General features: G+C 71.0%; 47 protein-coding genes and 2 pseudogenes (2 of these 49 only partly in view). 26 read left to right on the top strand and 23 right to left on the bottom strand.

Translation table 11 applies throughout. The features are described 5' to 3' along the window. The 5 genes from AB0D59_RS08125 to AB0D59_RS08105 all read right to left on the bottom strand — a co-directional run. Positions 1 to 230, bottom strand: partial view of a Wzz/FepE/Etk N-terminal domain-containing protein gene (locus AB0D59_RS08125; protein WP_362562263.1) — the 5' end (the start) only. 1,141 nt of this gene lie to the left of the window's left edge; 230 of the gene's 1,371 nt are visible here — the first part of the coding sequence; it begins with the start codon at positions 228 to 230; the stop codon falls past the left edge of the window. Continuing rightward, positions 227 to 1,492: a glycosyltransferase family 4 protein gene (locus AB0D59_RS08120; protein ID WP_362562261.1), complete on the bottom strand. Its 1,266-nt coding sequence runs from the start codon at positions 1,490 to 1,492 to the stop codon at positions 227 to 229. Before AB0D59_RS08120 ends, AB0D59_RS08125 begins: the two co-directional genes overlap by 4 nt. Next, complete coding sequence (locus AB0D59_RS08115) at positions 1,482 to 2,798, bottom strand: nucleotide sugar dehydrogenase (protein WP_362562259.1); 1,317 nt, start codon at positions 2,796 to 2,798, stop codon at positions 1,482 to 1,484. The genes AB0D59_RS08120 and AB0D59_RS08115 overlap by 11 nt, the downstream gene beginning before the upstream one ends. A gap of 73 nt (positions 2,799 to 2,871) precedes the next feature. Next, the gene (locus AB0D59_RS08110) at positions 2,872 to 4,350 is read right to left on the bottom strand and encodes a sugar transferase (RefSeq protein WP_362562256.1); all 1,479 of its coding nucleotides are present in this window, start codon (positions 4,348 to 4,350) and stop codon (positions 2,872 to 2,874) included. A 1,228-nt stretch (positions 4,351 to 5,578) separates the two neighbouring features. After that, entirely contained in the window at positions 5,579 to 6,214 is a 636-nt protein-coding gene (locus AB0D59_RS08105) for a hypothetical protein (protein ID WP_362562255.1), read from the bottom strand. A 727-nt stretch (positions 6,215 to 6,941) separates the two neighbouring features. Here AB0D59_RS08105 and AB0D59_RS08100 point away from each other — a divergent pair. The 5 genes and pseudogenes from AB0D59_RS08100 to AB0D59_RS08080 form a co-directional block, all read left to right on the top strand. Continuing rightward, positions 6,942 to 7,550, top strand: a complete 609-nt coding sequence (locus tag AB0D59_RS08100) for a helix-turn-helix domain-containing protein (RefSeq protein ID WP_362562253.1) — start codon at positions 6,942 to 6,944, stop codon at positions 7,548 to 7,550. A gap of 62 nt (positions 7,551 to 7,612) precedes the next feature. After that, positions 7,613 to 8,863, top strand: a complete 1,251-nt coding sequence (locus tag AB0D59_RS08095) for an MFS transporter (protein WP_362562250.1) — start codon at positions 7,613 to 7,615, stop codon at positions 8,861 to 8,863. Between the two features lie 78 nt (positions 8,864 to 8,941). Continuing rightward, on the top strand, positions 8,942 to 9,259 hold the full coding sequence (locus tag AB0D59_RS08090) for a hypothetical protein (protein WP_362562249.1): 318 nt from the start codon (positions 8,942 to 8,944) through the stop codon (positions 9,257 to 9,259). Between the two features lie 430 nt (positions 9,260 to 9,689). After that, positions 9,690 to 10,157 carry a hypothetical protein gene (locus tag AB0D59_RS08085; protein ID WP_362562246.1) on the top strand — a complete coding sequence of 156 codons (468 nt, stop codon included), beginning with the start codon at positions 9,690 to 9,692 and terminating at the stop codon, positions 10,155 to 10,157. A 143-nt stretch (positions 10,158 to 10,300) separates the two neighbouring features. Next, positions 10,301 to 10,465 (top strand): annotated as a pseudogene (locus AB0D59_RS08080) (3-(3-hydroxyphenyl)propionate hydroxylase); the annotation flags it as partial. 37 nt (positions 10,466 to 10,502) lie between these two features. Here the strand turns inward: AB0D59_RS08080 and AB0D59_RS08075 are convergent. After that, positions 10,503 to 12,752: an MMPL family transporter gene (locus tag AB0D59_RS08075; RefSeq protein ID WP_362562244.1), complete on the bottom strand. Its 2,250-nt coding sequence runs from the start codon at positions 12,750 to 12,752 to the stop codon at positions 10,503 to 10,505. A gap of 104 nt (positions 12,753 to 12,856) precedes the next feature. Between AB0D59_RS08075 and AB0D59_RS08070 the strand changes: the two genes are divergently transcribed. Continuing rightward, entirely contained in the window at positions 12,857 to 13,453 is a 597-nt protein-coding gene (locus AB0D59_RS08070; protein WP_362562243.1) for a TetR family transcriptional regulator, read from the top strand. Between the two features lie 769 nt (positions 13,454 to 14,222). On the opposite strand, the gene AB0D59_RS08065 is transcribed toward AB0D59_RS08070, so the two are convergent. Beyond that, positions 14,223 to 14,411, bottom strand: coding sequence for a hypothetical protein (locus AB0D59_RS08065; RefSeq protein WP_362562241.1), 189 nt, complete (start codon positions 14,409 to 14,411; stop codon positions 14,223 to 14,225). 881 nt (positions 14,412 to 15,292) lie between these two features. Here AB0D59_RS08065 and AB0D59_RS08060 point away from each other — a divergent pair. The 6 genes from AB0D59_RS08060 (at position 15,293) to AB0D59_RS08035 (ending at position 22,306) form a co-directional block, all read left to right on the top strand. Then, a complete protein-coding gene (locus tag AB0D59_RS08060) occupies positions 15,293 to 16,765 on the top strand; it encodes a glutamate decarboxylase (protein WP_362562240.1) in 1,473 nt (490 codons plus the stop codon). Between the two features lie 161 nt (positions 16,766 to 16,926). After that, on the top strand, positions 16,927 to 18,033 hold the full coding sequence (locus tag AB0D59_RS08055) for an FAD-dependent oxidoreductase (RefSeq protein ID WP_362562239.1): 1,107 nt from the start codon (positions 16,927 to 16,929) through the stop codon (positions 18,031 to 18,033). A 223-nt stretch (positions 18,034 to 18,256) separates the two neighbouring features. Further along, positions 18,257 to 18,880, top strand: a complete 624-nt coding sequence (locus tag AB0D59_RS08050) for a DedA family protein (RefSeq protein ID WP_362562237.1) — start codon at positions 18,257 to 18,259, stop codon at positions 18,878 to 18,880. Positions 18,881 to 19,137: 257 nt separating this feature from the next. Next, complete coding sequence (locus AB0D59_RS08045; protein ID WP_362562678.1) at positions 19,138 to 20,055, top strand: NADP-dependent oxidoreductase; 918 nt, start codon at positions 19,138 to 19,140, stop codon at positions 20,053 to 20,055. A gap of 147 nt (positions 20,056 to 20,202) precedes the next feature. Further along, complete coding sequence (locus tag AB0D59_RS08040) at positions 20,203 to 21,627, top strand: MFS transporter (RefSeq protein ID WP_362562236.1); 1,425 nt, start codon at positions 20,203 to 20,205, stop codon at positions 21,625 to 21,627. Between the two features lie 82 nt (positions 21,628 to 21,709). Next, complete coding sequence (locus AB0D59_RS08035; RefSeq protein WP_362562234.1) at positions 21,710 to 22,306, top strand: isochorismatase family cysteine hydrolase; 597 nt, start codon at positions 21,710 to 21,712, stop codon at positions 22,304 to 22,306. A 72-nt stretch (positions 22,307 to 22,378) separates the two neighbouring features. Here AB0D59_RS08035 and AB0D59_RS08030 read toward each other — a convergent pair whose 3' ends face one another. After that, entirely contained in the window at positions 22,379 to 22,828 is a 450-nt protein-coding gene (locus AB0D59_RS08030) for a MarR family transcriptional regulator (RefSeq protein ID WP_362562232.1), read from the bottom strand. Between the two features lie 83 nt (positions 22,829 to 22,911). Between AB0D59_RS08030 and AB0D59_RS08025 the strand changes: the two genes are divergently transcribed. The 4 genes from AB0D59_RS08025 to AB0D59_RS08010 all read left to right on the top strand — a co-directional run bounded on the left by AB0D59_RS08025 (position 22,912) and on the right by AB0D59_RS08010 (position 29,032). Then, the gene (locus AB0D59_RS08025; RefSeq protein ID WP_362562230.1) at positions 22,912 to 25,782 is read left to right on the top strand and encodes an AAA family ATPase; all 2,871 of its coding nucleotides are present in this window, start codon (positions 22,912 to 22,914) and stop codon (positions 25,780 to 25,782) included. Between the two features lie 137 nt (positions 25,783 to 25,919). After that, a complete protein-coding gene (locus AB0D59_RS08020) occupies positions 25,920 to 26,459 on the top strand; it encodes a DUF308 domain-containing protein (RefSeq protein WP_362562228.1) in 540 nt (179 codons plus the stop codon). Between the two features lie 94 nt (positions 26,460 to 26,553). After that, on the top strand, positions 26,554 to 27,432 hold the full coding sequence (locus AB0D59_RS08015) for an LLM class F420-dependent oxidoreductase (RefSeq protein WP_362562226.1): 879 nt from the start codon (positions 26,554 to 26,556) through the stop codon (positions 27,430 to 27,432). A gap of 67 nt (positions 27,433 to 27,499) precedes the next feature. Continuing rightward, positions 27,500 to 29,032, top strand: a complete 1,533-nt coding sequence (locus tag AB0D59_RS08010) for a GMC family oxidoreductase N-terminal domain-containing protein (RefSeq protein WP_362562223.1) — start codon at positions 27,500 to 27,502, stop codon at positions 29,030 to 29,032. Between the two features lie 22 nt (positions 29,033 to 29,054). On the opposite strand, the gene AB0D59_RS08005 is transcribed toward AB0D59_RS08010, so the two are convergent. From AB0D59_RS08005 to AB0D59_RS07985, 5 genes are all read right to left on the bottom strand, one after another. Continuing rightward, the gene (locus tag AB0D59_RS08005; RefSeq protein WP_362562221.1) at positions 29,055 to 30,275 is read right to left on the bottom strand and encodes a low temperature requirement protein A; all 1,221 of its coding nucleotides are present in this window, start codon (positions 30,273 to 30,275) and stop codon (positions 29,055 to 29,057) included. Positions 30,276 to 30,407: 132 nt separating this feature from the next. Then, complete coding sequence (locus tag AB0D59_RS08000) at positions 30,408 to 30,860, bottom strand: MarR family transcriptional regulator (RefSeq protein ID WP_351698465.1); 453 nt, start codon at positions 30,858 to 30,860, stop codon at positions 30,408 to 30,410. Positions 30,861 to 30,956: 96 nt separating this feature from the next. Beyond that, complete coding sequence (locus AB0D59_RS07995; RefSeq protein ID WP_362562219.1) at positions 30,957 to 32,249, bottom strand: nucleotide disphospho-sugar-binding domain-containing protein; 1,293 nt, start codon at positions 32,247 to 32,249, stop codon at positions 30,957 to 30,959. Between the two features lie 138 nt (positions 32,250 to 32,387). Then, positions 32,388 to 32,864 carry an MEKHLA domain-containing protein gene (locus AB0D59_RS07990; RefSeq protein WP_362562216.1) on the bottom strand — a complete coding sequence of 159 codons (477 nt, stop codon included), beginning with the start codon at positions 32,862 to 32,864 and terminating at the stop codon, positions 32,388 to 32,390. A gap of 176 nt (positions 32,865 to 33,040) precedes the next feature. Continuing rightward, positions 33,041 to 34,468, bottom strand: a complete 1,428-nt coding sequence (locus AB0D59_RS07985; RefSeq protein ID WP_362562213.1) for an aldehyde dehydrogenase family protein — start codon at positions 34,466 to 34,468, stop codon at positions 33,041 to 33,043. A 94-nt stretch (positions 34,469 to 34,562) separates the two neighbouring features. Between AB0D59_RS07985 and AB0D59_RS07980 the strand changes: the two genes are divergently transcribed. Next, a complete protein-coding gene (locus tag AB0D59_RS07980; RefSeq protein WP_362562211.1) occupies positions 34,563 to 35,201 on the top strand; it encodes a TetR/AcrR family transcriptional regulator in 639 nt (212 codons plus the stop codon). Here AB0D59_RS07980 and poxB read toward each other — a convergent pair. The 3 genes from poxB to AB0D59_RS07965 form a co-directional block, all read right to left on the bottom strand. Then, entirely contained in the window at positions 35,198 to 36,931 is a 1,734-nt protein-coding gene (gene poxB, locus AB0D59_RS07975) for a ubiquinone-dependent pyruvate dehydrogenase (RefSeq protein WP_362562209.1), read from the bottom strand. The two genes, AB0D59_RS07980 and poxB, sit on opposite strands and share 4 nt — an antisense overlap. Positions 36,932 to 36,982: 51 nt before the next feature. Further along, positions 36,983 to 37,771: an acetoacetate decarboxylase family protein gene (locus tag AB0D59_RS07970; RefSeq protein WP_362562206.1), complete on the bottom strand. Its 789-nt coding sequence runs from the start codon at positions 37,769 to 37,771 to the stop codon at positions 36,983 to 36,985. 73 nt (positions 37,772 to 37,844) lie between these two features. Next, entirely contained in the window at positions 37,845 to 38,429 is a 585-nt protein-coding gene (locus AB0D59_RS07965; protein WP_362562204.1) for a MarR family winged helix-turn-helix transcriptional regulator, read from the bottom strand. A 157-nt stretch (positions 38,430 to 38,586) separates the two neighbouring features. Between AB0D59_RS07965 and AB0D59_RS07960 the strand changes: the two are divergent. Then, a pseudogene (locus AB0D59_RS07960) lies at positions 38,587 to 39,063 on the top strand (YceI family protein); the annotation flags it as partial. Between the two features lie 159 nt (positions 39,064 to 39,222). Further along, positions 39,223 to 39,825 carry an NAD(P)H:quinone oxidoreductase gene (gene wrbA / locus AB0D59_RS07955; RefSeq protein ID WP_362562676.1) on the top strand — a complete coding sequence of 201 codons (603 nt, stop codon included), beginning with the start codon at positions 39,223 to 39,225 and terminating at the stop codon, positions 39,823 to 39,825. Between the two features lie 83 nt (positions 39,826 to 39,908). Here wrbA and AB0D59_RS07950 read toward each other — a convergent pair whose 3' ends face one another. Beyond that, positions 39,909 to 40,313, bottom strand: coding sequence for a tautomerase family protein (locus AB0D59_RS07950; RefSeq protein WP_362562201.1), 405 nt, complete (start codon positions 40,311 to 40,313; stop codon positions 39,909 to 39,911). Positions 40,314 to 40,379: 66 nt separating this feature from the next. Between AB0D59_RS07950 and AB0D59_RS07945 the strand changes: the two genes are divergently transcribed. The 4 genes from AB0D59_RS07945 (at position 40,380) to AB0D59_RS07930 (ending at position 45,282) form a co-directional block, all read left to right on the top strand. Then, complete coding sequence (locus AB0D59_RS07945) at positions 40,380 to 41,384, top strand: alcohol dehydrogenase catalytic domain-containing protein (RefSeq protein ID WP_362562199.1); 1,005 nt, start codon at positions 40,380 to 40,382, stop codon at positions 41,382 to 41,384. Positions 41,385 to 41,621: 237 nt separating this feature from the next. Then, the gene (gene mdlC / locus AB0D59_RS07940; protein ID WP_362562197.1) at positions 41,622 to 43,205 is read left to right on the top strand and encodes a benzoylformate decarboxylase; all 1,584 of its coding nucleotides are present in this window, start codon (positions 41,622 to 41,624) and stop codon (positions 43,203 to 43,205) included. Positions 43,206 to 43,216: 11 nt separating this feature from the next. Next, entirely contained in the window at positions 43,217 to 43,966 is a 750-nt protein-coding gene (locus AB0D59_RS07935; RefSeq protein WP_362562194.1) for an SDR family oxidoreductase, read from the top strand. 89 nt (positions 43,967 to 44,055) lie between these two features. After that, positions 44,056 to 45,282: a cytochrome P450 gene (locus AB0D59_RS07930; RefSeq protein ID WP_362562192.1), complete on the top strand. Its 1,227-nt coding sequence runs from the start codon at positions 44,056 to 44,058 to the stop codon at positions 45,280 to 45,282. Here the strand turns inward: AB0D59_RS07930 and AB0D59_RS07925 are convergent. Beyond that, on the bottom strand, positions 45,279 to 46,274 hold the full coding sequence (locus AB0D59_RS07925) for an Lrp/AsnC family transcriptional regulator (protein WP_362562190.1): 996 nt from the start codon (positions 46,272 to 46,274) through the stop codon (positions 45,279 to 45,281). The genes AB0D59_RS07930 and AB0D59_RS07925 overlap by 4 nt on opposite strands. A gap of 189 nt (positions 46,275 to 46,463) precedes the next feature. Here AB0D59_RS07925 and AB0D59_RS07920 point away from each other — a divergent pair, with 189 nt between their 5' ends. Further along, on the top strand, positions 46,464 to 48,056 hold the full coding sequence (locus tag AB0D59_RS07920; RefSeq protein WP_362562187.1) for an MFS transporter: 1,593 nt from the start codon (positions 46,464 to 46,466) through the stop codon (positions 48,054 to 48,056). Between the two features lie 760 nt (positions 48,057 to 48,816). Here AB0D59_RS07920 and AB0D59_RS07915 read toward each other — a convergent pair. After that, on the bottom strand, positions 48,817 to 50,382 hold the full coding sequence (locus AB0D59_RS07915) for a hypothetical protein (protein WP_362562184.1): 1,566 nt from the start codon (positions 50,380 to 50,382) through the stop codon (positions 48,817 to 48,819). Positions 50,383 to 51,331: 949 nt separating this feature from the next. Continuing rightward, positions 51,332 to 52,483, bottom strand: coding sequence for an MFS transporter (locus AB0D59_RS07910; protein ID WP_362562182.1), 1,152 nt, complete (start codon positions 52,481 to 52,483; stop codon positions 51,332 to 51,334). 120 nt (positions 52,484 to 52,603) lie between these two features. On the opposite strand from AB0D59_RS07910, the gene AB0D59_RS07905 reads away from it, so the two are divergent. Then, the gene (locus AB0D59_RS07905; RefSeq protein ID WP_362562180.1) at positions 52,604 to 53,371 is read left to right on the top strand and encodes a helix-turn-helix transcriptional regulator; all 768 of its coding nucleotides are present in this window, start codon (positions 52,604 to 52,606) and stop codon (positions 53,369 to 53,371) included. 138 nt (positions 53,372 to 53,509) lie between these two features. On the opposite strand, the gene AB0D59_RS07900 is transcribed toward AB0D59_RS07905, so the two are convergent. Then, positions 53,510 to 54,082: a TetR family transcriptional regulator gene (locus AB0D59_RS07900; protein WP_362562177.1), complete on the bottom strand. Its 573-nt coding sequence runs from the start codon at positions 54,080 to 54,082 to the stop codon at positions 53,510 to 53,512. A 122-nt stretch (positions 54,083 to 54,204) separates the two neighbouring features. On the opposite strand from AB0D59_RS07900, the gene AB0D59_RS07895 reads away from it, so the two are divergent. Further along, on the top strand, positions 54,205 to 55,068 hold the full coding sequence (locus AB0D59_RS07895; RefSeq protein WP_362562175.1) for an SDR family NAD(P)-dependent oxidoreductase: 864 nt from the start codon (positions 54,205 to 54,207) through the stop codon (positions 55,066 to 55,068). 15 nt (positions 55,069 to 55,083) lie between these two features. On the opposite strand, the gene AB0D59_RS07890 is transcribed toward AB0D59_RS07895, so the two are convergent. Both AB0D59_RS07890 and AB0D59_RS07885 read right to left on the bottom strand, forming a co-directional pair. Continuing rightward, entirely contained in the window at positions 55,084 to 56,415 is a 1,332-nt protein-coding gene (locus AB0D59_RS07890) for an enolase C-terminal domain-like protein (RefSeq protein ID WP_362562172.1), read from the bottom strand. Between the two features lie 265 nt (positions 56,416 to 56,680). After that, positions 56,681 to 57,471, bottom strand: the 3' portion of a protein-coding gene (locus AB0D59_RS07885) for an NADAR family protein (RefSeq protein WP_362562169.1). Its footprint extends 331 nt past the window's final position; the window shows 791 of its 1,122 coding nt (coding positions 332-1,122); the start codon falls outside the window, past its right edge; its stop codon occupies positions 56,681 to 56,683.

Raw genomic sequence — 57,471 nt, 5'->3', positions numbered from 1 at the left:
GCGCGGTCGACCACCGTCGAACTGGTCGCTATGTCGACCTGGGTCAGCAGCTCGCGCTCTTCCCACTGCCCCGGAAGCAGGACCGACGCCGTCGTCGTGTACCGCGGCGGAAACACCACCGAGGCGCCGTAGCCGACGAGCGCGCCCACGACGGCGAAGACGGCGAGAAGCCGCCAGCGCCGACGGAATATCCGCCCGATGGTGACCAGACGTATCGATTCCTCGCTCAACTGCGCTGCCTCTTCCCTGTTCGTACCGGATCGGCCGCCGGCACCGGAGTGTGGTCACGGCAGGCGGCGGCGTAGGCGGCGAGCAGCGACGCTTGCGAGTTCCGCCAGGAGAGCGGCCCGCTGACCCGCTCCTGGCCGATCTTGCCCATCCGGGCCCGCTTCTCCGGATCGTCCAGGAGCAGGGCGATGAGCTCGGCGAACTCGGCCTCGTCGTTGGCTGGCGCGTAGACGGCGGCCTCTCCGGCGGAGACGCGCGCCTCCTTCAGGTCGAACGAGACGATCGGCCGGCCCATCGCCATGTACTCGAGGACCTTGTTCATCGTCGACACGTCGTTGAGCGGATTGCGCGGGTCGGGGGAGAGGCAGACGTCCGCGGTGGACAGGTAGCGCACCAGGTCGGCGTCCGGAATGCGCCCGGTGAACTGCACCTGCTCGGAGAGACCGAGCCGCCGGGACAACTCCACCATCGCGTCGAAGGCGTCGCCGGAGCCGACGAACACCGCGTGCCAGTCGGTCCGCCCGAGCTCGTCGCGGAGCTTCGCGAGGGCCCGCAGGGCGTAGTCGACGCCGTCCTGAGGGCCCATGACGCCGAGGTAGCACAGCAGATGAGGCTTGCCGCGCTTCAACTCCTCCTCCGGCGGCACCGGTTGGAACCGTTCGATCGCGGGCGCGCTGCGCACCACGAAGACGTCCTCCGGCCGCCGGCCGCCACGGCGTACCGCGACGTCCCGGTAGCTCTCGTTCGTGGCGAGGACGACGTCCGCGGCCCGGTAGGTCCGCCGTTCCAGCGCGCACACGGCGCGGTAGAGCAGGTCCTTTCCGCGGTCGAACCGGGAGAGGTACAGCTCGGGTACCAGGTCGTGCTGGTCGAAGACGAACCGTGCGCCGCGCCGCTTCAGCCACAGTGCCGGCAGGAACAGCAGGTCGGGCGGGTTGCAGGCGTGGACCACGTCGACCGGGCCGACCTTGCGGGCCAGCCGGGCCGTGTGCCAGAGCGCCGATCCGTACTCCTTCAGGTAGCCGGCCGGCCCTCCGGTGGCCGCGCGCAACGGGTAGCGGTGGATCCGCACCCCGTCGATCTCCGCCTCCGGCTCCGTGTCGCGCTTGCTCCCCTGCGGGCAGATGACGTGCACCGTCCAGCCCGCGTCGCGGAGCGTCGTGCACTCCTGCCACACCCGCCGGTCGAACGGCACCGACAGGTTCTCCACCAGGATCAGCGCGCGCCGGTCGGACCGGTCGCCGCTGATTGCGTTACCAAGCAAGGCCCACGTACCCCGGTTCGGTCCGGCGCGTCTCGGCGTCGGGAAGACGGATGAGGTCGACGATCACTGGTCCGTCCGCATGAGGCAGCGCCGACAGCACGGCCGGGTCCCTGGTCCCGACCAGGCACACCTCGGCGTGTTCGAGCACCTCGTCGACGGAGTCCGCGAGCAGCTGCGCGAGGTGCGGCAGCCGGCTCTCGATGTACTCGCGGTTCGCGCCGATCAGCCGGGAGAGGCTCACATTGGCGTCGTAGATCTTGATGTCGTACCCCTTGCCGAAGAGCCTCTCCGCCAGTTCGACGAGGGGGCTTTCGCGGAGGTCGTCGGTGCCGGGTTTGAAGGACAGCCCGAACAGGCCCACCCGGCGCTTGCCGGTGCGCTCGACCAGGTCCACCGCGCGCTGGAGATGGTCGGAGTTGGAGGTCAGTACGTGGGAGAGGATGGGTACCGAGACGTCGGCTCGCTGTGCCGCGTGGACCAGGCTGCGCAGGTCCTTGGGCAGGCACGAGCCACCGAAGGCGAAGCCGGGCCGCAGGTAGGCGGGGCTGATGTTCAGCTTGCGGTCGGCCAGGAACACGTCCATCACCTGGTGCGAGTCCACCCCGAGCGCCTGGCACACCGCGCCCAGCTCGTTCGCGAAGCCGATCTTGAGGCCGTGGAACGCGTTGTCCGCGTACTTGATCGCCTCGGCGGTCGGGATCGGCACCCGGAACACCTCACCTGGCAAGCCGTCGTAGAGCGCCATCACCGCGTCGCCGCTTGCCGGGTCGAGCTCGCCGATGACGGTCTTGGGCGGGTCGAAGAAGTCCCGCACGCTCGTGCCCTCGCGCAGGAACTCGGGGTTGACCGCGATCCCGACGTCCACCCCGGCGGTGCCACCGACGTTCTTCTCCAGGAGCGGTACCAGCAGGTTCAAGCAGGTGCCCGGGAGCATGGTGCTGCGGAACACGACGGTCTGCCGCCCGCCCCGCTCGGCCAGCGCGGCGCCGATCTGCTCCGTGACCCGCTCCAAGTACGTGGTGCACAGGCTGCCGTTGGGCTCCGAGGGCGTACCCACGCAGACCAGCGACACCTCGCTGCCCATGATCGCCTCACGGACGTCGCCGGTGGCGCGCAACGCTCCGCTCCGCACGACCTCGGCGATGAGCTCGCCGATACGTTCCTCCACCACCGGGGCCTTGCCGTCGTTGACCAGGTCGACCTTCACCTGGTTCACGTCCACCCCGATGACCTCGTGCCCCATGCTGGCCAGGCACGCGGCTGATACGCAGCCCACGTAGCCGAGCCCGAAAACGCTCACTCTCATGACACGTCCCTCCCCCCAGGCAGGCCCTGGTGGCCTGCGGTCCGCGCGTCTACCGGACGACGCCCCCCGCGCATCAGTAGGCCCCCTGCCCGTGGAGCACCGCACGCATCGTCTTCCACAAGATCACTGTGTCGAGGGCGAGCGACCAGTCCTCCACGTACCGCAGGTCGAGGCGGACCGCCTCCTCCCACGGCAGGTCACTGCGTCCGCTGATCTGCCACAGGCCGGTGAGCCCGGGCTTGACCAGCAGCCGCCGCCGAATGTCCGGGCCGTACGCGGCGCACTCCTCCGGCAACGGAGGCCGCGGGCCGACGAGCGACATCGCTCCGGTGAGCACGTTGAAAAGCTGCGGGAGTTCGTCGATCGAGTACCGGCGCAGCGCTGCTCCCACCCGGGTCACCCGCGGATCCCGGCGGAGCTTGAACAGCAGCCCCGCGCCCTCGTTGCGGTCGGCGAGCTCGGCACGCGCCCTGTCAGCCCCGACGACCATGGTGCGGAATTTGAGAATCGTGAACTCCCGGCCGTCCTTGCCGACCCTGCGCTGGCGGTAGAAGGCCCCGCCCCGGCTGTCCACCAGCACGAGCAGCGCGACAAACGCCATCAGCGGTCCGAACACCATCAGCAGAACCGCCGCGCCCACTCGGTCGACGACCCCCTTGATCGCCCGGCGGCCCCCGGTGAAGGTCGGCAGGCTGACCCGTAGCAGCGGGATCCCCAGCACCGCGTCGACGTGCAGCCGCGGACCGGCCACTTCCATCAGCACAGGAGCCACGACCATCTCGGCGTCGCTGCCTTCGAGGTTCCAGGCCAGCCGCTGTAACCGTTCCGGCGTCCAGTGCGGGTCCGGTGTGACCGCGACGACGCGGTAGCCGTCGTGGCGGACGTGCTTGGCGACGTCCGTCAGTCGGCCGACGACCGGCACTCCGTCCAGTTCGTCACCGTCGAGCCCGCGACCGTCCGTCGTGCACACCGCCTCCACTCGCCAGCCGATGTGCGGGAACTTGCGGGTTCGGGTGATCAGGTCGCACACGGTGTCCGGACTTCCGGCAGCGAGCACCGGTCTCAGGCAGCGCCCTTCCTTCCGCCGCTTGTGCAGACAGAGGCGGAGCAGATACCGCGCGGTCATGGTGACGAGCGCGATCGCGGGGATCGCGACGAAGATCCAGAGCTTGATGTTGCGCGAGGTGAGGGCGATCCCGCCGAGCGCCAGTACGACGGTGGCCGCGAACAGTGAGCGCCCGAGCCGGCGGAATTCCTCGGCACCCTGGCCGAGCACGGCCGGAGCCCACGACCGGCCCACCGCAAGCGCCGCCAGCACCAGCAGCTCGGTGCCGAAGGCGAGAATCCCCCATTTCTCGTGCCAGTTGGCCGCGTCCCGGGCCCCGAAGAATTCGCCGATCCCCGCCACCACGAAGGCGGTGGCCACGGTGTCGCTGATGATCACGTTACGGCGGTACCGCTGCTCCCACTCGATCGCCGGCCTGCTGATTGCCCCGTCCGCCAGACGCCCGCGCGCCGACGGAAAAGGGTCGACTAGTCCCCCCTGCCGCACAGAAACCCCCCGGTCCCCAGTGGTTCGACATGGTGCTTGACACGGTTCTCCCCCAGGAGGCCCCCGCCCCCCGCACGCTTCCTCCCCCGGGAGGCCCCCGCCTCCCGCACGCTTCCGCCCCCGGGAGGTCCCCCGGCTCCCCGTGCCGCGCTGTTCTTCCCGCGGGCGGCCCCCGCCCCCCGCGTATGACATCCCGGCTACTTCAGCGCTACTTGGACAACCCGCCCTCGCCGCAGCGGCCTTGCCTGCCCTGCCAGGCTCTCGAGGTGCACGGGAACCCGTCCAGGACCTCGAGTGCTCCCCGCACCCGAAGCCCCTCTCGGCCCCAGGAGTTGATCACCCCCACGTCTGGCGACAGAGACGCGGCTATCGGCCGTCTGCATCTACGGACCTATAGATCATCATTTGTCGCCTAGTGTCCCAGCATGCGAAGCACGGTCAATCTAGACCATCAGGGCCCGTCTGAAGAGAGGGCTGTGTGGAATTTGTGCTCATGATTTGAAGCGGGGTCCACGGATGGGCGGCGGCCTGCGGGTGCCTCGGCGACGCAAGACATGCCTTGCGACCTTCGATGACGCGAGTTCTGCGGACTCCCGGCACCGCCAAACCCCGAGGCGTCCCGGCGCCGCGAAGTGGGCCGCACTCACGGTCTGTTCGGCGGAATCCCGTCGGTGGAGCACGGCGCGGCGGTCGCGGGGGGCGGGTGGTCGACGGCACACGGGAACGGATCTTCACCGCTCCGCTCGCGCGAGCGGACACCGAGGGCGACGTCGACCAGGTCGGCACCGTCGACTCCGCGATGACCGGGTCGGCACCGTCGGCTCCGCGATGGCCGGGTCGGCACCGTCGGCTCCGCGATCGTGCGCGCTCACCAGCACGCCCCGGAGCGCGCCCGAACGGGCCCCTGCCATGCGCCCCTGACCGACAACGCGTACGCCGCGCGAGCCATCCGAACTCGGCCGCCGGTCGTCGCCGGTACGGGAGCGTGATAGACCACCGCACCACCGCACCACCGCACCACCGCACCGAGCGGTCCCCGAACGCAGGGCACCCCTGCCGTCGCCACAGCACCCACTCGCGCAAACAGCCCCGGCCTGGACCAGGTGGATGTCAAGAGTCGTTTTCGACAATCTGGACCATGGAGTGCCGCGTCCACCGTGACACCGCACACCAAGATCCGGACCGGCCGCGGAACATCCCGGCCTCACATTGCGTGCTTCTGCCCATTTCAGCAGGTCGGAAGGGGTTTCTGTCGGTTGAGGTCCGGGTGAGCGGTGAGCCGCGGGCGCTGCCGACGGCCATCGACGCGACGGCGTATCACAGGGAGGCGGTTGCCGACCGGCTCGCTGTGGCGCCTGATCCGCGCCTGGCGGGCCTGGTGAGCTCCGCCGAGGGGTTCTCGGCCAGGTGCGGGGCGGCCTGGGCCCGAATACTGATCACCGACATGTGGTGGGCGAGCGGTGAGGACGGCGTAGTCCTCGTAACCCCAGACCAGGACGAAGAGCAGACCTGTGACGACGTTGATCGCCAGTGTCTCGACGGCGACCCGGGGCCGGGAACTCAGCACGACCAGGAACAACACCCATGCATGCGGGACGAGTTCGCTGCTCGACCAGTTCGCGGTCAAGTCGCTGCTGACCGTGCCGGGGGGCGGTGAACCAGCCCACCACGAGCGCCGCCTGCAGCAGGTCCGCATCCACCACCAGCCCAGAACCGGCCGGCGGAGCGCCGGCCGGGGCACCACGGACTGGCCCACGGCGACGAGGATGCCGAGCGCGCCCAGTTGGCAGCCGTAGAAGTACCGGTTCCAGTCGAAGACGAGCAGGGCCAGGACGAACAGCACCGGCACGGTGCCTTCGAGCACCGACAGCCAACGCGTCCGGGGCGCCCGAGGCCGGGTGTCGCCTCACGAGCACCGCGAACAGGGCGCGGCGCAGACGGCTCGGACGGGCGCGGAACGGCATGGCAGAGGAGGTACTTCCACGCCGGAGGCCTGTGGTGCTTCCGGCACAGAAGCTATGCATCACCCCCGTAGACGGCGTCCCTCCGCGGAGCGAGCCGTACGGGTAGCTCCCAAGTACCACGGGGACGAGGCGGATTACCAGAACCCGACCGACAACTGTCTCTGCACGCGGAAGCGTTCAGATCAGCCCGCCTTTCGTGTGACGGGACGGGCCGTCCAGGGTCCGATGGTCCGGGCAGCCCAACGGGAGGGACCCTCAGTCGTGCCCTCCGTACCGGTGATCGGCACGGGGCTGATGGGCACTTCTGCTCAACCCCCAAGTGCCAGGTCCCGCCTGGCTCCACACCCACTCGCCCCCACCCACCGCGGCAGCAACAACCCACCCCCACGAACAGCAAGCTGAGGCTCGTCCACCGCAGCCAGCGCACCCCAGTCCGGCACACCACCATCGACGTCGACCAGTGTGATCCGCACCAAGCACCGCCACCGCCACACAGACGACGTAGGCAACGGCGGCCGGGTCCTGGGCGGCGACGTGCCGGGCGACCGCGTCGATTGCCAGGGCGGGCGTAGGCGCGCTTGGCGGCGCGGCCTTGTAAAGGGTTCTTTCTAAAGATAGCTTTACAACATGCCCGAGCAGAGTTCATCGCGCTCTATCCGCCTGACCGATCCCCGCGCCCTGCGTGCGTACGCTCATCCGACGCGGCTGGCGCTGGTAGGGCTGTTGCGCCGGGACGGTCCAATGACTGCCACCCAGGCCGCCGAAGCCACCGGTGAGAGCGTCGCCAGTTGCTCCTTCCACCTTCGCCAGCTTGCGAAGTACGGACTGGTGGAGGAGGCCGGGGGCGGCCGAGGGCGGGAAAAGCCGTGGCAAGCCACCACTATGTTCACCAGTTGGGATGCCGACATCGAGGACCCGGCAGCCGCCGCCGCCACGGAAGCTCTCGAACTGGCCATTGCCGAGCGGTACTTCGAGCTCACCGCGCGCTGGGTCCAGGCGCGCTCCCAGGAACCGGTCGAGTGGCAGCAGGCCGCGCAGTTCGGTGACACGGTGCTGCACCTGACGGCAGCTGAGCTGGGCGAGCTGGGCGGGAGGATCCAGGACCTGGTGCAGCCGTACTTGGATCGGCTCGACGACGAGAGCAAGCGCCCCGAAGGCTCACGGCCGATCACCCTGGTGCACCTGGCCTTCCCCACCCGCGCCAGCACCCAAAGCACCCAGGAATCGGCCTCGTGACCGCGTCCGCCCCTAACCTGTCGGCACCGGGCGCGACGCCCACGACACCGTCATCGGACGGAATGCGCTGGTTACCCGACCTGCTCCGGGAAGTGAACTTCCGCCGCTACTGGACCGGTCAGACGATCTCCGGCCTCGGTGATCAGATCTCCTCCATCGCGATTCCCCTCGTAGCGGTCCTCGCCGCGCATGCCAACGCCGCCCAGATGGGCTACCTCGCAGCCGCAGCGTGGCTGCCCAATCTGCTGTTCGCGCTCCACGCTGGTGTCTGGGCGGACCGTAGAAGTCAGCGGCGCCGGGTCATGATCGCCGCGGACCTCGGCCGGCTCGCACTCATCGCCACCATTCCACTGGCCTACGCCTTCAACGCAGTCACGCTCACCCACCTGTACGCGGTGGCACTGGTAGCCGGGACCCTCTCGGTCCTCTTCGACGTCTGCAACGCACCCCTGTTCAACGCTCTGGTCCCGCCTGACCGGTATGTCGAAGGGAACTCCCTGCTCAGCGGCAGCCGCGCCATGTCCCAGATAGCCGGCCCAAGCATCGGCGGGGTGCTGGTGCAGATCCTCTCGGCGCCGCTCGCCCTGCTGGCCGATGCGCTCTCCTTCGCCGCCTCGGCCTTCGCCCTGTCCCGCATGGCACCGGTCGAACCCCCTGCGGAACGCAAGGCCAACAGCCGGCTCGCGGAAGGCGCACGGTTCATAGTCGGTTCACCGATGATCCGCGCCTCACTCGCCGCCACCGCCACCGTCAACTTCTTCACCTTCATGGTGGCAGCCCTGTTCGTGCTGTACGCCACCACCGTCCTGCACCTCAACCCCGGTCTGCTCGGCGCAGTTCTGGGTGCCGGATCCGTCGGCGGGCTTCTGGGGGCGCTCTGCGCCGCCGCCCTCACCAGGCGAATAGGTGTCGGGCCGACCTTCGTCCTCGGCACCATTGTCTTCCCTGCCCCCCTGCTGCTGATCCCCGCCGCGCACGGGACCACCCCCGTCGTCCTCGGGCTCCTGTTCGCAGCCGAATTCGGTTCCGGACTCGGAGTGATGTGGCTGGACATCGCTGGGGCCTCCATCTTCGCCGCGGTCGTTCCGGACAACCTGCGTTCCCGCGTCTTCGGTGCCTACCGGAGCGTCAACTTCGGTACTCGCCCACTCGGTTCGCTCGCCGGTGGCGTCCTCGCCAGCACCATCGGCCTGCGCCCCACCCTGTGGCTGGCGGTCGCCGGTGCCCTCACCGCGTTCTTGTGGCTCTTGCCTTCCCCCGTCCTGCGGCTCCGCGAGTTGCCGAGCCGTGACCGGCACACCCCCGCGGCCTGAACCGATCGCCCACATCAGCAGGTCCTCGGCACCTTCCGTGCGGCGGCGGAGGCCTGTCCGGACGCCCCTCTTCAGGCGATGCGAGACGCTTTCCGGGACCTGAGCGCCGACGGAGTCGCCAGCGGCCTGTGGCTCCAGGCGTATACACCCTCGCGCAAGGACGAAGAGCTGGCGGCGCACTGTCGTTCCCTCGTCGCGGGGGTGCCGGCGGAGGCCGAGCGGCTGACCGGCGCGGGCCGTGACGAGCTCGCGCGGCTCCTGGCGAACGGCGCACTGGTCGTGCTGTTGCGGTCGCTCGGTGCGGATCTGACCGGCGGGAGCTGGGCGGCCGTTGCTCAGCTGCACGCCCAGGAGGTCCGCCCGCTCCGGACAACTCGCCCCATCATGGCGTGGTGACCGGACGCCGCCGTTCGGTCTCTGCCGTCCCTGCCGAGGTCCTGGCCGGTTACCTCGCCGAGCAGGCGGCGGGTCTCGACGAGGCCTCGCGGCGAGTGTGTGCCGAGTCGCGGCGGGCGACCTGGATCGGCTCGGAGGTTATGCTGCCGATGGGCCCGGACTTCTTCGTCCGGGACAACTTCCGCCCTGGGACCACCGGTTACCGGCGTTGGGTGGAGGTGTCGCGGCCCATCTCGCCGAGCGCCGCGGCGATCTCCTCGCCAAAGCGGTCTGAAACGCCAAGGCGGCCTGAGAAGCAAGGCGGTCCGAAAAGCCGCCCGCGGCCCTCCTGCCCCTGCCGTCCTGCCGTCCTGCCCTCCCCTGCCCTCCCGCCTGCTGCCCTCCGGTCCGAGACTGCGCGGCACACCACATGCCTGGAGAGACACAACCCATGGCCGACGACGAACCGCCGTTCATCGACGAGCACACCGTGTTCGTGAAGGCCTCCTCCGCCGCCGTGTGGCGGGCCCTCATCCGGGTGTACGGGGGCCGTGGATCCGTACGGCCTTCCGGGATCGAGGTGTACGGGTATCTGGTGGGCGCCGAACCGCGGCGGCGTTCCGGAGAACCGCTCGCCGAGGGTTCGACACTGCCCGGCTTCGAGGTGGCGGAGTCGGTACCCCGGCGTCTGGTCCGGTTCACCGGCCGCCACCGGTTCTCGCGGTACGCACTGATCCTGGCCCTGGAGGAGCGGGACGGCGGGACAGTGCTCGGTGCGCGCACCTATGCGGAGTTCCCCGGGCCCGCGGGCTGGGCCTACCGGCGACTCGTCATCGCGTCCGGTGCACATGCGGCCCTGATGACCCGTCAGCTCTCCGCGGTACGGCGTCGGGCCGAGGCGGCCGGGCCGACTCGGTGAACTCCCCTGCCAGGTGGCGGGGTTGCCGTAACTGCGCTGCGGCGGCGACTGGTTCCGGCGCGGCATCGCCAGGCCTGCGATGAGTGCCGTCCGGGTCTCGGCCGGGTCGATCACCTCGTCAACGGCGAGCTGCGCCAGGACCGCGCCGCATCCTCCAGGCGGCGGGCGGCCACGAGGAGTTCGCCGCCATCGCCCGCCCCGCGCGCCGCCTGCGGCTGCCGGTGGCCCGGCACCGGCTGCCGGCCGAGTTCCCCCGGGCCGCGCACGGAACGCACGGCTGCCGGGGGACCAGCATGTTCGACCAGCCCGTGACCGCCGCCGTCGTCACCGCCTGCGGTGCCCGGTTCAGTTCACGGCCACCTCGCGCTCCTTCCGCTCCGGCTCCACCCGTGCCTGTCGCGGCAGCTTCGCGCCCTCGATGTCCACGTCGGGCGTGATGCGGTCGAGCCAGCCGGGCAGGCCCCAGGCCCGGCGGCCGAGCAGGGCCATCGCCGCCGGTACGAGCGTCATACGGACCACGAACGCGTCGACCAGGACGCCGAACGCCAGGGCGAAGCCGATGGACTTGATGATCGGGTCGTGGTTGAAGACGAACCCGCCGAAGACCGCGACCATGATGAGGGCGGCGGCACTCACCACCCGGCCGCTGCGGGCCACGCCCCGCGTCGCCGCCTCGGCCGCGTCACCCGTGTGCTCGTGGTGTTCCCGCATGCGGCTGACCAGGAAGACCTCGTAGTCCATGGCCAGTCCGAAGAGCACGCCTATGAGCAGGACCGGCAGGAAGCTGGTGACCGGGCCGGCCGAGGGGATGTCGAGTACGCCGTTGAGGTGGCCCTCCTGGAAGACCCACACGGTGGCGCCGAGGGAGGCGGCGACCGACAGCAGGAAGCCGAGGGCGGCCTTGACGGGGAGGAGCAGGGAGCGGAAGGCGACGGTCAGCAGGAGCAGCGCCAGGATCACGATGATGGCGACGAACAGCGGCAGCGCGTCCGACAGTTTGCCCGCGACGTCGATCGCGGCGGCCGTCGTACCCGCGATGTAGAGGGTGCCGCCCGCCTTGCCGACGGTGGAGGCGTTCTCGCGCAGGCGGTGCACCAGGTCGGTGGTGGCCTGGGCGTCCGGACCGGTCCTGGGGACCACGGCGACGACGGCGAGGGTCGAGTCGGCGTTGGTGACCGCCGGAGCGACCACGGCCACCCCGCGGTCGCTCGCCAGGGTCCTGCTCAGCGCCTTGACGGTGGACGTGCGGTCGGCGGCCGGGATTCCGTTCATGTCGACCACGGCGGTCAGCGTGGCGTTGAAGCCGGGCCCGAAGCCCTCCGTCAGCAGGTCGTAGCTCTTGTGCTGGGTGCTGTCGACGGGCTGCGAGGCGTTGCTGGGCAGGCCGAGGCGCAGATCGCGGGCGGGCACGGCGAGCGCGAGCAGGCCGACCGTACCGGCCAGGAGGACCAGCAGGGGCTTGCGGGTGACCCCGCGGCCCCAGGCCAGGCCCCAGGAACCGGGGACGCGCCGGCTCCCCTCGGGTCCCTCGGTGCGCTCGGTGCGCTCGGTCCGCTCGGTCCGCTCGGTCCGCTCGGTCCGGCGGGCGCGGGGGCGCAGCCGTTCGCCGAACAGGCCCAGGACGGCGGGCACCAGGCTGACGGCGACGAGCACGGCGAGCAGCACGGTGGCGGCCGCGGCCAGGCCCATGACGGTCAGGAACGGGATGCCGGTGACCGCGAGGGCGGCCAGCGCGATGACCACGGTCGCCCCGGCGAAGACGACCGCGCCGCCGGCCGTGGCCACGGCACGCGCGATCGAGTCCGCCACGTCCTGGTCGGGGTCGGCGAGTTGCTCGCGGTGGCGGGAGATGATGAACAGGGCGTAGTCGATGCCCACGGCCAGCCCGATCATCAGGGCGAGCACGGTGGCGGTGCTGGTCATCTCGACCCAGCGGGAGACGAACTGGACGCCCAGGACGCCGATCGCCACGCCCACGAGGGCGGTCAGCAGCGGCAGTCCGGCGGCCATCAGCGAGCCGAGCGCCAGGGCCAGCACGGCGAAGGCGACCACGACACCGACCACCTCGGCGGGGCCGCCGACCTCGGTCTTGGCGTCCATCGCGGAGCCGCCGAACTCGACCGTGAGACCGGCGTGGCGGGCCTGGGCCATCGCGCGGTCCAGGGCGTCCTTGGACGTCTGCGGCACGTCACTGGCCTGCTGGCGAAAGCGGACGTCCGCGTAGCCGATCCGCAGGTCCGCGGCGACCGTCCTGGCCTTCAGCGGGTCGGAGACGTCCAGGACGCCCGGCACCCGCGCCGCCTTCTTCAGGCTCGCCTCCAGGGCCGCCTCGGTCCCGGGCGCGGTCAGCCGGCCGCCCTCGGGGGCCGCGAAGACCACCCGGGCCACGCCACCCGAGGCCTGTGGGAACTCCTTCTTCAGCAGTTCCTGGGCCTGCTGCGACTCGATCCCCGGCACCGAGAACTCGGTGGTCACCTTGCCGTGCAGGGCGATCCCGAGACCGCCGACGACGGCGAGCAGCAACACCCAGACCGCGATGACCGAGCCGCGACGGCGTACTGCCCATCGCCCCCAGGTGTACAGGCGTGACGCCATGTTCCTCTTCCCTCTCACTCGCCCACTCGCTCACTCCGCTTGCAACAACGTACGGCATTTTTACAGCCGACTGTAAATACGCCGCTGATGGTAAAGTGCTGGTCATGATGAGCGAGGGTCTGCGAGAGCGTTCCAAGGCACGCCGCCGGGAGGCGATCCTCAGGTCGGCGTACCTGCTGTTCGCCGACCGCGGCTTCGAGGCGACGACGATCGCCGACATCGCCGAGGCGGCGGAGGTCTCGCCGCGCACGGTCACGCTGTACTTCCCGTCCAAGCTGGAATTGGCGACCTCACGGTTCGACGCGTTCACCGACCGGCTGGGCGCGGCGCTGCGGGAGCGCGCGGAGGGGCACTCGATCGTGGACTCGCTGGAACGCTGGCTGCGGGCCGAGGCCGCCGACCTCAGCGAGCTGGACGACCTCTACGACCGGATGCTCGAACTCAACCCGCAGGTCAAGGCGGTCGCCAACACCCGCCTCGCGGAGGTCATCCAGGAGGGCACGCGCATCCTCGCCGAGGAGCGGGGGGAGGCCCCGGACGACTTCGGCCCGCGCATGGCGGCCGCCGCCGCGGCCGCGGTCGTCTGCGAGGTGATGTGCCGCACCCCCCAGGAGCGCGACATCGAGACAGCGATGACCTTCCTGCGCGCCGGAATCGCCGCCCTCCCGGCACCCCGGCCGGTCACCGACCCGGCGCCCTGAGCGCCTGAGCGCCTGCACAGCGCGCGTGGCCCGCTCGCTCGTCCGGGCCCGCCCCCAGCAGCTCGCGGTCGCCTCAGCCCCCCGCCCCGTGCCGGGTGACGATCCGTCAGGGTACGGCGAAGTCGCCCATCCGGCGCTCCACTTCGGCCGACGGCCACCCCCGCCGACGGGACAGGCGGACAGGACGGGTGTCGTGGCGCGGCCAGGTCAGGCCGGTGCCCGTAGGGAGAGCTGATGAGGCAGTCAGAAAGCGGAGCGAGGGCCGCCCCGCCGTACCGAGGGGCCGGTGACCGCGTACGCCCAAGGGCTGATCACCTCCTCGCGGTGTAGCGTGAGTGACCATTCGCCCGCCGAAAGGGCGATTGGCCGGGCAGCGTTGACGGTTGTCCATAGCGGTCATGACCCGTCGGCTCCGGCTGGAGATGGCGGAACAGTTGCGGGTCGCTCATCCGATCTCGACATCCGCGTCGTCTGCGACACCGGGCCGCAGGAAGAACGCGGGTCGCTGCGCTCCGCCCAACTGGCGTGAGCCGCGGCAGGACCGGACGCCACGCATCACCTCGTCCTCCAGGACGATGTCCGCCTCACCCGGCACTGGGCCCACGGGATGCGCTGCGCCGCCTGTTGGGCCGCCGGCACGTCGCTGGACGGAGTGGACCTTCGGCGGTCGATCACGGGCATCGACTCCGTTCCCGTCATGGCCTGGTGGGGGAAGCCCGGGGCGTACTTCCGTGTACGTGACGCACAGGAGCCCGAAGGCTGGCGGAAGTTACCGGCGCTGCGGGTCCTCGCCGGTCTCGGCCTGGCCGAGGACGACGTCAGACGACTGGGCCGGCACGCCCTCCGCGACGCGGACAGGGCCCGGCAACTGCTCGGTGAGTTCCTCCTGTTCGAACTCTGGCTCGCTGCGTTCAGTCTCGGCGTCCGCACCGCCGAGGTCGGCACCTCCCTCGCCCACGGCCTGTCCGGCGCGGCCGGCATGTCAACTCCGGGTCAGCCCCGCGCCCTTGCCACCATGGCACTGGGCGCGATGCGCAATGCCGTACCGCGCCGCCTGTTCGCCACGGTCACTGCCGTGCTGACGCCGGTCGTGCGGGACGCCGTACATGGAACGCGTCGAGGTCCGCGACGACCCACCAGTCGTCCGGGTGCCGTCGCATCTGGGCCCGGATCAGACAGGCGTTAAGCGGATCGTCACGTCCGATCTCGCGGGCCGCCCCAACAGCAACGGACGATGTGCGACAAACGTAGATCGTTGCAGCAGGGAATGGCAGAAACTTTCCCGCCGCATTCCCCATGGCCGATATGTCCGCTTACGCTCACGAATCCACGATGGCCGACCGGCACACGGCCAGCCGTTCGTGCCGCGCGACCAGATGTCGCGCGAGCCGGTCGCCGCAGTTCAGGGCTCCACGAAGGTTGAATCTTTTCTTTCACGAGTTAAGAAAAGACGTATCCTTCTACGGAGGCCGGGTTGGCACTCATACGGACGAACCCCCCGTCGCCGTCAGTAGGTTTTGTCCATAATTGACATTATTCACATCATTTGCTGCAATTCCCGAGCGCCTCTCCGGGGAGAGACGTGAAACCAGATCTTCTCCCCGCCGTTACGCCAACGACCCGGAGAGCTTCCGGGACGCCCGGCGCCGGAGTAGCGGCCGCCACTGGGCCTGTCGGGTCGCGCTGTCGGCCCGGCCAGTATGTGGATGGGAAAATCCAGTTCATCAGTCCGCAAATCGATCACTGGATCGGTGTAATCGGCACAGATGCCGGACCGAAAAGCGATCTAGCTTCGGAGTGCACGGGGGCCGTACGGACCAGAAAGGCATCGAGGCACTCATGCCCATCCCGCATACCGACGTCATGACCGCACCCGAGTTCGACACCCTGACCGCTTCGCCCGGGCCCGACCGCCCACTCGTCGACGACCGCCCGCTCGCCGACGACCGCCCGCTGGACGACCGCCTGCTCGCCGACCACCTGCTCCCGCCCGTCGACCACCTGCTCCTGCCGGTCGACGAACTGCCCGCGAACGCGTCCTCGCCCGACCTGGTCGGCCGCCGGGTGCGCGACGAGCTCATGCTCGACGGCAACGCGCGGCTCAACCTCGCCACCTTCGTGACCACGTGGATGGAACCGCAGGCGCGGCAGTTGATGGCGGAGACCGCGGAGAAGAACCTCGCGGACCGCGCGGAGTACCCGCAGATCACCGCCATGGAGGAGCGCTGCGTACGGATGCTCGCCCGGCTCTGGCACGCGCCGTACCCGGAGCAGGTCCGCGGCTGCTCCACCACCGGTTCGAGCGAGGCGGCCATGCTCGGCGGTCTCGCCCTCAAGCGCCGCTGGCAGGACCGCCGGCGGGCCCAGGGCAAGGACACCGCACACCCGAACCTCGTGATGGGCGCGAACGTCCAGGTGTGCTGGAAGAAGTTCGCCAACTACTTCGAGGTGGAGCCGCGTTACGTTCCGATGGAACCGGGCCGCTACCACCTCACGCCGGACACGCTCACCGCCTACTGCGACGACAACACGATCGGTGTCGTCACCGTCCTGGGGTCCACCTTCGACGGCTCCTACGAGCCCGTCTCGGACATCTGCCTGGCCCTGGACGGATACCAGGCCGCCACCGGCACCGACATCCCCGTCCATGTCGACGGCGCGTCCGGCGCCATGGTGGCCCCCTTCCTCGACCCGGGGCTGCTCTGGGACTTCCAGCTCGAACGGGTCGCCTCCATCAACACCTCGGGGCACAAGTACGGGCATGTCTTCCCCGGACTGGGCTGGGCCCTGTGGCGCAACGCCGAGGCCCTCCCCGACGACCTGGTCTTCGAGGTCGACTACCTCGGCGGCCGCTCCCCCAGCTTCACCCTCAACTTCTCCCGCCCGGGCGCGCACGTCGTCGCGCAGTACTACAGCTTCCTGCGGTACGGCTTCGAGGGGCTGCGGAACCTGGCCGCCCAGAATCGTACGACGGCCCGCGCCCTGGCCACCCGTATCCAGCGCATCACGCCCTACGAACTGGTCACCGACGGCTCCGAACTGCCCGCCTTCGCCTTCCGCCTGGCGCCCGGCACCGAGGGCCTGACGGTCTTCGACGTCTCCCAGGCCATGCGCGCCCGCGGCTGGCACCTGCCCGCGTACACCTTCCCCGCGCCCTGCCAGGACGTCTCCGTCCTGCGTCTCGTCGTACGCACCGGGTTCACCGCCGAACTCGCGGGGATGTTCATCGCCGACCTGACCGAGGTGACCCGCAGGCTGCACGGCGGGCGCCCGACGCCCCCACCGCCGTTGACCCCTCCGGCCACACCCTGACGGCGACTTGAGCCGGAAGGCGGACGCCGCCGAACCGCCGAACCGCCGCATCGCACCGCCCGCGGGCGCCTTTACAGCACTCTCACAGAACCCACCCTGCGTTTGATGTTTCAAGTGTTAGGCTCGCGGCCACTCCCCCCACCTGGCTCAGGAGAATCGCTGTGCGGGACGGCAACGTAGTGGTGATCGGCGGCGGTTACGCGGGCATACGACTGGCGAAGAAGCTGGACACGGCGGCGCATGTCACGCTCGTGGACCGCAAGGAGGTCTTCTTCCACCGCATCGCCTCACTGCGGGCGGGTGTGCGCCCGGAGTGGACGGGCGCCCCGTTCATCCCGTACGACAAGCTGCTCAGCAACGGCCGTGTGGTCGTGGGCAAGGCGGTCCGCGTCGACACCGTCGACCGCCGGGTCACCCTCGCCACGGGCGACCGGCTGCCGTACGACGTGCTGGTCATCGCCACCGGCGCCGACTACCCCGAACCGGCCCGCTTCGTCGGCTCCACCCCCGACGAGGCCGCGAAGGCCTTCGCCGAGCACCAGCACAACATCGCCGCCGCCGACCACATCCTGGTCGTCGGCGGCGGTCCTTCCGGCGTCGAACTCAGCGCGGAGGTCCGGCTGGCCCGGCCGGACGCCCGGGTCACCCTCGCGCACTCCGGGCAGGAGCTGCTGCACTCCACGGGCAGCGCCCGCGCCGGCCGCAAGGCCCGGGCCTGGCTGACGGCCCACGACGTGGCGGTCCGGCTGGACGCCTTCATGGCCCCCGGCACCGACTTCGGCACCTACCGCGACGCCCACGGCGAGGTCCTCGCCGCCGACCTCTCCTTCTGGGCGACCGGCACCACCCCCAACACCCTCTGGCTGCGCCTGGCCGGGCACGGCGACTGGCTGACCGGGACGGGACACGTCAAGGTCGACCGGACGCTCCGGGTCGAGGGCAGGCCGGACGTGTTCGCGGTCGGTGACGTGAACGACGTCAGCGAGCTCAAGGTCACCCCGGCCGCACTCGCCCAGGCGGAGGTCGCCGCCCACAACATCCTTTCCTACCTGCGCAGTTCGGGGCGGCACAGCAAGAAGCCGCGCGCCTACCGGGCCGTCCGCCGCACCCCGCTCATCGTGCCCTTCGGCCCGGCCGACGGAGTGACCGTGCTGCCCGTGCCGCTCGGCGAGAGCGCGGTCCTCGGCACCCGGGCCACCGCCATGGCCAAGGCGAAGACCCTCATGACCCCCTATATGCGACGCCAGCTCGGCTACCCCTCGGCCTGACCGCCCCCGGGCGCCTCACCGCACCGACTGACGGATCACCGGCCGTGTGCTCGGGACACCTGGTCTTCGCCGCTGATCCGCCGACGCCGGGAAACGGCCGGGAACCCCTGACCTCGTACCGGACGCGCCGGGTCCGTGCGGCGGGCGCCTTACGAGCGCGCCGACGGCCGTCACGTGACACTTGAGGCAAGCGACCGGCGAGCGGGACGGGGAGGCGAGGACGGTGATCGCCGTCAATCCGACGGACAGTGCCTCGCTGCTCGCCGCCTTCGGTGCGCTGGCCGTGCTGGTGGTGATCTTCGCCGAGTCGGGGCTGCTGGTCGTCGGCTTCTTTCTGCCGGGTGACACCCTGCTCTTCCCGGCCGGGGTGCTGTGCGCGGCGAGCGCGGACCAGCCCCCCCGGCTGGAGCTGTGGCAGGTGCTGGTGTGTGCGGCCGTCGGTGCGGTGGCGGGCGGCCAGGTGGGCTATCTCATCGGGCGGCACGGCGGGCGCCCGCTGCTGGCCCGCACCTCCAATCGGCGGGTGAAGTCCGGAGCGGCCCGGGCGGAGCGGCTGCTGGCCCGCTACGGGTACGGCAAGGCGCTGGTGATCGGCCGCTTCGTGCCGGTGCTCCGGTCGGTGCTGCATCCGGCGGCCGGGGCGCTCGGGGTGCCCGTGCGGCCGTTCACCCTCTGGCAGGCCGTCGGTGGTGTGCTCTGGTCGCAGACCTTCGTCCTCGCGGGGTTCGCCCTGGGCTCGTCGGTCTCGCACATCGACCGTTATCTGCTGCCGCTGGTCGGCGTGATCGTCGTACTGTCCCTGCTGCCCGCGCTGGCCGAGGCGCGCCGGGCACGGCGTGGCCGGTGACCCGGCTCAGGGTTCCCGGTGGGCCAGGCTGTGCAAGGCGGCAGCGAGACGGTGTGCGCGGTCGCCCAGGGCGCCGTCTCGTCCGCACCCGCGCCTGGACGCGGCGGAACCTGATCGCACCACCATCATCATCGGATCGCCGTTCCGGGAAGACAGCTCCGCCGCGAGCGGTTGAATGCGCCGGCACGGTCGCTGTGCGGCTTGCGGCACAGGGCCGTCGAGGCCTGTCCGGACGGATGGAGAGCGGTGATCACGCGATGAAGGCGGTGCGGTTCCACGCGTACGGCGGGATCGACGTGCTGCGGGTGGAGGAGGTGGAGCGGCCGGTGCCCGGCCCCGGGCAACTGCTGGTCGAGGTCCGCGCGGCCGGGATCCAGCCCGGTGAGGTGATGATCCGCGAGGGCGCGCGGCACGGACGCTGGCCGGCGCGGTTCCCCTCCGGGCAGGGCAGCGATCTGGCCGGCGTGGTGACCGGGGTCGGCCCCGAGGTACGCGGTTTCGCGGTGGGCGACGAGGTCCTGGGCTTCACCCACAACCGGGCGAGCCACGCGGAGTTCGTCGTGGTCGACGACGTGCACGTGGTCTCCCGTCCACAGGGGCTGCCCTGGGACGTGGCCGGGTCGCTGTACGTGGCCGGCACGACCGCGTACGCCGGCGTGTTCGCGGTGGATCCAGGACCGGCGGACACGGTCGTGGTCTCGGGCGCGGCGGGCGGCGTGGGGTCGCTGGCCGTGCAGCTGGCGCGACGGCGGGGCGCGATGGTGATCGGGCTGGCGGGCGAGCGGAACCACGCCTGGCTGACGGCGCGTGGCGTTGTCCCCGTCACGTACGGGGAGGGCGTGGCCGAGCGGATCCGGCGGGCCGCGGGCGGGAAGGTCGACGCGTTCATCGACACCTTCGGCGACGGCTATGTGGAGCTGGCGGTGGAGCTGGGTGTGCGGCCCGAGCGGATCAACACGATCCGCGACTGGCAGGCCGCGGCCAAGGTCGGGGCGCGGACCTACGGGGAGGGTTCGGCGGCGTCCGCGGTCGTGGTCGGCGAACTCGCCCGGCTCGCGGCGCGCGGGGAGCTGGAGGTCCCGATCGCCCGCGTCTACCCGCTGGAGCAGGTGCGGGACGCGTTCCGTGACCTGGAACGACGGCACACCCACGGCAAGATCGTGCTCCGGCCCTGACCCCGCCGGGACCCGTCCCGTACCCGCGGGTCCGGCGGACGGCCGGTCACCCCGTCTCCCCGAGATAGGCAGGCAGCCTGCTACAGTTTGACAGGTAGCCTGCCTAATTCTGGGAGGCCGCGCATGCGGGACGGGAGGAGCAGTACCTTGGGAACCACCGCCGACGTCGCCTCCCTGCAGCAGGAAAAGGCCCCGCCGGGCAAGCCTTTCGGGGCTTCCTTCGTGACCCCGCTGTACATGGGCGCCGTACTCAACCCGATCAACAGCTCGGTGATCGCACCGGCCCTGGTGGCGATCGCGGCCGCGATGCACACCTCCGTAGGCGGCACCGCGATCCTGATATCGAGCCTGTATCTGACCAGCGCGATAGCCCAGCCGGCGGCCGGGCGGCTGGCCGAGGAGTTCGGGCCCCGCCGGGTGTTCTTCGTCGGCATCGTCCTCGTCCTGGTCGGCGGTGTCCTCGGCGCGGCCGCCCAGAACATGCCGTCCCTGGTCGCGGCCCGGGTGCTCATCGGAGCCGGCACCTCCGCCGGCTACCCCTCCGCGATGCTGCTGATCCGCCGCCGGGCCAGGGCGACCGGCATGCAGCAGCCGCCCGGCAGCGTCCTCGGCGGCCTGGCCATCGCGGGCGCCGCCACCGTCGCCATCGGCCCCGCCATCGGCGGCCTGCTGGTCGGCCGGCTCGGCTGGCAGACGGCCTTCTGGATCAACGTCCCCGTGGCGGTGGCCGCTTTCGTCATGGCCGCGGTCTGGATCCCCAAGGACACCGACCGGGTGCGCGGGCGCTCGGCGCGCACCCTCGTCTCCCGTCTCGACCTGGCCGGCATCGTCGGCTTCGGCGGGGCGCTCACCGCGCTGCTGGTGTTCCTGTCCTCGCTCCCCGCCCCACAGTGGCCGGCCCTCGGCGTGTCCGTCGTGATCGCCGCCGTCCTCGTGGCCTGGGAGCTGCGCGCGGCCAACCCCTTCCTGAACGTCCGGCTGCTCGCCTCGAACCTCGCGCTCACCCGCACCTACCTGCGCAACGGCCTCACCCTGCTGGGCACTTACGTGATCCTCTACGGGCTCACCCAGTGGCTGGAGGCCTCCCGGGGACTCACCGCCTACCAGTCGGGCCTGGTCCTCATCCCGATGGGTGTCCTGTCGGCGGCGTCCGCCCGGGTGGTGTCCCGGCGCGGCCGGGTCCGCGCGCCGCTGGTCGTCTCCGCGCTGCTGCTGCTCGTGGGCGCCGTCGCCACCGTCTTCGTGGACGGCGGCACGCCCGTGGCCGTGGTGGTCGCGATCACCGCGGTGTTCGGCCTCACCTCGGGGGCCGGCACGGTGGCGAACCAGACCGTCCTCTACCAGGAGGCACCCCCCGACAGCGTGGGCACCGCGTCCGGGCTGCTGCGCACCTTCGGCTACATCGGCTCCATCGCCTCGGCGGCCATCACCGGCACCGCGTTCCACACGCACGTCGACGACACCGGCCTGCGGCACATCTCCTGGGCGCTGGTCGGCATCGCCGCCGTCGTCCTCGTCATGACGGTCCTCGACCGGCAGCTGGCGCACACCGACCGGCAGCCCACCCCCTGACCACTCTCCTCAGCCCTCCTCAACCGGCCGGAACCATCTGGAACCATCCGGAACCATCCGGCAAGACAAGAAAGTTCAGGTAATGACCAGCACCGTCCCGCGCCTCGACCCCACCCGCACGGCCCTGTTCCTGATGGACTTCCAGCCGGCCGTCCTCGCCGCGGTCGCCGACCCGGACCAGGCGCTCTCCCGCGCTCACGCGGCCCTGTCCTGGGCCCGGTCGAACGACGTCCAGGTCGTCCACGTCCGGGTCGCCTTCGCCCCGGAGGACTTCGCCGCCGTGCCCGAGCTCAACAAGTCCTTCGCCCCCGTCGCGCAGAGCGGGTTCCTCGCCGACGGCAGCCCCGAGGCCGCCCTGCACGAGTCGTTCGAGGTGCGGGAGCGGGACATCACCGTGCGCAAGACCCGCATCAGCGCCTTCGCCAGCCACACCGACGTCCGTGAACTGCTGCGCAAGCAGGGCATAGACACCCTGGTCCTCGCCGGACTGTCCACCGGCGGAGTGGTGCTGACGACCCTTCGGCAGGCGGCCGACGACGACTTCGGGCTCTACGTCCTCAAGGACGCGACCGGCGACCCGGACCCCGAGGTCCACCGGGTCCTGACGGAGAAGGTCTTCCCGAGCCAGGCGCACGTCATCGAGACCGGCGAGCTCCAGGCGCTGACCAGGACCGCCTGAGGCCGGACAGCAGAGGTGCCCCTCCGGGTCGGAGGGGCACCTCTGCTGTGTGCCGAACCCCCGACCCGGCCGTCACCGCCCGCTGTCCGCGATCCTGTTCATGATCGCCGCGGCCTTCAGCAGGGTCTCGCGCTCGTCCGGCCGCAGATGCGCGTCGATCGCCGCGCCGAGCCAGGTCGCCCGGGCGACCGGGATCATCCCGAACAGGGCCCGCCCCTCGGGCGTTGCGTGGATGAGGGTCTTACGGCCGTCGCCGGGATCCCTGCTGCTGGCGATCAGGCCCCCGGCGCGCAGCGACGCGAGCGTCTCGGCCATCGACTGGCGGCGCACGTGCTCGGCCTGCGCCAGCTCACTGGCCGTGACCGGGCCCTCCTCGACGATGCGGCCCAGGGTGGTCAACTGCGACCAGCTCCACCGCATGTCACTGGGGGCCGACTCGGTGCGCAGCCGGGCGCGCAGCCGGGTCATCGCCTTCATCAACTCGGCGGCGACCTCGGCCTCGGGCCTTGGGTCACTGGTCATCGGTCCACCCTACCCAGCGCCCACCGGGCATTTTAATCAACTATTTGCGCCGTCAAGCATTTTGCGGGAGCTATATTCAAACAGTGAGCACCTCCGAAAGGCGTCGTCAGACCGAGGAACCGTCCCGATCACCGTCGGGCGGGGCGCAGCTGGTCGGACGTGCGGCCGAGCTGGAACTGATCGACTCGCTGCTCGCCGGTCCCGGCCAGGGCAGCTCCGGTCTCCTGCTGCACGGCGAGCCGGGGGTGGGAAAGACGGCGCTGCTGGACGCCGCCGCGGCACGGGCCACGGCGTACGGGATGCGGGTACTGCGCGCCGCCGGCGCACAGGCCGAGGCCAAGATCTCGTTCTCCGCGCTGCACCAGCTGCTCTACCCGGTGCGCCATGATGTCGACCGGCTGGCCGAGCACCATCGGGACGCCCTCCACCAGGTCTTCGATCTCACCCGGAGCCCGGCTCCGGAGTCCCTGGTGTCGACGGCGCTGCTCGCCCTCCTGGAACTGACCACCGCGGAACGCGCGCTGCTGCTGATCGCCGACGACGTCGCCTGGTTCGACGAGGCCAGCGCGGCCGTCCTGGGATTCGTCGTACGGCGGATCTCGGACGCCCCGATCGTCTTCCTGGCCGCCTCCCGGATCGGGACCGAGGACCTCTTCCGCCGGTCCGGGCTGCCCGAGCGCACGGTCGAGTCGCTCGACCCGAGGTCGGCGGGCGCCGTCCTGGACGCCTGCTCCCCCGGGCTGGCCCCCGTGGTGCGCCGACGGCTGCTGGCCGAGGCCGACGGCAACCCGCTGGCGCTCCAGGAGCTGCCCGTGCCGCTCACCGAGCGGCAGCGCGCCGGCCAGGATCCACTGCCCGACCGCCTCCAGCTGTCGCGACGCCTGGAAGCGACCTGCGCCGGGCTGCTCGCCGAGCTGCCCGCACCGACCCGCAGGCTCATGCTGCTGGCCGCCCTGGACGCCGACGCCGGACTCACCGTGCTGCGCAGCGCGGCGCAGGGGTCGGCCCACATCGACGACCTGGTCCCGGCCGAGCGGGCCGGTCTGGTCCGCGCGCCCGCGGCCGGCAGCGGTCTCACGTTCTGCCACCCGTTGATCGGCACGGCCGTGGTGGACCTGGCCTCGCCGCGCGAACGCCGGACCGCGCACGAGGCGCTGGCCACCGCGCTGGCCGACGATCCCGAGCGCCGGGCCTGGCATCTCGCGGAGGCCGCCGCCGCGCCCGACGAGTCGGTGGCGCGGGCGCTGGACGAGGCGGCGCTGACCGCCTGGCGGCGCGGCGCCGGTTCCCCCGCCGAGCTGCCGGCGCCGGTCGGGGCGCTGCTCTCCGACCGGCGGCGGATCGCCGCGTCCGTCGCGGTCACGGCGCTGATGCGGGCCGGCGAGCTCAGTCCGACCCCGGTCGACCGGTCCCGCCGCCTGGTCGAGGCCGCCTTCCTCGCCACCATGACCGGCCAACTCGACCAGGTGAACCGGCTGTTGGCGGATGCTGGGCAGACCCCGGACACCCCGACCGGGCTGGTCTTCGCCGCCACCGCCCATCTGCTCACCCATGACGGGGGCGATGTCGACACCGCCTACCGGCTGCTGGCCCAGGCCCTCGACCACGCCTGCGAGGCCGAGAGGGGCGACTGGGACCGGCTCGGGATCCTGTACACCCTGCTGCTGGTCAGCCTCTACACCCTCAGACCCGAGCCGTGGAAGCTGCTCGACACCGCGATGGCCCGGTTCCCGCCGGAGGCGGTCAGCACGTTCCGGCTGTGCTACGACGCGTATGTCGACCCCACCCGCAAGTCCGACGCGATCCGGGAGGGGCTCGCGGACGCGTTCGCCGGGCTGCCCGTCGACGCGGCCCCCTGGCAGATCGTCCCGCTGGGCTTCGCCGCCGTCGCCATGGACGCCCTTTCCGACTACCGGTGCCTGCTGCTGCGCATGATCGCACGGGAGCGGGACGGCGGCGCGATCGGCATGGTGATCCCGGCGCTGCTGCTGCTCTGCCAGGACTCCTACGTCCACGGGCAGTGGGACGAGGCGGAGCAGCTCGCGCAGGAGGGGCTGGACCTGGCGTCGGCGTACGGGTACCAGTTCTGGGAGCGGCAGCTGCGGGCCCTGCTGGCCTCGGGCGCGGCGCTGCGCGGCAACGCGGATCTCGCCCGCACCCGCAGTGCGGAGACCACGAGCTGGGCGGCGCCGCGCGGCATGGACGTGACGGAGGGCTACGCGCGGTCGGCGCGCAATCTCGCGGCCATCGGCCAGGGCGACTACGAGGAGGCTCTCGCCCAGGCGACGCGGATCGGCCCGTCCGGTGCTCCCACCCCCGGAGTGCCGGGCCGGTGGATGGTCCTGGACTTCGTCGAGGCGGCGGTCCGCACCGGCCGTGTCGAGGACGCCCGGGCGCATGTGCGCGCCGCCCAGGAGGCCGGGATTCCCCGGATCGGGCCGCGTACCGAGCTGATCACGGCGGGGGCGGCCGCCGTGGCCGCCGACGACGCGGAGGCCGACACCCTGTTCAAGGCCGCCCTGGCCCTTCCGGACTCCGGGCGCTGGCCCTGGGACTTCGCGCGCATCCAGTTCGCGTACGGCCAATGGCTGCGCCGCACCCACGACATGGCCGGGGCTCGGGTCCACCTCGGCGTGGCCCTGGAGACGTTCGACCGGATCGGCGCCGAGATGATGGCCCAGCGGGCCGCGGCCGAACTGCGCGCCACCGGTGTCTCCGTCGCCCGGCCCGACGCGGCGCCGGAGCAGCTGACCGCCCAGGAACGGCAGATCGCCGAGCTCGCGGCGACCGGCCTGAGCAACAAGCAGATCGGCGAGCGGCTGTTCCTGTCGCACCGCACGGTCGGCTCCCATCTGTACCGCGTGTATCCCAAGTTGGGCATCACCTCACGCGCCGCTCTCCGTGGCGCGCTGGAGGCGATGTCCGCCGCGGACCAGGACGAGGAGACGCCGTAGCGCACGTGTCGCAGTAGCGGAACCAGTCGAATGACGGGTGGTGCCGGACCGCGACGCCGATAGTCTCCGTGCCCGTCACGCGGTCCCGGGCCGAGGCGGAAGTCGGCGCCACGGCACCCTCGTTTGCGGAGGTCTTCATGCTCAGTTCGCCCAACGCGCTGCTCTGGCGCGGCCTGCTGGCCGTCGTCATAGGCATCGTCTCCGTCTCCTGGCCGGGCATCACGGTCGGCGCGTTCGTCGTCCTGTTCGCCGTCTACGCGTTCATGTACGCGGTGATGGACGGGGTCCGCGCCTTCAGCAGCGACCGGGTGGGGCCGGTCCTCGGCTGGCTGGTGCTGGCCGTGCTGTCGGTGGTGGCCGGGGTCAGCTCCCTGGCCTGGCCGGGCATCACGGCGCTGGTGCTCACCCTCTGGGTCGCCGCGTGGGCGATGACCACCGGTGCCACGGAGGTCGTCCTCGCCTTCCAGCGCGGTGAGACGGCGGGTGAGCGGTCCCTGTTCCTGCTGACCGGCCTGGTGTCGGTGGCGCTCGGGTTCGTGCTGTTCGTACGGCCGGACATCGGGGCGGTCTCGCTCGCCACCGTCTTCGGTCTGTTCAGCATCGTCCACGGCATCTCGGCGGTCTTCGCCTCGTCGGAGTTGCGGCGCAGGCACCGCCCGCAGCCGCTCGGGGGCTGACCGACCGTCCAATTTCCTTGCTTGACAAAGCACATAGCGGTCCCGGCATACTCGATGGCGACAACCCCGGCGGCTCACACCACGGAAGGCCCGCATGAACCTCGGTATCGCCATCGCGGATTTCACCCAGCCCGGCGGTCCGGCGGGCATCGCCCGTCACGTGGCACGACTCGCCCGAAGCGCCGAGGAGTTCGGGTTCACCCGGATCGCCGTCATGGACCACCTCTTCCAGATCGGGATCGTGGGCGCCTCCGAGCAGGAGATGCTGGAGGCGTACACGACGCTGGGCTATCTGGCCGCGGCCACCGAGCGGGCGGAACTGCTCGCCCTGGTGACCTCGGCCGGCTACCGCGAGCCCGGGCTGCTGGCCAAGATGATCACTACGCTGGACGTCCTCTCCGAGGGCCGCGCCGCCCTGGGCATCGGCGTCGGCGCGGGCTTCAACCTCGCCGAAGCACGCGGGCTCGGGCTGCCGTTCCCGCCCGTCGCGGAGCGGTTCGAGCGGCTGGAGGAGACCCTCCAGATCTGCCTGCAGATGTGGAGCGACGACGAGAAGCCGTTCGCCGGCCGCCACTACCGCCTCGAGCGCACCCTCAACTCCCCCGGCACGCTGCGCCGTCCCCACCCGCCGATCCTCATCGGCGGCTCCGGCGAGCGGAAGACGCTGCGGCTGGTCGCGGAGTACGGGAACGCCTGCAACCTCTTCCACGGCCCGGACCTCGCACACAAACTCGACGTGCTCCGCCGGCACTGCGAGGACGTCGGACGCGACTACGCCGAGATCGAGAAGACGGTCCTGCTCCCCCTCGACCCCGGAGCGCGCGGCGAGCATGTCCCGGCCCTGCTCGCGGAGTTGCGACGGCTGGACCACATCGGCATCGACCATGTCATCGGCCCGGTCCGCGGCGCCGACCAGCATGCCTCGCTCCGGCTGCTGGGCGAGCGAGTGGTACCCGAAGCGATGCGGATCTGACCGCCGTGCACACCGCGAGAGACCGTTTATTTATTTGCTTGCTGAAGCAATATATAAGGAGATTCAGATGACCATCACGAGCGACCACGCCGGTCACCACGAGGCCGATGTCGTCATCGTCGGCGGCGGCTCCGCCGGCGCCGTGCTCGCCGCCCGGCTCAGCGAGAACCCGCGGCGCACCGTCCTGCTGATCGAGGCGGGGCCGGACTACCCCGCCGACCGGGTCCCCGAGGGACTGCTCACCCCGCACCTGCTGGCCGACCCCGACCACGACTGGGGCTACAGCGCGCGTGCCACCGACCGCGCCCCGAGCATCGCGGCGCCGCGCGGCCGGGCCATGGGCGGCAGCTCCGCGGTGAACGCCGGTGTGGCGATCCGGGCGCGGGCCGCGGACCTCGCCGCCTGGGGCGAGCGGTACGGCATCAAGGGCTGGTCGTACGAGGAGGTCCTGCCCACCTTCCGGGACCTGGAGAACACACCGACCGGCGACGACGCCCACCACGGGCGGACGGGCCCCTTCCCGATCCGCCAGTGGACCTATGAGGAACTCACGTCCCCCATGCGGGCGTTCGTGGACAGTGCTGCGGGCCTGGGCTTTTGGCGCAACGACGACTTCAACGGCGACCGGCAGGACGGCACCGGCGCCTACCCGGTCAACATCGTCGACGGGGTGCGCCAGAACACCGCCATGGCGTATCTGACGCCGCAGGTGCGCGGTCGCCGCAATCTGACGGTGCTGAGCGACATCACGATCGACAGGGTGCTCGTCGAGGGCGGCAGGGCGCGCGGTGTCGTCGACGCGTCGGGCGCCGTCCACCGGGCCGGCGAGGTGGTGCTCAGCGCGGGCACGTACGGCAGCCCGGCCATCCTGCTGCGCTCCGGCGTCGGCCCGGCCGCGGATCTGCGGGGCCTCGGCATCGACGTGGTCGCCGACCTGCCCGTCGGGCGCCGGCTGCAGGACCACCCGTTCTTCCACTCGCTGTTCGCGCTCGCGCCCGAGCACCAGGGCATGACGTCCGCGTTCGCCGCCCATCTGTGGCTCGCCTCCCGGGAGGCGCTCCCCGGTGAGCTGGACCTCGCCGTCGTGGGCACCCATCTGCTGGACGGCTCGTTCAGTCCGACCGGCGGGGCGATGGTCCTGGCGGCGGCCGTCACCCGGCCGGAGTCGCGTGGCTCGGTGCGGCTGGCCGACCGTGATCCGCACGTCGCCCCGGTCATCGACGACAACTACCTGGCGACGGACCGGGACCGGCGTCGCATGCTGGAGGCGGTGCGGCTGGTGCGCCGTCTGGCGGGCAGCGCGCCCCTCGCCGGGACGGTGGCGGCGGAACTGGTGCCGGGCGGCGCCGTGGGAAGCGACGAGGAGCTGGCGGCGGCGATCGAGAGCGGTATCGCCACCTACGGTCATCCGACGTCCACCGTGCCGATGGGCGGGCCCGAGGACCGGTGGGCCGTCGTCGACGAGACCGGTGCCGTCAAGGGGCTGGCCGGACTGCGGGTGGTGGACGCCTCGATCATGCCGGAGGTGCCGTCGACCGTGACCAACGCGACCACGATCATGATCGCGGAGCACATCGCCCGGCGGGTGTACGGCGGTTGAGGCCGCCGTCGGCCCCCGAGGCTCAGAGAGCCGGTGTCTCGTCGCGGCCCAGCCTGCGGGCCACGGCGAGGCCCCAGGGAATGCCCAGCAGGACGACGAGCGCCAGCCCGAGCAGGAGCGGCGCGGGACGTACGGCGCCCAGGGCCAGGGCCGCGAGGGCCACGGCGAGGCCGGTGCCGGCGAGCGGACGGTAGAGCTCCCGCTCGTCCCGCCAGGCCTCCAGGCCGGTCGCGACCAGCATCGTCGCGGCCAGCACGACGGCCACGCCCCCGCACAGCGCCCAGGCCGTGGCGACGGGCGTGCGGTCGGCGTGGGCGTGCTCGACCAGGCCGACCATCGCGGCCCCCATGGCGGTCACCGCCGCCGTCAGCGGCAGGTGGGTGAGCATCCACCCGAGGGTCACCGTGCGGGTGCGCCGGGGCGGGCGGTGGCCGGCGAAGTCGAAGTACGTCCACCAGGCGCCGAATCCGACCACCACGGCCACCAGCCCGACCGCCAGGCTCATGACGGTGGTCGGCTCGCCCGCCAGCCCGTCCACGACGCCCGTCACGGTCTCGCCGAGCACGATGATGATGAGCAGCCCGAACCGCTCGACGAGTGCGTCGGTGAGGGCGAGCGCGGACTGCCGGGCCGGAGCGGCCGCGAGGACCATCCAGGCGAACCCGGCGAGAAAGGCGAGGGCCAGCAGCCCCCAGGTCAGCAGGCGGGTGTCGGCCGGCAGCCCGGCGCTGGCGAAGAGAACGGCCGCGCAGGCCGCCGTACCGATCACGTACAGCCGGGTCGGTTTGCGGAACTCTGCGGAGCTGCCGCGTCCGGCCAGGAACCAGAGCACGGCGAGGACGGCGAACAGGACCCCCGCGTTGACCGCGAAATGGGCGCCCTCCGCGCCGCCGGCCTTGGGGATGAACGCCCCCAGCGGGACGAGCACGAGGATCTGCAGGAGGAAGAGACTGCGGCCCCGGGCGTCGTCGTAACCGTGCAGATCGTGGTGGAGCGTGCCGTTGAGCCAGGCGATCCACACCAGCGCGAACACCACGGCGAACTCGCCGAGACCGTGCCAGGTGAGATGCGCCGCCAGATGGTGGGCGGCCTGGGCGACCAGGACGACCACCACCAGGTCGTAGAAGAGTTCCAGCGGGCCGACCACCCGGTGCCGCGGCTGGTCCCCGTGGACGCGCGGCGGCCGCCACAGCTGGCGGCGCAACCGGGCCCAGTGCTCCTGGTTCTCCGGTCGCGAGGTCATCCCCGCGGTCTCGGCCGAGGTCGCTGCTGCATGACTGCTCTCCGGGTCATGGGCGGGCTGGAGTGCGCTTCCGGCACAATTTGACACTTGTAGATTAGCAGTCCGGCGGGCGACGGCCAGGCCGGGCGAAGCTCAGTCGAGCTTCTCCACCACCGCTTCGAACTGCCGCACCATGGCCGGTACCGATCTGCCGTCGAGGAGGTCCATGACCCGTTTGCGGGCGCTCGCCAGATGCACCGGGTAGGCGTCCTGGAGGCGCTTGAGCCCTTCCGGGGTGAGGGTCGCGACATTGCCGCGGGCGTCGCCCTCGTAGCGCCGTTTGACGACCTGACCGCGGCTCTGCAACGCCTCCACGACCCGGGTGATGCGGCTCGCCGACAGGGCGGTGGCCGAGGCGAGGTCCGTCATCCGGAGCTCCTGGTTCTCGGCCTCGGAGAGGTTCATCAGGACGACGTACTCGGTGAGCGTGAGCCCCGTGGACCGCAGCAGGTCGTCGTCCAGCGAGCGGGGCAGCGCGACGATGACGCGCATCAGGGCACGCCAGAAGCGTTCTTCGTGGGCGGTCAGTGGGTCGTCGTCGCTCATCCCATCACAATAGCGTGCACAAGCAAGGAGTCTCAAGGTTCCGGCCCACGTCAGGGGCTGTTCGGCAGCCGGCCGGACAGCCCCCGGCGAGGGCGCTCAGGCCTGCTCGACGATCTCGGCGACGGAGTCGAAGGGGTCGTACTGGGCGTACTCCCCCTGGATCTCGCTCGCACGCTTGCGGTACCGGGGGTCACCCAGCACCTCGTCGACGGCGGCGCGCACGGCGGACGCCTCCGGGCGCGAGGTGCGCAGGTTGACGCCGGTGCCGGACCACTCGACGCGGGCGGCGACCTCGGGCTTGTCCTCGGTCTCGCCGCCCACGACGAGCGGGACGCCGTGCCGCAGCGCGGTCTGCACACCGCCGTATCCGGCGTTGGTGACCAGGACGTCGGCGAGCGGCAGCAGCTGCTCGAAGGGCACGAACCCGGCGAGGTGGACGTTGGCGGGGATCTGGCCGTCCAGCGCCGTCCGCACCGCGTCGGGGCCGTCGGGCCGCGCGGTGGCGGCGACGACGGTCACGTCCGCGTCCGCCAGCGCACGGAGCGTGGGGACGACGAGCTGGGACAGGTCGTTGTTCTCCACGGTGCCCTGGGTGACGACGACGACCGGCCGGTCGGACGACAACTCCGCCCACCAGTCCGGGCGTTCGAACTCGGCGTCGGTGGCGGCCGGGAGGGGACCGATGAAGCGGAAGCCCTCCGGCGCGTCGCTGCGCGGGTACTCGAAGGCCGGAACGGTCAGCTGAAGCAGGTGGTCGGGGGTCGTGGCCATGGCGTCGAAGATCGGTCCGGGGAACGTGACGCCCATCGAGGTGAAGACGCCCTCCACGTGCTGCTGGGCGTCGGCGAACATCGCGCCGATCTGGGCCCGGATCCCGTCGTGGGCGGCGCGCTCCTCGTCGGTGGTGGGCGGAAGCAGCCCCGGCCCGAAGGGCGCGGTGTCCACGCTGGCGAAGGGCGGCGGCGCGATGCCGATAGTGACCAGGAGCGGGCGCTGCTCCCGCGGGGTGCGCAGGACCGTCGCCAGCGTCCACAGGGACAGCAACTCGCTGATCACCACGGTCGCGGGGAACTCGGCGAGCAGTTCCTGAAGGCGCTTGTCGTGGAGCGGCGCGGGATCGGCGGCGAAGTGCTTGAAGTCGAAGGATATGCGCTCGAAGGGGGCGAGCTCATCGCGCTCGGGGAAGGTGGCACTGAGGTCGGCTCCGTCGATGTCCACCTCGGCGGGGTACGGGACGAAGCGTGCGCCGGTCTTGCGGACCCGGTCCTCGAACCGGGTGCCGGTGTAGAAGAGCACCTCGTGCCCGCGCTCCGTCAGGTCGGCAGCGATCGCCGCGAGGGGCAGGACATGGCCCGGCACTGGGGTCGCTGTGACAATGATCTTCGCCATGGTCTCGTTTCTGGACAGACCGGACCGGAGTCCGGAGGAATGTATTTGCTTCAACAAGCAATATAGAGATTCGTCATCGGGCTGTCGAACGTTTCGCGGAACCCGGCGTATGTCGAGTCCATGAATCCTGAGGGTTCATCAGATGTCCGTCCATGAACGGAAGACCGCCGCCTGGCCATGGCAAGTGCCGTCCGGGTCAAGGAGGTTCCACATCGTGACGTCCTCTATCCAGAATCGGCGGCCGGGCCTGGCGATCCTCAACCCCCGGTACCCGGAGGCGAATCCGCGCTCCGTCACCGATCGCACGAAGGTGTCCCTGTCGCCCTGCGCGTCCGGTTCGGCGGACAGCCGGGACGGAAGCCGGACGAACTCCTCCCAGCCGTACTCGAAGCACTTCTGGGCGGTCCTGTTCGCGTAGACGAAGACGGGATCCGGACCGGCATCGTGGGCGAGCAGCCCGAAGGGCGCGGACTCGTAGAGCCAGCGCGCCGCCTCGTCGGCGTCCGGGAACACCGAGGGGCACAAGGGGGTGCCGGTCAACCGCTCGTGGCTGGCGAGGAGAAGCTGGGCGAAGTCCGGGCCCCGCCTGTGCTCTTCGTGGAACTTCATGGCCATCGGTGACCGCCTTTCGTCGCTTTCGGAGGGGATGGTTCCAGAGCGCGTGCGGCCGACGCGCAGCAGGGCGGGTTCGGTCCGCGCGACCACCGCCGCCCCACCGGTGCGACCGGGTGCCGGACGACCGTCCGTTCGCGGGCGGCCGTCCGTTCGCGGGCGGCCGTCCGGCCGCCGGGTCACCACACCTGCTGGTCCTCCTGGAGGCGTACGGCGACGAACTTGGTCTGGGTGTAGTGGTGCAGCGCCTCCAGGCTCTTCTCGCGGCCGTATCCGCTGTTCTTGTAGCCGCCGAACGGGCCCTCGACCATCATGCCGGGCGGGTAGGCGTTGACGTAGACCTGCCCGGCCTCCAGACGGGCGGCCACCCGGTGGGCGCGGGTCACGTCGGCGGTCCAGACGGCGGCGGCCAGGCCGTAGTCGGAGTCGTTGGCGATGGCCACCGCCTCGTCCTCGTCCTCGAAGCGCAGGACGGCGAGGACCGGCCCGAAGATCTCCTCGCGGGCGATCCGCATGTCCGGGGTGACGTCCGTGTAGACGGTCGGCTCGAAGACCCAGCCCTCCCCGGTCGGCCGGCCGCCTGCGAGCAGGGTGGCGCCGTCCTGCTCGGCGATCTTGAAGTACTCGTTGACCTTGTCGTATTGGGCGCGGGTGATCGCCGGTCCGTAGGTCTCCCCCGGCGTGATGTGCGTGAGCACGGCCCGGACGGCCGCCACGAAGTCGTCGTGGATCCGGGCGTCGACCAGCAGCCGGGTGCCCGCCATGCAGGACTGGCCGCCGTTGGGCAGGAACGCCTCGACGGCGCCCTGGGCGGCCTTGGCCAGGTCGGCGTCCGCGAAGACGATGTTGGGGGACTTCCCGCCCAGCTCCAGCGTGAGCGGGATGATCCGGTCGGCGGCGATCCGGCCGATCTCACGGGCGGCGCGGACCGAGCCGGTGAACGCCACCTTGCGGACCTTCGGATGGCCGACGAGCGCCGCTCCCACGGTGTCCCCGGTGCCGGTGACGACGTTCAGTACCCCGTCGGGCAGGCCGCATTCGGTGGCGATCCGGGCCAGTCGGAGCGTGGTCGCCGAGGTGAACTCGGACGGCTTGGCCACCACGGCGTTGCCGGCCGCGAGGGCCGGGGCGATGGAGCGGGCCGCCTGGTTCAGGGGCGCGTTCCACGGGGTGATGACACCGACCACGCCGAGCGGCTCGCGCCGGGTGTACGCGTGGAAGGACGGCCCTATGTTCACCACCTCACCGCCGGGCAGGTTGACCAGGCCGGCGTAGAACTCGAAGAAGTTGGCGGCGCCCGCCACCTCCAGCGGGGTCTGCCAGGCGGGCTTGCCGGTCTCGGCCGACTCCAGCTCCGCGAGCCCGGCGGCCTCGTCGCGCAGCCGCTCCGCGACGGCCGCGAGGACCCGGCCCCGCTCGACGGGCTGCCGGTTCCACCAGCCGTCGACCGCCCCGGCCGCGGCCTGGACGGCCCGCTCCACGTCGGTGGCGTCACCGAGCGCGATCTCGTGCGCGACCTCCTCTCCCCCGGGAGTTGTGGACGGCAGCCAACCGCCCGCCGCCGGGTCGGTTTCGGCGCCCGCGATCCAGTGCCCGTAACGCTTCATCGGCGCACTCCTCATGACTCAGTAGATGAGCGACAGTGAATGAATTTTCATTCACTCCATAACCTACCCTCTTCACCTTGACAAGATCGAGTCGTTGAACGAAGTTTCGTTCGTGACGATGCCGCCCTCCGTGACCAGCGACGACCAGACCCCACTGCGCCGGAAAGTCATGGATGCCGCGCTGGAGCTGTTCGACGAGCGCACCTGGGACGGCACCAACGTGCCCGAGATCGCCACCCGGGCCGGGGTCGCGGTGGGCACGATCTACCGCTACTTCCCCAACAAGCAGGCGCTGGGCGAGGCGGTCTTCACCGAGGCGAAGGCGGCGTTCGCCGACGCCGTGGTCACCGACGCCGTGCGCGCGGCCGACCCGGTGACCGCGATCGGGCTGGTCTGGCGGCATCAGGTGGCGTTCGCCATGGCCTATCCGCAGGCGTTCTCGTTCCTGGAACACCAGGTGCACGGCTCGTATCTGCGGCCGCAGGCGTACGAGGTCGTCAACCGGCTCAACGCCGAGCTGGTGGAGATCCTGCGGGCGGCGCAGACGGCCGGTGCCGCCCGCGCCGGTGATCCGCAGGTGCTGCTGTCGATGGCGTTCGGCGCGTTCGTCGGGGTCACCAAGCACTCCCGCGCCTCGGGGATCCCGCTGGGCGAGTACGACCTGGAGGGCATCCGGCAGGCCGTGATGAGCCTGATCGGATTCCCGGACCCCGGTTCCCTGGGCGTCTCCTAGGAAGACAGGTGCCGCACCACGTTCGTGCGGGCCAGTTCCAGGAGTTCGTCGCCGCGTCCCGACAGCACGGTGCGGGCGGCGTACAGGGCGAAGCCCCTGGCCTGGTCGAAGGTGATCGTCGGCGGGACGGACAGCTCCTGCCGGGCGGTCATCACCTCCACCAGGGCCGGCCCGGGGTGGGCGAACGCGGTGCGCAGCGCGTCGGCGAGGTCGGCCGGGTGCTCCACCCTGGTGCCGTGGATGCCCAGGGACTCGGCGACGTCCGCGAAGTTCGGGTTGTCGAGGTCGGTGCCGAAGTTCACCATGCCCTCGGCCTTCATCTCCAGTTCCACGAAGCCGAGGGCTCCGTTGTTGAAGACCACGATCTTCACCGGGTGCCGCTGCTGCTTCAGGGTGATCAGATCGCCGAGCATCATGGCCAGCCCGCCGTCCCCGGACAGCGCGATCACCTGCCGGTCCGGACAGGCGGCCTGGGCGCCGATCGCCTGGGGCAGCGCGTTCGCCATGCTGCCGTGGGTGAACGAACCGATCAGCCGGCGGCGGCCGTTCATCGTCACGTAGCGCGCGGCCCAGATCACCGGGGAGCCGACGTCCGGGATGAACACCGCGTCGTCACTGGCGAGTTCGTCGACGACCCGGGTCAGGTACTGCGGGTGGATCGGGGTGCGGTTGTGGTCGTCGACGGCGAGCCGGTCCAGTTGGGTGCGGGCCTTGCCGTAGTGGTCACGCATCGCGTCCAGGTGCCTGGAGTCGGTCCGCGGCGCGAGCTTGGGGAGCAGGGCCTCGGCGGTGTCCCGTACGGTGCCGACCAGGGCCAGGTCCACCCGGGTGCGCCGGCCGATCTGCTCGCCGCGGACATCCACCTGCACGACGGTGGCGTGCTCCGGCAGGAACTGCCGGTACGGGAAGTCCGTGCCGAGCATCAGGAGCGTGTCGCACTGTTCCATCGCGCGGTAGCCGGAGGTGAAGCCGAGCAGTCCGGTCATGCCCACGTCGTACGGGTTGTCGTACTCCACGTGCTCCTTGCCGCGCAGGGTGTGCACGACCGGGGCCTGCAACGCCCCAGCGAGCCGGACGAGTTGGTCGTGGGCGCCGGCGCAGCCCGCGCCGGCGAGGACGGTGATCCGCTCGGCCCGGTTCAGGAGGACCGCGGCCTGCTCGATCTCCGCGTCGGCGGGGCGCACCACCGGTGTGGTGGGCCGTACGGTGGCGGCCTTGCGCGGATGGTCGAGCCGGTGCTGGAGCACATCGCCCGGGACCACCAGCACGGACACCCCGCTGCGCTCGACGGCGGTCCGCAGCGCGATGTCGAGGAGATAGGGGAACTGCTCGGGTGTGGAGGCCAGTTCGCAGAAGTCGCTGCACTCCCGGAACAGCTCCTGGGGGTGGGTCTCCTGGAAGTAGCCGGTGCCGATCTCCGCGCCGGGGATGTGTGCGGCGATCGCGAGGACGGGGACCCGGCTGCGGTGTGCTTCGAACAGCCCGTTGATCAGGTGGAGGTTGCCCGGTCCGCAGCTGCCGGCGCAGACGGCGAGCGAGCCGGTGACCGCCGCCTCGCCGGCGGCGGCGAACGCGGCCGCCTCTTCGTGCCGGTAGTGCTCCCAGGTCACCGACGGGTTTCTGCGCAGGGCGTCGGTCAGTCCGTTGAGCGAGTCGCCGGGCAGGCCGTGAACCCGGGAGACACCCGCGTTGCGCAGGCCCTCGACGATGAGGTCGGCGATGGTGTGCATCAGCTTCCTTTCGTTACGGCGGTCGGAGGGGGCTGTCCCGGTCCCGTTCCGCTACTCGCCGAGCCGGTGCACTTCGGTCACGGTGTACGACATCGAGGCGCGGAAGCCGGTGCCGGTGCGCACCGGGGCCAGGTCCGCGAGTTCCTCGCCGCGGGCCTCGAACAGGCTGATGTCGCCGGAGCCGACCCAGACGTCGGCGAGCGCCTGGTCGCCGAACTCGGCCATGACCAGCTCGTGGACGGCGGGCTTGTCGTAGTGCCCGGCGGTCAGCGTCGGGAAGTGCCGGAGGTTGACCGTGGGCCGGAACAGGCTCGCGGGGTCGTCCGCCGGGCGCTCCAGGGTCACCCCGGCCTCGGCGAGAGTGTGCCCGGCCGCCGACAGGGACGCGCCGAACCTGCCGCCGGCCGCGAGGGACGGTGACGCCTTGCCGGGGGACGCGAAGACCCGGGTCTGGGCGACCGAGCCCAGCTTCTTCGGGAAGCCCTGCACCCAGCCGCGGGCCATGGCGAGGTCGTTGTCCACGTAGATGTAGGGGCACCACGACACCGGCTCGGCGCCGAACCGGGCGTCCACCAGCAGCATGAACTCGCGGTACTGGCTGCGTACCGGGTCGAGGTACTCCTCGTTCCCGGCGGAGAACTGCCAGTCCACGAAGAGCGCCACCACACGCCCGTCGGACTCGGTGTCGGGGGTCAGCCCCTCGGGGAGGGTCGCCGCGGCGGCCGCCGGATCCGTCCAGAACTCGACGCCGACGATGTCACCGGCGTAGTGCCACGGCGGAGCGGGGGCGAGGTTCGCCTCTCCGCGCGGCGACAGTGGGTAGGTGTAGCCCTTCAGCAAGGGTGCCTCCAGAGAGCATGGGTCCAGCCGGAACGGGCCCATGCTCTGCGCAGCTACGCGATCCCGGCTTGGGTCAAATGACTGCTTCCCGGTAGCCGGAGGCTGCTGCCGGGTACCCCGGGGGGTCCTCGACCGCGGTGCCCTCCCGGTCCGCGGGGCTCCCCTTCCGTCCCGTACCCCGTTCGCACGGGGAGTGGAGCGGCTGGGCCACCGACCCCATCTGCTCGGCCAGCCGCCGGACCAGAGCGGGATCGAGTTGGTCCATGACACGTCTGCGAGCGCTGGTGAGATGCGCCGGGTAGGCACCGAGCAGCCGCTGCCGGCCGGCCTCGGTGAGTTCGGTGACGTATCCGCGGGCGTCCGTGCAGTGGCGCCGCTTGGTCACCAGGCCCTGGTCGCGCAGGTTCTCCACCACCCGGGTGATACGGCTCGCGGACAGGGCCGCCGCCGAGGCCAGTTCGGTCATCCGCATGCTGTTGTCCTCAGCCTCGGACAGCTGCGCCAGGACGATGTACTGCGTGAGCGACAGGCCCGTGGCGCACAGCAGGTCCTCGTCGAGCGCCCGCGGCAGAGCGACCAGCATCCTCTGCAGTGCGCGCCAGAGTCGGTCCTCGTCGGTGTTCAGCGGGCAGACGGGCTCGGGTGACTGTGCGGACATGTACCGGCCTCCCTTCCGTAGCGTCCCGGTGCTACCACTGAAGCACATCATTACTTGCTTGACAAAGCATTTCGAGTGAGGCAAAGATACTTGCCAAGGCAAGCAACAGCGCCGTAGCGGACCAGCCGCGCGACGCCAACCGAGAGGCCAGAAGGGCATGAGCGTCGAATTGCCCCCCGCGGGGACCTACACGGTCGATCCGGAGCGGTCGTCCATCGGCTTCAGCACGCGGCACATGTTCGGCCTGGGCAAGGTGAACGGCACCTTCCGGGTGGAGTCGGCGAGCATCACGATCGCCGAGCCGGTCACCGAGTCGGCCGTGACCGCCGTCGTCGACGCGGGCAGTTTCCACACCGGGACCCCGCGCCGGGACGATCACGTGCGCTCCCCCGCCTTTCTGCACGCGGAGCGCCACCCCGGGATCCGGTTCGAGTCGACCGGCGTGAGCCGGGGTACGGCCGGCGTCTGGGTCGTCCAGGGCCACCTCACCGTCCGCGGTCTCCGCGCGCCGGTCGAGCTGACGGTGGACGCGTTGTCCGTCGAGAACGGCTCACTGAAGATCTCGGCCTCCGCGACCGTCGACCGCTACCGCCACGGGCTGACCGCGGCGAAGGGGGTCGCGGCACGTCATCTGCGGCTCTCCCTGTCCGCCACCGCCCATCCCGACCCCGGCCCGACGGCTCCCGCCGCCGGCGCCACGACGGCTTCCGCCGTCGAGACCGAGGCGGCTCCGGCCGCCGGAAGCAAGGCGGCGTCCGCCGCCGAGACCACAGCACAGCGAGAGGAATTCCCCATGGCTCCCAAGGTCGCCGTCGTTTACTACTCGTCCACCGGTACCGTCCACGAGCTGGCGGAGGCCGTGGCCGACGGCGCCCGCAAGGAGGGCGCGGAGGTACGGCTGCTGCGCGTGTCCGAGCTGGCGCCCGAGGAGGCCATCGCGAGCAACGACGCCTGGTCGGCGCATGCCGCGGCCACCAAGGACATCCCGGTCGCCACCGCGGCCGACATCGAGTGGGCGGACGCCGTGGTCTTCGGCACCCCCACCCGGTTCGGCAACATCGCCAGCCAGCTGAAGCAGTTCATCGACACGCTCGGCGGCCTGTGGGCGCAGGGCAAGCTGGCCGACAAGGTCTACAGCGGCTTCACCGCCACGGCCACCGCGCACGGCGGCCAGGAGTCCACGCTGCTCGCGCTCTACAACTCCGTCCACCACTTCGGCGGCATCCTGGTGACCCCCGGCTACACCGACCCGGTCAAGTTCGTCGACGGCAACCCCTACGGCACCAGCCACGTCAACGGCCAGGGTGCGATCCCGGTCGACGACACCGCCCGTAGCGCCGCCGAGTACCAGGGCAAGCGGGTCGCCTCCGTCACCGCGCGCTTCACGGCCGCGTAAGGGGCGGCGACACGGACGGCCGCGTGCCGGCGGTGGGGGTGCCGTCGACACACGGCCGGGCCACGGAGCACGGCCGTCCGTTGTCAGGCCTCGCCGCGGCGGGCCAGCCACTCCTGCTCCGTGCCCGGTTCGGGCAGCACCTGGCCGCCTTCGACGGCGGACCTGGCGGGGCTGTCCTCCAGCACCACCATGACGTGGCTCTCCGCCACCCCGGTGACGCGGGCGGCCGCGGCGGACAGGTCCAGCGCCAGCCGGGTCGCCTCCTCCTGCGGATGCCCGCGCCGGACCCAGCCGCTGATGATCAGCGGGGCCCCCGGCACCCCGCCGGCGAAGACGCTGTCCGGCGGCGGCTCGGAGAAGATCACGTTGACGTAGGCCGGTGGCACATGGTTGACCGCCGCGTGGATCCGGGTGATCTCGGCAGCCAGCGCGGCCTTCGACTCACTTGTCAGGGTTCCCTGTGCTGCGGTGCAGGTGTAGACGGGCATTTCGGCTCCTCATCGGACGGGGGCGGAATCGCTCACGGCAACGGCGGAAGGGCGGCGAGGGCCGTGATGGAAGCAGTGGTCCTGGGTGTGGACCGGAAGATCGTGCTGGAGTCGAGGCCCGAGCCCGGGCTCCGTCCCGATCAGGTGATCGTGGAGGTCGACCTGTGCGGCATCTGCGGCACCGACCTGCATGCGCCGCAGATGCCGCAGGTCTACCGCGGCGGATTCGTCATGGGGCACGAGCCGTCGGGCCGGATCAGCCGCGTCGGGAACGCGGTCGAGGGCTGGGAGGTGGGCCAGCGGGTCGCCGTCAACCCGAACGGCAACGTGTGCGGCCGGTGCCGGTACTGCCTCTCGGGGCGCCCCAACTTCTGCCGGCAGGCCACGATGGAGACCGCGCTCGGGCTCCAGACGGACGGCGCCCTCGCCCGGCAGATGGCCGTCTTCCCGGGTACCTTGCGGGCGCTGCCCGCGTCGATGGGCCGCCTGGAGGCGGCCTGGGTCGAGCCGACGGCCACGGCCCTGCGCGCGGCGGTGCTGGCCGGCGATCTGAAGGGGGCCACGGTCGCGGTGTTCGGCGGCGGCCCGATCGGGCAGCTGGCCTGCCGTATCGCCGCCCACCGGGGCGCGGGCCGGATCGTCCTCGTGGAACCGGCCCCGAAGCGCCGCCGCTTCGGCCCGGCCTCGGGCGCCGATCTGACGCTGAGCCCGGCCGAATCCGGCGCCGAACTCGCCGAGTCCTCGGTGGACGTGGTGTTCGAGTGCTCGGGCAACCCGGCGGCGCGGGCGGAGGCCATGCGGCTGCTGACCCCCGGTGGGGTGCTGGTCAACGTGGGCGGGGGGCCCGGCGGCGGCTTCGACCCCGATGTCGTACTGCTCAAGGAGATCACCATCCGCGGATCCTTCGTGTACGGCTCCGAGTTCGACGACGCCATCGATCTGCTCGCCCGCGGCGCCGTCCGGGTCGACGACCTCACCACGGAGATCGCCCCGGTCGGGGAAGCACTGCGCGCCATCGACGCCCTCCGCTCCGCCGAGGTCATGAAGGTGTTCATCGCACCCGACGGCTGACCCCAGGGTCCGCCCGGCCGCCGGGTTCCGCCTTCGGTCATCCGACTGAGGCCGGAACTGCGGGAGGCGGCCGGCGCTCCGTGGGCGGCAAGCAGTCGTCGTATCAGCAGGCGCGTCAGTCATCGGACGGAATGCGCGGCGGCCATGCCTGGGTCAGGATGAGGTGGATCATCCCCCCACCGGAACCGGCACGAAAGCTGGCAGGTTGCCATGACCCAACAAGCCACCGTCCGAACCGTGACCTACGATCTGCTGCGTTCTCTCGAACTGACCACCGTCTTCGGTAATCCGGGGTCGACCGAGCAGACGTTCCTGCAGGAGTTCCCCGAGGACTTCACCTACGTACTGGCCCTGCAGGAGGCCTCCGTCATCGCCATGGCCGACACCTTCGCCCAGGTGACCGGCCGACCCGCGCTGGTCAACGTGCACTCCTCGGCCGGGCTGGGCAATGCCGTCGGCAACCTGGTCGCCGCCTACCACGGCAACACCCCGCTGATCGTCACCTCGGGGCAGCAGCACCGCGAACTGGTGATCGGCGAGCCCTATCTGGGCAACCGCGAGGCCACCACGCTGCCCAAGCCATGGGTGAAATGGGCGTACGAACCCGCCCGTGCGGAGGACGTCCCGGAGGCGTTCCTGCGGGCCTACGCCACGGCGCTGCAGCCGCCCGCCGGGCCGGTCTACCTGTCCATCCCGATGGACGACTGGAAGCGGCCGCTGTCCGGCTTCACCCGTATGCGGACCTTCAGCCACCGGATGCTGCCCGACCCGGACCGGCTCCGTGCGTTCGCCGACCGCATCTCCGCCAGCAGCCGTCCCGCGCTGGTCTTCGGACCGGAGGTGGACCGCGCCGGCGGCTGGGACGTGGCCGTCGCCCTCGCGGAGAAACTGCGCGCGGCCGTCTACGGCGCCCCGCTGCTCGACCGTGCCTCCTTCCCCGAGGACCACCCCCTCTTCCGCGGGCCGCTCGGCATGTCGGTGAAGACCATCAGCGACCGGCTGGAGGGACACGACCTGGTGGTCGTGATCGGCGCGGAGGTCTTCCGCTACTACCCCTACGTCCCGGGCTCCTACCTGCCGGACGGCACCGAGCTGCTCCAGATCACCGGCAACCCCGACGTCGCCGCGGCCGCGCGCGTGGGCGACAGCCTGCTGGGCGACCCCAGGGCGGCGATCGAGCAGCTCCTGGGCGCGGTCGAGGAGGGCACCGCCCGGACCGCTCCGCAGCCGATGGAGCGTCCCCGGGTGCTCCCGGAGGCACCGAACAGCCCGCTGACCCCGCCGGAGGTCTATGCCGCGCTGAGCAGCGTCAAGCCCGCCGACGCGGTCATCGTCAACGAGTCGACGTCCACCATGGCCCAGCAGATCGAGTGGCTGCCCACCACCCGGACCGGTTCCTTCTTCGCCACGGCCAGCGGCGGCATCGGCTGGGGTACACCGGCGGCCGTCGGCGTCGCCCTGGCCGACCGGCAGCGGGGCGTGGCCCGGCCGGTCGTGGGACTGATCGGCGACGGTTCCTTCCAGTACTCGGTGCAGGCCATCTGGACGGCGGCGCAGCACCGGCTGCCCATCGTCTACGTCGTGATGCGCAACCAGGAGTACTCCATCCTCAAGTCGTTCGCCGTGCTGGAGGAGACCCCGGGCGTCCCCGGGCTCGACCTGCCCGGGCTCGACATCGCCGCGCTGGCCGGCGGCTTCGGCTGCCGCGCGGTTGACGTCGCCACGACCGAGGACCTGCAACGCGAGTTCAAGGCGGCGCTGGCCGCGGACACCACCACCGTCATCGTGGTGGCCACCCAGCCCCAGAAGGCGATGCTGTAACGGGAGCAGTGATGGATCTCGGACTCAAGGACCGCGTCTACATCGTCACGGGCGGCACCCGCGGCCTCGGTCTGGCCGCCGCCCGTGAACTGACCGCCGGCGGAGCGAAGGTGGTGGTCAGCGGGCGCAGCACGCACTCGCTGGCCGCGGCCGAGGCGGAGCTCGGCGGCCCCGGGCAGGCCGTCGGTGTCGTCGCCGACAACGCCGACCCCGGGACCCCGGAGCGGCTGATCGCCTCGGCACACGGGGCGTTCAAGGGGCTGGACGGCGTGCTCATCAGCGTCGGCGGCCCGCCGACGGGCACCACGGACGCCATCGACGACGAACAGTGGCGTACGGCCTTCGAGTCGGGCTTCCTGGGCGCGGTGCGGCTGTCGCGGGCCGTCGCCGCGCAGCTCGGCGAGGGCGGGGTGATCGGTTTCGTCCTGTCCACCTCGGTGTACGAACCGATCCCCGGCCTCGCCACCTCCAACGCCCTGCGCCCCGCGCTGGCCGGTTACGCGAAGACCCTCGCGGGGGAACTCGGCCCCCGGGGCGTGCGGGTGCTCGGTCTGGTGCCGGCCCATATCGGGACCGACCGCGCCCTCGAACTCCAGTCGATCACCGGCGACGCCGACCGCACCGCCGCGGGCATCCCGCTGCGCCGTCTCGGCACTCCGGAGGAGTTCGGCCGCACCGCCGCGTTCCTGCTGTCGCCCGCCGCGTCCTATGTCACGGGGTCCATGATGACGGTCGACGGCGGTACGAGGGTCAGTTTCTGACCGTCAGTCATTCCCAACGTTCCTTGACACGCTCCCGCTTGAACATAATGCTTGCCGACGAAAGCAATTTGTTCGGGCGGGAGAAGTCGATGACCACACACACCCCGGGCGGCCGGCTGCGAGCCGTCCTGGAGGGGCCCGCGTTCCAGGCGGACCCGCATGCGGTACTGCGGAAGCTCACGGACTCCGCGTCCGCACACCGCTGCGAACCGGACGGCGCTCCGCCGCAGTTGCTCGTCACCGGGTACGACGCGGCCCGCGAGGTGCTCACCGATCCGCGGGTGTCCAAGCGGAGCGAGCGCGCGGGCCTTGAGCCCGGCTGGCTGATGAGCGGGGTACGGGACGAGGTCGGGGTCGACTACATGCTGACCGTGGACCCGCCCGACCACACCCGGCTGCGCAAGGTGGTGGCGCGCGCCTTCACACCGCAGCGCGTCGAGGCCCTGCGGCCGCGGACCCGGGAGATCGCGTCCCAGGCGATGGAGGCCGTACTGGCCCAGGAGACACCGGAGTTGGTCGACGGCTTCGCCACCCGCGTCCCCATCTCCGTGATCTGCGAGCTGCTCGGCGTGCCACTGTCGGACCAGGACCGGTTCAGCTGGGCCTCCGAGCAGGTCGTGGCGCCGGTCGCCGGTTCGGACCGGGAGGAGGCCTACGTATGGCTGAGCGGGTACCTCGCGGAACTGATCGCGGACAAGCGGGCCGACCCAGGACCTGATCTGCTGAGCGCGCTGGCCGTCGACACCGACGAGGACCGGCTCACCGATCCGGAGCTGATCGGCATGGCCTTCCTGCTCCTGATCGCCGGGTACGAGACGACCGCGAACCTGATCAGCACCGTACTGCTCGGCCTGGCCCGGCAGCCGGACCTGCTGCGGACCCTGCGCGCCGATCCCGGTCTGATCCCCACGGCGACGGAGGAGTTCCTCCGCCTGGACAGTCCGGTGGTGACCGCCACCGAACGGTTCGCCACCGAGGACATGCGGGCCGGGGAGGTGCCGGTGCGGCGAGGGGACATGCTGCTGGTCTCCCTGGCGGCGGCGAACCGGGACCCGGCCCGGTTCGAGGAGCCGGACACCTTCCGCCTCGGGCGTCCGGCCGGCGGCCATCTCGCCTTCGGGCACGGCGTCCACCACTGCCTGGGCGCTCCGCTGGCGCGGATGGAGGCCGAGGTCGCGATCACCGTGTTCGTCCAGCGCGTGGAGAGTCTCGCCCTGGCCGTGCCGGAGGCCGACCTGGAGTGGGCACCGGGCCTGCTGATGCACGGGGTCCGGCGGCTTCCCGTGTCCGCCGTGGTCTCCGGGGACTCCGTCTAGACGGAGGACGCGGGCACCAGCCGGCCCCGGGAGATGAGGGAGGCCGCCTTCTTCAGGTGGTGGACGCTGATGCTGACGCCATAGCCGTCGATGCCCGGGGTCGCGGCGATCCGGGTGGTCAGAAAGCGGTAGAAGTCCTCGGGATCGCGGGCGATGACGGTGACCATCAGGTTGTGCTCGCCGCTGATGGCCCCGACGAAGGGGACCTCGTCGTGCCGGGCGGCCTCCGCACCGACCAGTTCGAGGCGGGCGGGGGCCACCCGCAGCCACAGGACGGCGTGCAGCCAGTGGCCCAGTCGCTCCGGGAGCAACTCCACCTCGTACTCGAGGGTGCCGGCGCTCTCCAGCGACTCCAGCCGCCTGGCCACCCGGGACAGGGACCAGCCGGTGAGTTCGGCGAGCCGGGTGTGGGTGGTACGGCCGTCCTGGGCCAGGGCGTCCAGCAGCGGGGCGTCCTCGTCGGTCGGCGCGAGCGGGGGCCCGGGGGTGAGTGGCGGCCGCTCCGAGGTCAGCCGCCGGACCTGCTCGGGGTCGAGGTTGTCGCCGTAGCCGGTCCAGCCGGCGGTGCCGGGAGCGTCGTAGTTGTGGATGATCAGGTCGATGCTGACGTCCAGGACCGAGGCGGACCTCGGCAGTTGCCGGAGCAGCACGTCCTCGCGGGGCATGTCGAGCGGTGCGCGGATGATGCAGATGATCTCCGAGCCGCCCGAGGCCAGATGGGCCCAGGAGATGTCGGGGCGGCGGGCGAGGGCCTCGGCGAGCGGGGCGACCCGGTCGGGGCGGCAGCGGATGCGCGCGACCCACTCCGCGGCGCCGTACACCCGCCGGTTGACCAGGCCCACCACCCGGAGCGCGCCGCTGCGGCGCAACGCCTGGTAGCGGCGGGCGGCGGTCTGCTCGGAGACGCCCGCCACCTCGCCGATCCGGCGGAAGGGCAGCCGGGGCGCGCACTGCAGAGCACGGAGGATCTTTCTGTCCACGTCGTCGAGCATGATGGAAGTGTGCCACCACGCCCGAGCGATCTGGAGGATTCTGCTGCTGGAGAGGTGGTTGGTTGGTAGTCGCGCAAGCGGGACCGGATGCTGTGGCGGCGGGTTTCCCACCGGAAGTCCGTACGACACAGGCCGCCGGGTTCGCCGGGGCCTCGACCGCGGTGCGGTGCACCGCGAAGGAGTATCTCCGTGAACGTCACGACACCGGCGAGCGCGCCGGTCGAGCGGCGGGCGGCCACGATCGTCATGGCCTGCCTGGGCGTCTTCGTCGCCTACCTTCCTGTCACCACCGTCGCCGTGAGCCTGCCGGCCCTGCAGGGGGCGTTGAACGCCTCGACGGCCCAACTGTCGTGGGTGCAGGACGCGTTCGTGCTGCCGATGGCCGCGTTCATCCTGACCGCGGGCGTCTTCGGGGATGTCCACGGGCGCAAGAAGGTCTTCCAGGCCGGCCTGCTCTTCTCGGCGGCGGGCGCCGTCACCGCCCTGTGCGCGCACTCCGTCGAGGTCGTCTGGGCCGGGCAGGCGCTGGCCGGCGTCGGCGCGGCCGCGCTGCTGCCGACCACGCTGGCGCTGATCAGCCACGTGGTGCCGGACCACCGCGAGCGCGGGAAGTACATCGGCATATGGGCGACGTGCCTGATGGCGGCCCTGGCGGTCGGTCCGGTGATCGCCGGTGTGGTGGTCGCGCACTTCTCCTGGCGCTGGATCTACCTGCCGGCCGTCCCGGTCGCGCTGCTCTCCGTCGCCGTCGCGGCCCGACAGCTGACCGACTCCCGGGCTCCGCACGGCCGTCGGCTGGACTGGCCCGGCCAGCTCACCGCCACGCTCGCGATCACCGCGCTGGTCTACGGCGTGATCGAGGGCGGCGCCGACTCGTTCACCGACGCCAGGGTGATGGTGGCACTGTTCACCGCCATGGCCGCCGGTGCCGCCTTCGTCCTGGTGGAACGGCGCAGCGACAGCCCGATGCTGGACCTGAGCCTGTTCCGCAGCCCCGCCTTCACCGCCACCACACTGGTCGCGATGATCAGCTTCCTGGCGCTGATCGGGTTCTTCTTCGTCCTCAGCCTCTACTTCGGCATGGTGCAGCGGCTGGACACCCTGGACGCGGGGTGGCGCCTGCTGGTGGTCACCGGTTCGTCCCTGCTGGTAGGCGGTCCCGCCGGGCGGCTGATGCACCGCGTGTCCGCCCGCGTGATGATCACCGGCGGGCTGCTCCTCGTCGCCGCCGCCCAGTTCGCGCTGACCGGGCTGGCCGCCGACACCTCCTTCGCCTCGGCCGCCTGGCGGCTCGCGCTGCTGGGCCTGGGCATGGGCTTCGTCATGACCCCCATGACGGCCACCGCGGTGGCCTCCGTGCCGCACCACCTGGCCGGCATGGCCGCTGCGGGCAACAACGCGTTCCGGCAGGTCGGCGGTGCCCTCGGCCCGGCCGTACTGGGCGCGCTGCTCACCACCCGGGCGCTCGACGCGCTGCCCGGTCACCTCACCGACGCGGGGGTCACCGGCGCGACGCAGGACCGTGTCGTCTCGGCCGCGCAGGCGGACGGTCTCGGCGCGGTCGCCGAGCTGGACCTCGGAGCACAGACCGGGCAGGCGCTGGGGGCGCTCGGCGACTCCTTCCTGGACGGGATGCGGCTGTGCCTGATCACAGCGGGGAGCCTCACCCTGCTGGCCGCGCTGGTCGCGGTGGTCCTGCTGCGCACGCCCCGGCGGCAGCCGACGCTCCGGGCGGCGGGACACACCGCCGGCGAGAAGGCGTCGGCCGTACAGGGCGCCTGACGGCAGACCGTTCCCGAGGGCACCCGCCGAGGGTGTCTTCGGGATCAGGCCGGCCAGGACAGGCGCAGCATTCCCGGCCGGACCGAGCGGGGGCGATGCCGGGCCCTCCCGTATGGACTCGCCGAGCGTGTGAGGAGTTGTGAGGAGTACCGCTGCGTCCACGCACAACGCTACCGACCAAGCCCCACAGCCCTCAGTGGCCCAGATCCCCTCCTGCACCCCGCTCCATCAACTCGCGCGGGCTCCTACTCACGCCTGACCCCGCTATTCCCAGCATGCGGAGCCGCCCTCGCCCGGCTGCCCGGGCCTCATCGCGAGCCTCATACGCAGCGTCGCGACGGCGGACCTCCCTTCGACCTCGGGGAGTACGTCGGCGAACGCCCGGGCGGTGGGAAGGCGTTGACGCACCGCTCCCGCCAGGAGGCCCTGCCGGCCGTGGCGACCAAACCGTTCGCCGAACGCGGCTACGCCTCGGTCGGCCTGGAGGACATCGGCGCCGCCGTCGGCATCGTCAGAGGCGCTCGCCCCGGCGCAGGACCACACGGCCGCGCTGCGACTGCTGGTGGTGCGTTCACCGGTCGGAATGGGCGGGGCCAGGACGGCAGCAGCGGCTCGATCAGCACCCACAAGTCGTCGTCCACGAACCACGGCCGAGAGCTCACCCTTCCCGAACGGCCGAATGACGACGTCGCTCACGCCCAACCTGGGCACCTCAACAAGATCGTGTCGCGAGCTCTTGAGGCGCGGCGCGCGGCTCGTGTCAGGCAAGGAACTCGGCGAGCGGGAAGGAGCGATGGCGACGTGGTGGGACCAGATAGTTCTGCCGGTGGGTCGTGTGCAGGACCGAGTTGATACCGGCGTGGGGGCTGCGCGGTGCGACAGGGAGTGTCCTGTCGGAATAGTGGCCGTCCATCGAGAGCCGCACGCGATTGAAGATTGCCGTCGTCGGCTGGAACTGAATGAAGTGCAATCCGGCGGCCCGCTTCTTGCTGTAGTGGTCTGCCGTCGGGTCGGATGTGTAGTGGAATGGATTGTCCAGCGTATCGAAATCGCCGCGCACGGGGATGGTCGTCCCCGTGGGGTAGGCCTTTCCGTAGTTGCTGGTCTTCGGCGATGTGGTGCTGTCCACCTCCGACATGCTCCCGGTGTGGCCGTACGCGTGGTACCGCTGGACCCCTTGCGCCACTTCGGCCTCACTCTGACCTGGCGGTTGGAGGGCGAGCGTACCCGGCGCGGGCGCGGGTGAGAGGCCGGGATGGAGCATTGCCTCAACGCGATCCGCGTACTGAGGGAAGTTCTTTTCGTACCAGGTCACCAGGTCTTGAAACAGATGCGAGAGATGCATTGTGGTGCCCTGTTTGAAGTAACCGTTGGGCCACTGATCGGTGAGGCCGGGCAGGGTCTCCAGATTGGCGATGACGTCAGGTCCCATATTCGAATCCAAGGTGGTGGCGAAGCCGAGGAATCCCTGCGCCTCTCGAGGAATCGACTTTGCACCGGGGATGCCAGCTGCCAGCGCCAGCTTGCTCGGCAGACCCTGTTGCCCGTAGAAACCGCCCCCGGAGAAGCCCTGGCGGATGCTCGTCACCGTGAACAGGCTGCCCGCGCGGTTGCTTCCAGACCCGAAGAGGACGTTGCTGGCCGCCTTGATATTGGCGAGCGAGTCGCTGCGGAGTAGCACGGCCACGTCGTTCTGTTCCAAGCGGACCGACCCGAAGCCAGGCGGGGGCTGGTCGCTGGGGAACGTCCTGGCCTCCTGCAGCGCATATACAGTACGGCCCTCCGTCTTGGAGGTCTCCAAATCGACCGGCAGATACGCCGGGTAAGGTGTTCCCGCCCTGAAGAAATCCGACGTCTTGCCCAGGGTCGGGACGTAGTGGTGGAAGTAGGGAAGTCCCCAGGCTACCGTGGTGGCCACTCCTGTGGGAGTGGGCGGGAATTGGCGTTCCAGATCCAGGAGGACGGACTCGAGGTGGTGCTGCGCCTCCTGCAACGCCTTGGCATTCGCCGACACATTCAGCCTTGCGGTAATGACATGATCGTGCAGGGCCGGCACCCGGACCGCAATCGTGCCATCGCTGCTCTTCACGCCCGAGCCATTGACCATGACCACTTGCTCGTTCTGCAGGATATATTGTTCCTGACTGGGCGGACTGTCGGTGTCAGCGGGCCGGGACGGCGGTTTTGCAATGGTGTCGATCATCTCATAGATGCCGACGGATGCCAGAGCGGCACCGAAAGTGCCCGCTGTCCCCTGGAGAAGGCGTCGCCTACTCAATTTCCCGAGCGGTCGCCCCGCACGCGCATTTTCGTCGCCATCGTTCATGAAACGCGTTCCCCTTGCTTGTGGAGTAGATGTCCGCCATCACCCGGCACCGAGACCTGACCTGCTCGAACGACCGCGATTGACCTTCTTGCCCTCATGCGCATCGGAGGCGTCAGGGGTTGAAACAGAAGGTGAGGACTAGGTGATCGCGCCGCCACTGAGGACCGGCGCCCGACTGGCCTGCTATCACTTCTCCCCCATAAGGGTCTGCTCACCATGCGGGGTTCACAGCGCCGATACGACCTTGCGCACGTGTCGCCAAATGGCCGATGACGGCGGGCTAGTTGCCATCGCCATCACCTTCGCTGTCACGATATAACCACACGCGGTCTGGGTCATTGGAGCCAACACGCGGCCTGGGTTATTGAAGCCGACACCACCCGAGTGCATCCGCAGCCGCGTCTTCACCACCCGGGCCGCGGCGAACCTCGCGCTCTTTGCGTACGTCGACAGCTTCGAACAATCCCCGCCGCATCCAGAAACGGCTCGGCCACCTCAGCCCCATCGAATTCGAGGAGAAGCATTCCGCCGACCAGGCAACGACCGCTGGGGTGCCCCGCAGCGGAAACACAGATGAGTGGCACATACGGGGACGCCAAGCGCTTATGCCCCGTTGGCAACGATTGGCTGCCAGAGACGGAAACGAATGGCTGGGACTGAATGGACTGATCTGCAGATCTGCCAGTCCCGTGCCCCTAAGAACGGCTGACACAATGAGGTGTATCGCCGCTGACAGCCGTGCGTGACTGGCGAGTTGGACGTTGTCCGGGCCGTGGGGACTTCGCCGTCGGCGCCTGTGCCCTTGCGGTGCGAAGGCCGCGGCGAGGCGGTCGAGGAAGCCGGCCGGCCTCTCTCCCATCGCGGCGTAGTCGTCGCTGCGCGGCTCGTCGGGTACACGGCTGCTCGCGCACCGGGGCCGGGCGCAACAGCGCGCGTCTGATCGGAATGTTCAGGGGGCGGTGAGGGGTGTGTCCTCGGCGGGCACCGGTTCGTCCTGGACCGGTTCGCGCAAGAAGGCGGAGAGCACCATCGCGAGCACCGGCACGGTGGCGAGTACCGCGAGTGCGCCTCGGGGACCGTAGTGGGTCGCGATGACGCCCAGCAGCGGCATGAACAGTCCGCCGGCGCTCATCGCGAGGCCGAGAGTGACGCCGGCGGCGGTCCCGGGCCGGCTGGGCAGGTAGTCCTGGCCGAGCTTGATCAGGACGGCGAACGGGATGTTCGAGATCAGGCCGACCAGCAGCGCGAGTGGCAGCGCGACGTATTTGTCGTCGCAGATCAGCATGAGCCACAGGGCGGGGAGCATGGCCGCGTTGCCGATCTGTACGGTGCGCACCATGCCGATGCGGTCCGCCAGCTGCCCGCCGAGCAACGTGCCGGCCACACCGCCGCCGAGTTCGAGTGTCAGGGCGAGACCACCGAGGCCGCTGCTCGCCTCCAGGTGGCGGATCCAGTACAGGGAGATGAAGGTGTTCAGTCCGGTCGAGATGGTGGACCGCACGATCTCGACGGCGGTCAGGGCCGCGAACCGGCCTGGCCGGTCCTTGCCCTGGCGCCGCACCTTCTTGACCGCCGTATCGGAGGTGCGGTGGTGGCGCAGCAGGACGAAGCCCATGAGGACGGCAGGCGGGACGAACAGCGCGGTCGCGCCCATCCCGAGGGTGTCCAGGGCCGGTGTGACCAGCGCGGGGGCGACGAAGAACCCCACGCTGCCGCCCGCGGCGAAGTAGCTCATCGCGGTGGCGCTGCCCCCGGCCGCACGGCGTGCGTCGCGCCCCGCGGGCGGATGGAACATCGCGATACCGACACCCGCCATCAGCAGGAGGGCGAAAACCAGCGGGTAGGAGGGCGTCAGTCCGGACAGGCCTGCCCCGATACCCGCCAGGCTGACCCCCAGCGGCGACATCCAACGCAGCCGGAACCGGTCGGCGAGCAGCCCGATCGGCACCTGCGGCAATGCGCTGCCGAGCGTCGCGGCAAGTGCCAGCCCCGAAGCCTGCACGTAGCTGAAGTCGCGCTGCAGCACGAAGTAGGGGACCGCTGCGGGTACGAGGCCCTGGTAGAAGTCGTCGACGGCATGGGCGCCGGCCCAGATCCGCATCCGGCGCCAGTGTCCGGGCGGACCATCCGCCTCACGGGGAGTACTTGTTTCCTGGATCGTTGTCACACACTCACGATGGACAGGGACACCCCAGGCGCGCTTCCCGTATTCTGCCTATCCATGTCGCAGATCCGCCATGAGCCCGTCGCGCCGACCACTACCCGGTTCCTCGGTGGCGGCGAGACCATCGACCGGCACCGGCACGACGACCACCAGCTGATCTACGTCAGCTCGGGCGTGCTCGCGATCACCACGGAACACGGCTCCTGGATCGCCTCCGACGACCGGGCCGTGTGGATTCCGGCGAACACCTGGCACGAACACCGCTTCTACGGCCGGAGTCGCTTCCACACCGTCGGCTTCCCCGCCCACGGCAGGACGCCCCTGCTCGACGCCGAACGCCCCACGGTCATCGCCGTCGACACTCTGGTGCGCGAACTGCTCATCGCGCTCGCCGGCACCACCCTCACGCAGTCCGAGACCCGGCACATCGAAGCAGTGCTGCGTGACCGACTGCGCCGCGTGACAGCCCAGCCCGTCGCCCTGCCCGCAGCCCGCGACCGACGACTGGCCGACGCCTGCCGCCTCGTCGAAGAAGACCTGCACCAGCCCTGCACCCTCGCCCAGCTCGCCGCCCGCGTGCACACCAGCGAGCGCACCCTCTCCCGCCTGTACCGCGACGAGTTCGGCATGACCTTCCCCCAGTGGCGCACCCGTGTCCGGATCTTCACCGCGATGGTCATGCTCGCCGAGGGCGCCGCCGTCACCGACACCGCCCACGCCTGCGGATGGGCGACAACCAGCGCCTTCGTCCAGACCTTCGCCCAGACGGTCGGCATCACCCCCGGCACCTACCGCGCAGGCATGGGCAAACCGCAGCAGGAATGACGGCCGAAGCGGCGAGGGCGGTCGCGGAGCAACGCCCGCACGGCACGGTCCCCGAGGCAGCGCGCCGGCGGATCCGACGGTCGCTGAATCCAACTCGCCGATCAGGCACGGCTGTCGGCGGCGACACACCTCATTGTGTCAGCCGTTCCAAGGGCGCAGGCCCCGGAGCACGACGTCGAGAAAGGTGTCCGCGGAGACCTCCTGCTCCGGGAGCCTGGGAAGTGCGGAGATCAGGGCGAGGACCTCATCCGCCGCGACGTCGTCCCGTACGGCGCCCGCTGTCTGCGCGCGGGCCCACAGTCGGGCGAAGCTCGCCTTCATCGGGGCACCCACCGCGGCCATCGGGGACCGGTCGTCGGTCAGACAGGCCCCGACGCGCATGCTCATCCCGCCGAGCTCGGCAGCGCTTCGGTCGTACAGGCGCAGCCACTGCGCCACCGCCTGCCACACGTCGGGCGCGTCGAGCAGCTCACGGGCCTGCGCGTCCAGGAGGTCGACGCGGTCCTTCATAAGCGCGACGAAGAGGTGCTCCCTGCTGGGGAAGTGCCGGTACAGCGTGCCGCGCCCCACCCCGGCCTCCTTGGCGACGTCGTCCATGGGGGCGTCCGCGCCGTCACGGCTGAAGACCTTCTGCCCCGCGGCGACGAGTGCCTCGTAGTTGCGGCGGGCGTCCGCTCGCAGCGGCTTGGCATCGAGGGGCGGAGTGCTCATGGGAATCATCCTATTTGACAACCGGACACGGTGTCCATATCGTCCAGAACGTAAGCGGACACCGTGTCCGGTTACGTGTTCCACGCCTGTGGTCACACGCGTCCAGCAAGAGGAGAAGCACCATGGCATCACCGGACAGCAGGCCGATCGTGGCCGTCGTCACCGGAGCGAGCCGGGGCGCCGGCCGGGGGATCGCGGAGGCACTGGGCGGCCATGGGGCGACCGTCTACGTGACCGGCCGCAGCCGGTCGGCCTCCGATTCGCCGTACGGAGGCACCGTCGCGGAGACCGCGGCCCTGGTCGACAAGGCAGGCGGCACCGGGGTCCCGGTGGTCGTCGACCACGGGGACGACCAGGCGGTGGCGGACCTCTTCGACACCGTCCGGCGCGACCAGGGACGGCTGGACATCCTCGTCAACAACGCCGCCAAAGTCGTCGGGACGCCGGCGTCGGTCGGGTTCTGGGAAAGGCCCCTGGAGGCAGCGGACCTGCTGACGGTCGGACTGCGCTCGCACTATGTGGCGAGCTACCACGCGGCACCGCTGCTGATCACGAACGGCCGCGGTCTCATCGTCAACACCGGCCACTACGGTGCCGTGTCGTACCACCACAGTCCGGTGTACGGGGCGCAGAAGGCGGGCGCCGACAAGCTCGCGGCCGACATGGCCAAGGAGTTGCGGCCGCACCACGTCGCGGCGGTCTCCCTGTGGATGGGGCATGTCGACACCGAGCGCGCCCGCGCCTACCTGGACACCCTGCCCCAGCAGGACCGGCCGGCCGAGAAGCGGGAGTCGCCCCAGTTCACGGGCCGCGTGATCGCGGCCCTGTACTCCTCCGAAGAACTGATGGCCCTCTCCGGCAGGGCACTGATCGGAGCCGAGATGGGTGCGCTGCTCGGGGTCACCGACATCGACGGCTCCCGCCCCCGGTCCGAGCGCTACACGCTGGGCGGCCCGCCCGAGCCGCACCCGAGCCTGCTGGGCTGAGCCGCCGGCTACCCCCTAACGCACCAGACAGGGCCGCTTGGCGTCGAAGGTCCAGCCGTCCACGAGGTAGCGCATCCCGGTCGCGTCGTCGCGGCCCGCGCCGAGGTTCTGGTCCTCGTGGAGGGCGTGGGCCGCGAGCAGCCGGTCCATGTCGAGGCGGATGCCGAGCCCGGGGGCGTCGGTGACGGCGACCTCGCCGTCGACGATCCTCGGCGGTGCGACGGTGAGGCGCTCCCGGCCCTCCTGCCAGATCCAGTGCGTGTCCAGGGCGTTGTAGTCGCCGGGGGCCGCGGCACCGCAGTGGGCCATCATGGCCAGGGAGATGTCGAAGTGGTTGTTGGAGTGGCAGCCCCAGGTCAGCCCCATCTCGTGGCAGAGCTGTGCCACGCGCACGGATCCGCGCAGGGTCCAGAAGTGCGGGTCGGCGAGCGGGATGGAGACCGACTGCAGGGCCAGGGCGTGGGTGAGCTGCCGCCAGTCGGTCGCGATCATGTTGGTCGCGGTGGGCAGACCGGTGGCCCGGCGGAACTCGGCGAGGATCTCGCGCCCGGAGTAGCCGTCCTCGGCCCCGCAGGGGTCCTCGGCGTAGGCGAGGGTGCCGAGCAGCGGCCGGCACAGTTCGACGGCCTCCCGCAGGGACCAGGCGCCGTTGGGGTCGAGGGTGATTCGGGCCTCGGGGAAGCGTTGCTTCAGCGCCTGTACGGCCTTGACCTCCTCGGCGCCCGCGAGCACCCCACCCTTGAGCTTGAAGTCCCGGAAGCCGTAGCGGTCGTAGGCCGCCTCGGCCTGCCGGACGATCGACTCCGGGGTCAGGGCCTCCTCGCGGCGGATGCGGTGCCACGCCACAGCGGCGTCGGGTTCGCGGAGGTAGTCCAGGTCGGTGCGGTCGGGGTCGCCGACGTAGAAGAGGTAGCCGAGGACGCGTACCGAGTCGCGCTGCTTGCCGTCGCCGAGCAGGGCGGCGACGGGCACCTCCAGGTGCTGGCCGAGCAGGTCGAGGAGGGCGGACTCGACGGCGGTGACGGCGTGCACGGTCGTCCGCAGGTCGAAGGTCTGCTCGCCGCGGCCACCGGCGTCCCGGCCGCCGAACGCCTCCCCCACGGCCCGCAGCACCCGCTTGTGGTCGCCCAGCCGTGCGCCGACGACCAGGGGCTCCGCGTCCCGCAGCGTCCGGGTGATCGCCGCCCCGCCGGGCACCTCGCCGAGCCCCGTCCGGCCCTCGGAGTCCTCGACGACCAGGACGTTGCGGGTGAAGTACGGGGCGTGGGCGCCGGAGAGGTTGAGCAGCATGGAGTCCCGGCCTGCCACCGGGTACACGGAGAAGCGGGTCACGACGGGCTGACTCATGGGCGAACGTCCTTACGGGAGTGGGGCTTGCACACCACGGCCACACCGACCGCGGCGGCCACACCGACGAGGACGGCGACGAGTAGAGGCAAGCCGGTTCCCCTGTGAACCGAGCGTCACTCTCATGTCCGTGAATGATGCCTGCATACAGAGACTACATCTACATATGGAGACAGCGGCTATGGACGCGGAGGCTATGGATGCGGAGGTGCTCGGGTCAACGGGGGTGCGGGCGCGTCCGCCGGGCCGCTCCCGCCCGCCGAGGTCAGATCCGGTGATCGATTCCCGCGCGTGCGGCGTGCAGCTCGGAGCGGACGAGTTCGAGGAGCCGACCGGTCCAGTTGCGGCCCCTGCCCGAACGGTCGCCCCAGTAGGCGGAGTCCGCGTCGTCGTAGACGAGGGTCGCGTCGCCCGTGGACAGGAGGACCTCGGCCAGCGCCGGGTGCCGGGCGAACTTGGCACGCAGCAGCGCGGTCAGCACGGCCGTACGGGCCTGTTCCCAGCCGTCGCGCCGCGGGACCTCGGCGGCGAGTCCACGGGCGACCGCGGCTCTGTCCGCCGCCGCGATCGCGGCCCGGGCCTGGGCGTCGGCGGTGGACAGGGCCCAGTAGGCGTGCGCCACCGACGGGTACGTGACGCCGTCGGCCTCGACGGGTGCCGGGTAGTCGTTGCGCAGGGCGTCCGTGCCCGGGTTGTCGGACGGCCTGTGCGGATAGCTCTGGTACAGGTGGATCGCGGGGGCCACGGCTTTCTCGGGGCCGTCGGCCGGGACCCGCGAGGCCCGTCCGGCCGCCCATGTCGCCCGGTCCTCGAAATACGCGACGGCCCTGTCGTACGCCTCCTGCGTGACCGGTTCGTCGGGCCGTCCGTCCAGGCGCCCGCCCGGCCCGGCCACCAGGGCCCGCAACGGCCAGTCCTTGTTGTCCATGTCACCCAGCGCGTAGCGACGCGAGGTCTCCGGAATGGCGAGGTAGGCGTCCCGGGCGGCCGCCCGCTTCGCCTCGGTGCGGTCGGCGAGAAACGCGTCCACCGCCGCCAGGCAGCGTCCCGTCGAGT

The sequence above is a fragment of the Streptomyces sp. NPDC048417 genome (assembly GCF_040651615.1).
GTDB lineage: Bacteria > Actinomycetota > Actinomycetes > Streptomycetales > Streptomycetaceae > Streptomyces.
This window is presented reverse-complemented; position numbering and strand designations above follow the sequence as displayed.

Bases quoted from the DNA above. Each gene is read 5' to 3' on its own strand.
- AB0D59_RS08115 (WP_362562259.1), bottom strand. From the start codon at position 2,798: ATGAGAGTGAGCGTTTTCGGGCTCGGCTACGTGGGCTGCGTATCAGCC.
- AB0D59_RS08100 (WP_362562253.1), top strand. From the start codon at position 6,942: ATGCCCGAGCAGAGTTCATCGCGCTCTATCCGCCTGACCGATCCCCGC.
- AB0D59_RS08095 (WP_362562250.1), top strand. From the start codon at position 7,613: ATGCGCTGGTTACCCGACCTGCTCCGGGAAGTGAACTTCCGCCGCTAC.
- AB0D59_RS08090 (WP_362562249.1), top strand. From the start codon at position 8,942: ATGCGAGACGCTTTCCGGGACCTGAGCGCCGACGGAGTCGCCAGCGGC.
- AB0D59_RS08085 (WP_362562246.1), top strand. From the start codon at position 9,690: ATGGCCGACGACGAACCGCCGTTCATCGACGAGCACACCGTGTTCGTG.
- AB0D59_RS08075 (WP_362562244.1), bottom strand. From the start codon at position 12,752: ATGGCGTCACGCCTGTACACCTGGGGGCGATGGGCAGTACGCCGTCGC.
- AB0D59_RS08070 (WP_362562243.1), top strand. From the start codon at position 12,857: ATGATGAGCGAGGGTCTGCGAGAGCGTTCCAAGGCACGCCGCCGGGAG.
- AB0D59_RS08060 (WP_362562240.1), top strand. From the start codon at position 15,293: ATGCCCATCCCGCATACCGACGTCATGACCGCACCCGAGTTCGACACC.
- AB0D59_RS08045 (WP_362562678.1), top strand. From the start codon at position 19,138: ATGAAGGCGGTGCGGTTCCACGCGTACGGCGGGATCGACGTGCTGCGG.
- AB0D59_RS08035 (WP_362562234.1), top strand. From the start codon at position 21,710: ATGACCAGCACCGTCCCGCGCCTCGACCCCACCCGCACGGCCCTGTTC.
- AB0D59_RS08030 (WP_362562232.1), bottom strand. From the start codon at position 22,828: ATGACCAGTGACCCAAGGCCCGAGGCCGAGGTCGCCGCCGAGTTGATG.
- AB0D59_RS08020 (WP_362562228.1), top strand. From the start codon at position 25,920: ATGCTCAGTTCGCCCAACGCGCTGCTCTGGCGCGGCCTGCTGGCCGTC.
- AB0D59_RS08015 (WP_362562226.1), top strand. From the start codon at position 26,554: ATGAACCTCGGTATCGCCATCGCGGATTTCACCCAGCCCGGCGGTCCG.
- AB0D59_RS08010 (WP_362562223.1), top strand. From the start codon at position 27,500: ATGACCATCACGAGCGACCACGCCGGTCACCACGAGGCCGATGTCGTC.
- AB0D59_RS08005 (WP_362562221.1), bottom strand. From the start codon at position 30,275: ATGACCTCGCGACCGGAGAACCAGGAGCACTGGGCCCGGTTGCGCCGC.
- AB0D59_RS08000 (WP_351698465.1), bottom strand. From the start codon at position 30,860: ATGAGCGACGACGACCCACTGACCGCCCACGAAGAACGCTTCTGGCGT.
- AB0D59_RS07995 (WP_362562219.1), bottom strand. From the start codon at position 32,249: ATGGCGAAGATCATTGTCACAGCGACCCCAGTGCCGGGCCATGTCCTG.
- AB0D59_RS07990 (WP_362562216.1), bottom strand. From the start codon at position 32,864: ATGGCCATGAAGTTCCACGAAGAGCACAGGCGGGGCCCGGACTTCGCC.
- AB0D59_RS07985 (WP_362562213.1), bottom strand. From the start codon at position 34,468: ATGAAGCGTTACGGGCACTGGATCGCGGGCGCCGAAACCGACCCGGCG.
- poxB (WP_362562209.1), bottom strand. From the start codon at position 36,931: ATGCACACCATCGCCGACCTCATCGTCGAGGGCCTGCGCAACGCGGGT.
- AB0D59_RS07965 (WP_362562204.1), bottom strand. From the start codon at position 38,429: ATGTCCGCACAGTCACCCGAGCCCGTCTGCCCGCTGAACACCGACGAG.
- wrbA (WP_362562676.1), top strand. From the start codon at position 39,223: ATGGCTCCCAAGGTCGCCGTCGTTTACTACTCGTCCACCGGTACCGTC.
- AB0D59_RS07950 (WP_362562201.1), bottom strand. From the start codon at position 40,313: ATGCCCGTCTACACCTGCACCGCAGCACAGGGAACCCTGACAAGTGAG.
- AB0D59_RS07945 (WP_362562199.1), top strand. From the start codon at position 40,380: ATGGAAGCAGTGGTCCTGGGTGTGGACCGGAAGATCGTGCTGGAGTCG.
- AB0D59_RS07935 (WP_362562194.1), top strand. From the start codon at position 43,217: ATGGATCTCGGACTCAAGGACCGCGTCTACATCGTCACGGGCGGCACC.
- AB0D59_RS07930 (WP_362562192.1), top strand. From the start codon at position 44,056: ATGACCACACACACCCCGGGCGGCCGGCTGCGAGCCGTCCTGGAGGGG.
- AB0D59_RS07925 (WP_362562190.1), bottom strand. From the start codon at position 46,274: ATGCTCGACGACGTGGACAGAAAGATCCTCCGTGCTCTGCAGTGCGCG.
- AB0D59_RS07915 (WP_362562184.1), bottom strand. From the start codon at position 50,382: ATGAACGATGGCGACGAAAATGCGCGTGCGGGGCGACCGCTCGGGAAA.
- AB0D59_RS07910 (WP_362562182.1), bottom strand. From the start codon at position 52,483: ATGCGGATCTGGGCCGGCGCCCATGCCGTCGACGACTTCTACCAGGGC.
- AB0D59_RS07905 (WP_362562180.1), top strand. From the start codon at position 52,604: ATGTCGCAGATCCGCCATGAGCCCGTCGCGCCGACCACTACCCGGTTC.
- AB0D59_RS07900 (WP_362562177.1), bottom strand. From the start codon at position 54,082: ATGAGCACTCCGCCCCTCGATGCCAAGCCGCTGCGAGCGGACGCCCGC.
- AB0D59_RS07895 (WP_362562175.1), top strand. From the start codon at position 54,205: ATGGCATCACCGGACAGCAGGCCGATCGTGGCCGTCGTCACCGGAGCG.
- AB0D59_RS07890 (WP_362562172.1), bottom strand. From the start codon at position 56,415: ATGAGTCAGCCCGTCGTGACCCGCTTCTCCGTGTACCCGGTGGCAGGC.